At 65.4% G+C, this 56,775-nt stretch carries 50 protein-coding genes and 1 other RNA gene (1 of these 51 cut by a window edge); 41 read left to right on the top strand and 10 right to left on the bottom strand.

Annotated features, from left to right (window positions below; translation table 11 throughout):
• The first annotated feature begins 22 nt into the window (after window positions 1-22).
• Window positions 23-784 (top strand): Nif3-like dinuclear metal center hexameric protein, encoded by a 762-nt coding sequence (locus NFG57_RS07390; protein WP_348815793.1) that lies wholly within the window; start codon window positions 23-25, stop codon window positions 782-784.
• Between the two features lie 81 nt (window positions 785-865).
• Here NFG57_RS07390 and NFG57_RS07395 read toward each other — a convergent pair whose 3' ends face one another.
• On the bottom strand, window positions 866-1,309 hold the full coding sequence (locus tag NFG57_RS07395; RefSeq protein WP_052704392.1) for a DUF1043 family protein: 444 nt from the start codon (window positions 1,307-1,309) through the stop codon (window positions 866-868).
• A 215-nt stretch (window positions 1,310-1,524) separates the two neighbouring features.
• On the opposite strand from NFG57_RS07395, the gene zapE reads away from it, so the two are divergent.
• From zapE to NFG57_RS07435, 8 genes are all read left to right on the top strand, one after another.
• Complete coding sequence (gene zapE, locus NFG57_RS07400; RefSeq protein WP_348815794.1) at window positions 1,525-2,694, top strand: cell division protein ZapE; 1,170 nt, start codon at window positions 1,525-1,527, stop codon at window positions 2,692-2,694.
• 221 nt (window positions 2,695-2,915) lie between these two features.
• Complete coding sequence (rplM, locus tag NFG57_RS07405; protein WP_045993422.1) at window positions 2,916-3,344, top strand: 50S ribosomal protein L13; 429 nt, start codon at window positions 2,916-2,918, stop codon at window positions 3,342-3,344.
• A gap of 13 nt (window positions 3,345-3,357) precedes the next feature.
• Window positions 3,358-3,747 (top strand): 30S ribosomal protein S9, encoded by a 390-nt coding sequence (gene rpsI / locus NFG57_RS07410; RefSeq protein WP_045993363.1) that lies wholly within the window; start codon window positions 3,358-3,360, stop codon window positions 3,745-3,747.
• 373 nt (window positions 3,748-4,120) lie between these two features.
• Window positions 4,121-4,720, top strand: a complete 600-nt coding sequence (gene petA / locus NFG57_RS07415; protein ID WP_045993364.1) for a ubiquinol-cytochrome c reductase iron-sulfur subunit — start codon at window positions 4,121-4,123, stop codon at window positions 4,718-4,720.
• On the top strand, window positions 4,720-5,979 hold the full coding sequence (locus NFG57_RS07420; protein WP_045993365.1) for a cytochrome bc complex cytochrome b subunit: 1,260 nt from the start codon (window positions 4,720-4,722) through the stop codon (window positions 5,977-5,979). Before petA ends, NFG57_RS07420 begins: the two co-directional genes overlap by 1 nt.
• The gene (locus tag NFG57_RS07425; RefSeq protein WP_045993366.1) at window positions 5,979-6,749 is read left to right on the top strand and encodes a cytochrome c1; all 771 of its coding nucleotides are present in this window, start codon (window positions 5,979-5,981) and stop codon (window positions 6,747-6,749) included. Before NFG57_RS07420 ends, NFG57_RS07425 begins: the two co-directional genes overlap by 1 nt.
• 177 nt (window positions 6,750-6,926) lie before the next feature.
• Complete coding sequence (gene sspA / locus NFG57_RS07430) at window positions 6,927-7,553, top strand: stringent starvation protein SspA (protein ID WP_045993367.1); 627 nt, start codon at window positions 6,927-6,929, stop codon at window positions 7,551-7,553.
• A gap of 91 nt (window positions 7,554-7,644) precedes the next feature.
• Window positions 7,645-8,151, top strand: coding sequence for a ClpXP protease specificity-enhancing factor (locus tag NFG57_RS07435; protein WP_287164860.1), 507 nt, complete (start codon window positions 7,645-7,647; stop codon window positions 8,149-8,151).
• Window positions 8,152-8,358: 207 nt separating this feature from the next.
• Here NFG57_RS07435 and NFG57_RS07440 read toward each other — a convergent pair whose 3' ends face one another.
• From NFG57_RS07440 to NFG57_RS07455, 4 genes are read right to left on the bottom strand one after another with little or no spacing between them, the layout of a single operon-like run.
• Window positions 8,359-8,949, bottom strand: a complete 591-nt coding sequence (locus NFG57_RS07440) for a BON domain-containing protein (protein ID WP_108132656.1) — start codon at window positions 8,947-8,949, stop codon at window positions 8,359-8,361.
• A 1-nt stretch (window position 8,950) separates the two neighbouring features.
• Window positions 8,951-9,544, bottom strand: a complete 594-nt coding sequence (locus NFG57_RS07445) for a phosphoheptose isomerase (protein WP_348815795.1) — start codon at window positions 9,542-9,544, stop codon at window positions 8,951-8,953.
• A gap of 43 nt (window positions 9,545-9,587) precedes the next feature.
• Window positions 9,588-9,962, bottom strand: coding sequence for a YraN family protein (locus tag NFG57_RS07450; protein WP_045993371.1), 375 nt, complete (start codon window positions 9,960-9,962; stop codon window positions 9,588-9,590).
• A complete protein-coding gene (locus NFG57_RS07455; protein ID WP_213228695.1) occupies window positions 9,949-11,703 on the bottom strand; it encodes a penicillin-binding protein activator in 1,755 nt (584 codons plus the stop codon). Before NFG57_RS07455 ends, NFG57_RS07450 begins: the two co-directional genes overlap by 14 nt.
• Before the next feature lie 46 nt (window positions 11,704-11,749).
• Between NFG57_RS07455 and rsmI the strand changes: the two genes are divergently transcribed.
• The 17 genes from rsmI (at window position 11,750) to lpxC (ending at window position 30,951) form a co-directional block, all read left to right on the top strand.
• On the top strand, window positions 11,750-12,604 hold the full coding sequence (gene rsmI / locus NFG57_RS07460; RefSeq protein WP_348815797.1) for a 16S rRNA (cytidine(1402)-2'-O)-methyltransferase: 855 nt from the start codon (window positions 11,750-11,752) through the stop codon (window positions 12,602-12,604).
• A gap of 183 nt (window positions 12,605-12,787) precedes the next feature.
• An RNA gene (rnpB, locus tag NFG57_RS07465) (RNase P RNA component class A) lies at window positions 12,788-13,139 on the top strand.
• 142 nt (window positions 13,140-13,281) lie between these two features.
• Window positions 13,282-14,238: a 16S rRNA (cytosine(1402)-N(4))-methyltransferase RsmH gene (gene rsmH, locus NFG57_RS07470; RefSeq protein WP_213228693.1), complete on the top strand. Its 957-nt coding sequence runs from the start codon at window positions 13,282-13,284 to the stop codon at window positions 14,236-14,238.
• Window positions 14,239-14,247: 9 nt separating this feature from the next.
• Window positions 14,248-14,571 (top strand): cell division protein FtsL, encoded by a 324-nt coding sequence (ftsL, locus tag NFG57_RS07475; RefSeq protein ID WP_052704393.1) that lies wholly within the window; start codon window positions 14,248-14,250, stop codon window positions 14,569-14,571.
• On the top strand, window positions 14,568-16,292 hold the full coding sequence (locus tag NFG57_RS07480; RefSeq protein ID WP_253555972.1) for a penicillin-binding transpeptidase domain-containing protein: 1,725 nt from the start codon (window positions 14,568-14,570) through the stop codon (window positions 16,290-16,292). The genes ftsL and NFG57_RS07480 overlap by 4 nt, the downstream gene beginning before the upstream one ends.
• A 23-nt stretch (window positions 16,293-16,315) precedes the next feature.
• Window positions 16,316-17,824 carry a UDP-N-acetylmuramoyl-L-alanyl-D-glutamate--2,6-diaminopimelate ligase gene (locus NFG57_RS07485; protein ID WP_348815799.1) on the top strand — a complete coding sequence of 503 codons (1,509 nt, stop codon included), beginning with the start codon at window positions 16,316-16,318 and terminating at the stop codon, window positions 17,822-17,824.
• Entirely contained in the window at window positions 17,821-19,206 is a 1,386-nt protein-coding gene (gene murF / locus NFG57_RS07490) for a UDP-N-acetylmuramoyl-tripeptide--D-alanyl-D-alanine ligase (RefSeq protein ID WP_348815800.1), read from the top strand. The genes NFG57_RS07485 and murF overlap by 4 nt, the downstream gene beginning before the upstream one ends.
• A gap of 9 nt (window positions 19,207-19,215) precedes the next feature.
• Window positions 19,216-20,298 (top strand): phospho-N-acetylmuramoyl-pentapeptide-transferase, encoded by a 1,083-nt coding sequence (gene mraY / locus NFG57_RS07495; protein WP_108132663.1) that lies wholly within the window; start codon window positions 19,216-19,218, stop codon window positions 20,296-20,298.
• 7 nt (window positions 20,299-20,305) lie between these two features.
• Window positions 20,306-21,721: a UDP-N-acetylmuramoyl-L-alanine--D-glutamate ligase gene (murD, locus tag NFG57_RS07500; protein ID WP_348815801.1), complete on the top strand. Its 1,416-nt coding sequence runs from the start codon at window positions 20,306-20,308 to the stop codon at window positions 21,719-21,721.
• Complete coding sequence (gene ftsW, locus NFG57_RS07505; RefSeq protein ID WP_348815802.1) at window positions 21,718-22,962, top strand: putative lipid II flippase FtsW; 1,245 nt, start codon at window positions 21,718-21,720, stop codon at window positions 22,960-22,962. Before murD ends, ftsW begins: the two co-directional genes overlap by 4 nt.
• Window positions 22,963-22,991: 29 nt before the next feature.
• A complete protein-coding gene (gene murG, locus NFG57_RS07510; RefSeq protein WP_348816162.1) occupies window positions 22,992-24,044 on the top strand; it encodes an undecaprenyldiphospho-muramoylpentapeptide beta-N-acetylglucosaminyltransferase in 1,053 nt (350 codons plus the stop codon).
• A gap of 64 nt (window positions 24,045-24,108) precedes the next feature.
• Window positions 24,109-25,521, top strand: a complete 1,413-nt coding sequence (gene murC, locus NFG57_RS07515) for a UDP-N-acetylmuramate--L-alanine ligase (protein ID WP_045993379.1) — start codon at window positions 24,109-24,111, stop codon at window positions 25,519-25,521.
• Window positions 25,518-26,444 carry a D-alanine--D-alanine ligase gene (locus tag NFG57_RS07520; protein ID WP_108132664.1) on the top strand — a complete coding sequence of 309 codons (927 nt, stop codon included), beginning with the start codon at window positions 25,518-25,520 and terminating at the stop codon, window positions 26,442-26,444. The genes murC and NFG57_RS07520 overlap by 4 nt, the downstream gene beginning before the upstream one ends.
• Window position 26,445: 1 nt before the next feature.
• Window positions 26,446-27,171 carry a cell division protein FtsQ/DivIB gene (locus tag NFG57_RS07525; protein ID WP_108132665.1) on the top strand — a complete coding sequence of 242 codons (726 nt, stop codon included), beginning with the start codon at window positions 26,446-26,448 and terminating at the stop codon, window positions 27,169-27,171.
• Between the two features lie 230 nt (window positions 27,172-27,401).
• The gene (ftsA, locus tag NFG57_RS07530) at window positions 27,402-28,691 is read left to right on the top strand and encodes a cell division protein FtsA (RefSeq protein ID WP_045993382.1); all 1,290 of its coding nucleotides are present in this window, start codon (window positions 27,402-27,404) and stop codon (window positions 28,689-28,691) included.
• Window positions 28,692-28,725: 34 nt separating this feature from the next.
• Window positions 28,726-29,913: a cell division protein FtsZ gene (ftsZ, locus tag NFG57_RS07535; protein WP_045993383.1), complete on the top strand. Its 1,188-nt coding sequence runs from the start codon at window positions 28,726-28,728 to the stop codon at window positions 29,911-29,913.
• Between the two features lie 126 nt (window positions 29,914-30,039).
• Window positions 30,040-30,951 carry a UDP-3-O-acyl-N-acetylglucosamine deacetylase gene (gene lpxC, locus NFG57_RS07540; protein WP_045993384.1) on the top strand — a complete coding sequence of 304 codons (912 nt, stop codon included), beginning with the start codon at window positions 30,040-30,042 and terminating at the stop codon, window positions 30,949-30,951.
• A gap of 225 nt (window positions 30,952-31,176) precedes the next feature.
• On the opposite strand, the gene NFG57_RS07545 is transcribed toward lpxC, so the two are convergent.
• A complete protein-coding gene (locus NFG57_RS07545) occupies window positions 31,177-31,653 on the bottom strand; it encodes a DciA family protein (protein WP_045993385.1) in 477 nt (158 codons plus the stop codon).
• 163 nt (window positions 31,654-31,816) lie between these two features.
• On the opposite strand from NFG57_RS07545, the gene NFG57_RS07550 reads away from it, so the two are divergent.
• From NFG57_RS07550 to NFG57_RS07565, 4 genes are all read left to right on the top strand, one after another.
• Entirely contained in the window at window positions 31,817-32,161 is a 345-nt protein-coding gene (locus NFG57_RS07550) for a hypothetical protein (protein WP_222569329.1), read from the top strand.
• Window positions 32,162-32,231: 70 nt separating this feature from the next.
• Window positions 32,232-34,973 (top strand): preprotein translocase subunit SecA, encoded by a 2,742-nt coding sequence (gene secA, locus NFG57_RS07555; protein WP_213228685.1) that lies wholly within the window; start codon window positions 32,232-32,234, stop codon window positions 34,971-34,973.
• Between the two features lie 76 nt (window positions 34,974-35,049).
• Window positions 35,050-36,267 carry a bifunctional glutamate N-acetyltransferase/amino-acid acetyltransferase ArgJ gene (argJ, locus tag NFG57_RS07560; protein WP_222516966.1) on the top strand — a complete coding sequence of 406 codons (1,218 nt, stop codon included), beginning with the start codon at window positions 35,050-35,052 and terminating at the stop codon, window positions 36,265-36,267.
• A gap of 234 nt (window positions 36,268-36,501) precedes the next feature.
• Entirely contained in the window at window positions 36,502-37,449 is a 948-nt protein-coding gene (locus tag NFG57_RS07565) for a Nudix family hydrolase (RefSeq protein ID WP_348816163.1), read from the top strand.
• A 210-nt stretch (window positions 37,450-37,659) separates the two neighbouring features.
• Here the strand turns inward: NFG57_RS07565 and NFG57_RS07570 are convergent, their stop codons facing one another.
• Both NFG57_RS07570 and NFG57_RS07575 read right to left on the bottom strand, forming a co-directional pair.
• Window positions 37,660-38,562, bottom strand: coding sequence for a carbon-nitrogen hydrolase (locus NFG57_RS07570; RefSeq protein ID WP_348815803.1), 903 nt, complete (start codon window positions 38,560-38,562; stop codon window positions 37,660-37,662).
• Complete coding sequence (locus tag NFG57_RS07575) at window positions 38,559-39,623, bottom strand: agmatine deiminase family protein (protein ID WP_348815804.1); 1,065 nt, start codon at window positions 39,621-39,623, stop codon at window positions 38,559-38,561. Before NFG57_RS07575 ends, NFG57_RS07570 begins: the two co-directional genes overlap by 4 nt.
• 142 nt (window positions 39,624-39,765) lie before the next feature.
• Between NFG57_RS07575 and NFG57_RS07580 the strand changes: the two genes are divergently transcribed.
• Both NFG57_RS07580 and NFG57_RS07585 read left to right on the top strand, forming a co-directional pair.
• On the top strand, window positions 39,766-41,007 hold the full coding sequence (locus NFG57_RS07580) for a lipoprotein-releasing ABC transporter permease subunit (RefSeq protein WP_045993392.1): 1,242 nt from the start codon (window positions 39,766-39,768) through the stop codon (window positions 41,005-41,007).
• The gene (locus NFG57_RS07585; protein WP_045993393.1) at window positions 41,000-41,731 is read left to right on the top strand and encodes an ATP-binding cassette domain-containing protein; all 732 of its coding nucleotides are present in this window, start codon (window positions 41,000-41,002) and stop codon (window positions 41,729-41,731) included. Before NFG57_RS07580 ends, NFG57_RS07585 begins: the two co-directional genes overlap by 8 nt.
• A gap of 176 nt (window positions 41,732-41,907) precedes the next feature.
• On the opposite strand, the gene NFG57_RS07590 is transcribed toward NFG57_RS07585, so the two are convergent.
• Window positions 41,908-42,441 carry a DUF2062 domain-containing protein gene (locus NFG57_RS07590; protein ID WP_045993394.1) on the bottom strand — a complete coding sequence of 178 codons (534 nt, stop codon included), beginning with the start codon at window positions 42,439-42,441 and terminating at the stop codon, window positions 41,908-41,910.
• A gap of 168 nt (window positions 42,442-42,609) precedes the next feature.
• Here NFG57_RS07590 and NFG57_RS07595 point away from each other — a divergent pair, with 168 nt between their 5' ends.
• The 7 genes from NFG57_RS07595 to murB all read left to right on the top strand — a co-directional run bounded on the left by NFG57_RS07595 (window position 42,610) and on the right by murB (window position 50,536).
• The gene (locus tag NFG57_RS07595) at window positions 42,610-45,051 is read left to right on the top strand and encodes a DNA internalization-related competence protein ComEC/Rec2 (RefSeq protein ID WP_348815805.1); all 2,442 of its coding nucleotides are present in this window, start codon (window positions 42,610-42,612) and stop codon (window positions 45,049-45,051) included.
• A gap of 146 nt (window positions 45,052-45,197) precedes the next feature.
• Window positions 45,198-46,934 carry a lipid A export permease/ATP-binding protein MsbA gene (gene msbA, locus NFG57_RS07600; protein ID WP_045993428.1) on the top strand — a complete coding sequence of 579 codons (1,737 nt, stop codon included), beginning with the start codon at window positions 45,198-45,200 and terminating at the stop codon, window positions 46,932-46,934.
• The gene (lpxK, locus tag NFG57_RS07605) at window positions 46,935-47,987 is read left to right on the top strand and encodes a tetraacyldisaccharide 4'-kinase (protein ID WP_348815806.1); all 1,053 of its coding nucleotides are present in this window, start codon (window positions 46,935-46,937) and stop codon (window positions 47,985-47,987) included.
• 41 nt (window positions 47,988-48,028) lie between these two features.
• Window positions 48,029-48,250: a Trm112 family protein gene (locus tag NFG57_RS07610; RefSeq protein ID WP_108132807.1), complete on the top strand. Its 222-nt coding sequence runs from the start codon at window positions 48,029-48,031 to the stop codon at window positions 48,248-48,250.
• 14 nt (window positions 48,251-48,264) lie between these two features.
• Window positions 48,265-49,044, top strand: a complete 780-nt coding sequence (gene kdsB / locus NFG57_RS07615) for a 3-deoxy-manno-octulosonate cytidylyltransferase (protein WP_108132673.1) — start codon at window positions 48,265-48,267, stop codon at window positions 49,042-49,044.
• 23 nt (window positions 49,045-49,067) lie between these two features.
• On the top strand, window positions 49,068-49,538 hold the full coding sequence (locus tag NFG57_RS07620) for a low molecular weight protein-tyrosine-phosphatase (RefSeq protein WP_124804364.1): 471 nt from the start codon (window positions 49,068-49,070) through the stop codon (window positions 49,536-49,538).
• Between the two features lie 26 nt (window positions 49,539-49,564).
• On the top strand, window positions 49,565-50,536 hold the full coding sequence (gene murB / locus NFG57_RS07625) for a UDP-N-acetylmuramate dehydrogenase (RefSeq protein WP_240184122.1): 972 nt from the start codon (window positions 49,565-49,567) through the stop codon (window positions 50,534-50,536).
• Between the two features lie 144 nt (window positions 50,537-50,680).
• Here murB and rne read toward each other — a convergent pair whose 3' ends face one another.
• Window positions 50,681-54,229 (bottom strand): ribonuclease E, encoded by a 3,549-nt coding sequence (rne, locus tag NFG57_RS07630; RefSeq protein ID WP_348815808.1) that lies wholly within the window; start codon window positions 54,227-54,229, stop codon window positions 50,681-50,683.
• Window positions 54,230-54,798: 569 nt separating this feature from the next.
• Here rne and NFG57_RS07635 point away from each other — a divergent pair.
• Window positions 54,799-55,746, top strand: coding sequence for an RluA family pseudouridine synthase (locus NFG57_RS07635; RefSeq protein ID WP_045993400.1), 948 nt, complete (start codon window positions 54,799-54,801; stop codon window positions 55,744-55,746).
• 232 nt (window positions 55,747-55,978) lie between these two features.
• On the top strand, window positions 55,979-56,775 hold the 5' portion of the coding sequence (locus NFG57_RS07640; RefSeq protein WP_045993401.1) for a bifunctional alpha/beta hydrolase/OsmC family protein. The gene runs 430 nt beyond the window's last position; 797 of the gene's 1,227 nt are visible here — the first part of the coding sequence; it begins with the start codon at window positions 55,979-55,981; its stop codon lies beyond the right edge, outside the window.

The raw sequence follows: 56,775 nt of genomic DNA on the forward strand, positions 1-56,775 counted from the left end.
TGGAGCTATTTCAGGAGATCTCATGATAGACCGCGACGAACTGGTATCGGCCTGCGAGCAGCTGCTGGAGGCCCGGCGCTTCAAGGACTACACCGAGAACGGGCTGCAGGTGGAGGGCGCACGCACGGTCACCCGTGTGCTCTCCGGCGTCACCGCCTGTCAGGCGCTGCTTGACGAGGCGGTGCGCTGGCAGGCCGATCTGGTGCTGGTGCACCACGGCTACTTCTGGAAGAACGAGCCGGTGGCGGTTACCGGCATGAAGCGCCGGCGGCTGGCGACCTTGCTGGCCAACGACATCAACCTGCTGGCCTACCACCTGCCATTGGACGCCCATCCCGAGCTTGGCAACAATGCGACCCTGGCGCAGCGCCTGGGGTGGACGGTGGAGGGAGCGCTGGACGCGCCCATGGGCGAAGGGCTTCTGTGGCACGGTCGGCTGGAAAGGCCAATGGGCGTTGCCGAGCTGGCTGCCCAGGTAGGAGCGTCGCTGGCACGCGAGCCGTTGGTGATCGAGGCGCCTGGTACCGAGGCGGTGAGTCGAATCGCCTGGTGTACCGGCGGCGCCCAGGACATGATCATCCCGGCCGCCGAGGCCGGTGCCGAGGTGTTCGTTTCGGGCGAGATATCCGAGCGCACCACCCACCTGGCGCGGGAGATGGGGATCCACTATCTGGCGGCGGGTCATCACGCCACCGAGCGCTACGGCGTCCAGGCGTTGGGGGAATGGCTGGCGCAGCGCTTTGGTGTCGAGCATCGCTTCGTCGACATCGACAACCCTGCCTGATCGGCAAGCGCCATCGACCGCTTGTGTCGCTGCCAACGCCAGAGCCCGCACCAGTGTGCGGGCTCTGTCATGGCGGGGTGGTCAGTAACGTGGCGGGCGCGGTTCTGCGTTCTGGTCGTCATTGGCCTGGCGCAGACCGAAGTCCTCTGACAGGGTGCCGCGGTTGCCGTCGGCGTAGTCCCGCGGAATGGCGATATCATCGCTGGTCTCGCCGGGTTCGCTGGGCGGTGTCACCTCGCCGCCGATGGCCTTGCTGCCAAGCTGGCGCGCCGACTCGTGAAGTTGGCGCTGCAGGGTGAGGGCGTCATCGCAGACCTGCCGGGCCAGGTCGTCCATCTGTTGCAGGTGATCGTCGACACCGTCTTTCCACTCGGTCAGCTGGCGTTCCCGTTCGGTCAGCTTGAGGCGCAGCCTTTGGGCACTGCGTGCGCCGCCGTTGAGCAGGTGGTAGCCCAGTGCGCCGAGTCCAATTCCGGCCACCAGGCAAGCCGCCGCCAGGATCATGTTGAAGTTGCTTGGTTCCACGTAGTTCTCCCTGAGCTCTTTCGGACGACCCGCGGCCGCCGCCGGCCTGGCCGACGGCCCATTATAGAGGCGTTGGCTCATAAAGGGTCAATGGCCTGGGGCCTCCCTTGTCGTGCTGGCGTGATGCGCTGTTGCCGGTCGCGGCCTGGGACCTGCCATTCCTGTGTGGTCTGCGTATAATGCGGCTCCGAACTTGTTGACAGTCAGGACGCTACATGAGCTCTTCCCCGTCGAGCAGTGGTCGGCCAGAAACTCCGCTGGAACGCTACCGGCGCGACCTCCAACGTGATGATTTCACGGAGGATGCCGCCCAGGCCAATGCCGTGGCGCATCTGCAGCGACTGTATGACGAGCTGGTGGCAGCGCCCAGGGCCAAGGCGCCGGCGGCGGCGGCGCGTGACGGCTGGGCGTCGAAGGTGAAGGGCCTGTTCGGGCGCAAGGAGGAAGAGCAGGAGCCGGCGCTGCCAGCCATCTCCGGGCTCTATTTCTGGGGCGGAGTCGGTCGTGGCAAGACCTACCTGGTTGACACCTTCTACGAAGCGCTGCCGTTTCCCCAGAAGATGCGCACCCATTTCCATCGCTTCATGCAGCGTGTCCACAACGAGCTGGATCACTGCAAGGGCGAGAAGAACCCGCTCCGGCTGATCGCCGGCAAGTTTGCCGAGGAGGCGAGGGTGATCTGTTTTGACGAATTCTTCGTCAAGGACATCACCGATGCCATGATTCTGGCCAATCTGCTCGAGGCGTTGTTCGAGCGCGGTGTGGTGCTGGTCGCCACCTCCAACATCGTGCCGGACGATCTGTACAAGGATGGCCTGCAGCGTTCTCGCTTTCTGCCGGCCATCGATCTGCTCAAGCGCCACTGTGAGGTGGTCAACGTCGATTCCGGCGTCGACTATCGACTGCGGGCGCTGGAGCGCGCCGAGATCTTCCATTCGCCGCTGGACGAGGCGGCGGATCAGGAGCTCGAGCGCAGCTTTCGCGAGATCGCCGGTCAGGCGGGGGAAGAGCAGGTGCCGGTGGAGATCAACCATCGCATCCTCAAGGCGCGTCGACTGCACGAGGACGTGGTCTGGTTCGACTTTCTCGAGCTGTGCGACGGGCCGCGCAGTCAGAACGACTACATCGAGCTGGCTCGCGAGTTCCACACGGTCCTGGTGTCCTGTGTGCGGCGCATGGACGCCGCCACCGACGATCAGGCCAGGCGCTTCATCAACATGGTCGACGAGTTCTACGACCGTGGCGTCAAGCTGTTGATGTCCGCCGAAGCGCCGGCAGAGGCGCTCTATGAGGGTGGCAAGCTGGAGTTCGAGTTCGAGCGCACTCTGTCCAGGCTTCAGGAGATGCAGTCCCGGGAGTACCTGGCGCTGCCCCACAAGCCTTGAGCCGACGGTGATTGCGTGTGTCCGAGGGGGTGACGGCACGCTTTCGCTCATGTAGAATGCGCGCTCGCTCGACCGTTGTGGCGGCATCGTCCGGATTTCCGGGTGCCGCGCAACCAAGAAAAATAGGGATGATCTCTTCGCGGCGTGGTCTCGCTGAACACCTGTCGGGTGTCCACAACACGACGAAAGGGATCCAACACATCGAATTGGTGATTTCATCCATGAAGACGTTCAGTGCTAAGCCGCAGTCCGTCCAGCGCGACTGGTATGTCGTCGATGCCGCGGACAAGACGCTCGGTCGTCTGGCTACCGAAATTGCTCGCCGCCTGCGTGGCAAGCACAAGCCGGAATACACTCCTCACGTTGATACCGGCGACTACATCGTCGTGATCAATGCCGAGAAGGTTAAGGTCACCGGCAACAAGGCCAGCGACAAGATGTACCATCGTCACACCGGTTACCCGGGTGGCCTGCGTTCCATGACCTTCAGCCAGCTGATCGACCACGCTCCCGAGCGTGTCATCGAAGGTGCCGTCAAGGGCATGCTGCCGAAGGGTCCGCTGGGCCGTGCCATGCACGCCAAGCTCAAGGTCTACGCCGGTTCCGAACATCCGCACGCTGCCCAGCAGCCGCAAGAACTGAACATCTGAGGGGATCTTCGCCATGACACAGCAGTATTACGGTACCGGGCGCCGCAAGACCTCAACCGCGCGCGTCTTCCTCAAGCCGGGCACCGGCAAGATCACCGTCAACAGCCGTGACCTGAACGAATACTTCGGTCGCGTGACTGGCCGCATGGTGGTTCGCCAGCCGCTGGAACTGACCGAGACCCTCGGCCAGTTCGACGTCTATGTCACCGTCAAGGGTGGCGGCGGCAGCGCCCAGGCCGGCGCCATTCGTCACGGCATCACCCGTGCCCTGATGCAGTACAACGAGGACTTCCGTCAGCCGCTGCGTGCTGCCGGCTACGTCACTCGTGACGCACGTGAAGTCGAGCGTAAGAAGGTCGGTCTGCGCAAGGCGCGTCGTCGCCCGCAGTTCTCCAAGCGTTAATCACCCACGCTTGCCGATCAACAACGCCCGGGCCATTGGCCCGGGCGTTGTCGTGTCCGGGGTTCGAAAAATTGTGTGCTGTAGTGCTCTGGTGGTGGGGATCATCGGGTCGCCTGGCGGCGCTTGTTTCCCTCGTTAATCTGTCATCGTCTATGCCTTTTGAGCCGCCCTGTCCCTCAAGGCGAACAGGCACAGTGGTATAAAGTTGTTCCACGTCAATTGTCTGGGGCTTGCGCAGGGGGTCTGGGTCAGCCGGCTTCTTGTGCCGGTGGGGGGGATTTCCTAACATACAATCCACTTGTATCCGTGGTCACGGACATTCAAGGGGCCGTGAAAACAACAACGGATAAAGTCTGATGGGAGAAACCAGATCATGGCAGACAACGGCGTGAACAAAGGGCGACGCCGTTTCCTCGTAGGGGCGACCTCCGTAGTTGGAGCAGTCGGCGCCGTCGGGGTAGCGGTACCCTTTGTGGCTTCCTGGCAGCCTAGTGCCAGGGCTCGGGCGGCGGGTGCGCCCGTTCAGGCGGATATTTCGAAGCTCGAACCCGGGCAGCGAATGACCGTCGAGTGGCGGGGCCGTCCTGTATGGGTCATCAATCGCACGCCGGAGATGATCGAACGTACCGAGGCGTTGACCGACGAGGTGCTGGCAGATCCGGATTCCGCCAAGCCGATGCAGCCGGACTATGCCGGCGGTTCGCTGCGCTCCATTCGGCCCGAGATCGGTGTGCTGGTTGGCATCTGTACGCATCTGGGCTGTTCACCGCTGTTCAAGCCGGAGCCCAACGCCGAAGGCGTCGGTGTCGATGACTGGCCCGGTGGCTTCTTCTGCCCGTGCCATGGTTCGCGCTTCGACCTGGCGGGCAGGGTGTTTCGCAATGTGCCCGCTCCGGTGAACCTGGAAGTTCCACCCTACTACTTTGTCAACGAGTCGGTCATCGTGGTCGGCGAAGACGGGGAGGGCGCATAATGGCGAATCCCAACAAGGCCAAGGCCGAACGCGGTTTCATGCGCTGGGTCGATGATCGCTTCCCCGCCACCCAGATGTGGCAGGAGCATCTGTCCGAGTACTACGCGCCCAAGAACTTCAACTTCTGGTACTTCTTCGGCTCCCTGGCGCTGCTGGTGCTGGTCAATCAGATCCTCACCGGTGTCTGGCTGACCATGAGCTTCAACCCCAGCGCCGAGGGTGCCTTCGCCTCCGTCGAGTACATCATGCGTGATGTCGAGTACGGCTGGCTGATCCGCTACATGCACTCCACCGGCGCCTCGGCGTTCTTCCTGGTGGTCTACCTGCACATGTTCCGCGGCCTGCTCTATGGCTCCTACAAGGCGCCGCGTGAGCTGGTGTGGATCTTCGGCATGGCGATCTACCTGGCGCTGATGGCCGAAGCCTTCATGGGCTATCTGCTGCCCTGGGGACAGATGTCCTACTGGGGTGCCCAGGTCATCATCTCGCTGTTCTCCGCTATCCCGAGTATCGGTCCCGACCTGGCCCAGTGGGTGCGCGGTGACTATCTGATCTCCGGGATCACGCTGAACCGCTTCTTTGCCCTGCACGTGGTGGCGCTGCCTATCGTGATCCTGGCGCTGGTGGTGTTGCACATCATTGCCTTGCACGAGGTGGGGTCCAACAATCCCGATGGCATCGATATCAAGGCCAAGAAGGACGAGACCGGCAAGCCGCTGGACGGCATTCCCTTCCATCCCTACTACACGGTGAAGGATATCGTCGGAGTGGCGGTGTTCCTGTTCGTGTTCTGTGCGGTGATCTTCTACTTCCCGGAAGGCGGCGGCTACTTCCTCGAGAAGCCCAACTTCGAACCGGCCAACCCGCTGAAGACGCCGGATCATATCGCCCCGGTGTGGTACTTCACGCCCTTCTACGCGATCCTGCGCGCCATCACCTTCTCGCTGTTTGGTCTGGACGCCAAGTTCCTCGGGGTCATCTTCATGGGGGCGGCCATTGCGGTGCTGTTCGTGCTGCCCTGGCTCGACCGCTCTCCGGTGCGCTCCATGCGCTACAAGGGCTGGATCTCCAAGGTGATGCTGGTGCTGTTCGCGATCAGCTTTGTCATCCTCGGGGTGCTCGGGGTGCTGCCGCCGACCGGCGCCAGGACACTGCTGGCCCAGATCTGCACCGTGATCTACTTCGCCTTCTTCGTGTTGATGCCCATCTATACGCGGCTGGAGAAGACCAAACCCGTTCCTGAAAGGGTGACTGGCTAATGAAAAAGCAACTGTTCGCACTGCTCTTCGCGCTGGTCCCGCTTTGCTCCTTCGCCGCGGGCGGCGAGGGGGTGCACCTGCGCAGCATGTCGCCGGATCTGGAGAACCAGGCCTCGCTGCAGAACGGGATGAAGCTCTACGTCAACTACTGCATGGGCTGTCATTCCCTGGAGTACCAGCGTTTCTCCCGCGCGGCCGAGGATCTGGGGATGCCCCAGGATCTGGTCGAGGACAATCTGATCTTCTCGCCGGAACTGGGGTACAACGACCAGATGCACAAGGCGATGAGTGCCGAGGATGCCGAGGTATGGTTCGGCAAGGCGCCGCCGGATCTGACCCTGGAGGCCAGACTGCGCGGCACCGACTGGATCTACAGCTATCTGCTGAGCTTCTATCGTGACAGCGAGCGTGCCACCGGGGTCAACAATGTGGTGTTCCCGGCGGTGGGCATGCCCAACGTGCTCGAGCCGCTGCAGGGGGTGCAGGAGAAGGTCTGTGCAGCCTCCGATCATGCGGTCGGTGACGCCGAACTCGATCCGCTGACCGGCAAGTACCAGTCCTGCGAGACCCTGCAGGTGACGTCGCCGGGCAGCATGGAGCCCAAGGAGTTCGAGCAGGCGGTGTATGATCTGACCAACTTCCTGGCCTACGTGGGCGAGCCGTCCAAGCTGCATGCCCAGGCGTTGGGACCGAAGGTGCTGATCTTCATCCTGCTGTTTGGCATCATCGCCTACTTCCTCAAGCGCGAGTACTGGCGAGACATTCACTGACCGATTGGTCCACCATGGCGGGCGCGGGGTCGATGACCACGCGCCCGTTGCCTTTTCTGGTATCATCGTTGCGCCCGGGCGGACCCGCTACGGGAGCAAAGATGTGCCCCTGATGCCCCCCCGAGAAGGGGGTTGTCGTGTTATCATCCCGGCTTGAACTGATGCGAGGATTGTTTCATGGGTGTAGTGGCCAAGCGGTCGTCGATGATCTTCTACTCCGGTGGCGAGGACCATTTCAGCCATCGTGTACGGATCGTGCTGGCTGAGAAGGGCGTGGCCGTGGATATTGTCGAGGTGACCGACGACAAGCATCCCGAGGAGTTGGCGGACCTGAACCCTTACAACAGCGTCCCCACGCTGTTGGATCGTGACCTGGTGCTCTACGAGTCCAAGGTCATGATGGAGTATCTGGACGAGCGTTTCCCGCACCCGCCGTTGCTGCCGGTCTATCCTGTCGCGCGTGCCCAGAGCCGACTGTGGATGCATCGTATCGAGCGCGAGTGGTGCCCGATGGTCGATCGCATCCTGTCCGGCAGCAAGAAGGAAGCCGACAAGGCGCGCAAGGAGCTGCGTGAAAGCCTGATCGGTATCTCGCCGATCTTCGAGGACATGCCCTTCTTCATGAGCGAGGAGTTCACCCTGGTGGACTGCTGCCTTGCGCCGATCCTGTGGCGTCTTCCTGCGCTCAATATCGAGCTGCCCGAGAAGCAGGTACGGCCGCTGATGGGCTACATGGAGCGCGTGTTCGCCCGTGATGGCTTCCGTGCTGCGCTGTCCGAGGCCGAGCGCGAAATTCGTCCCTGATGTTTTGCTTGAACGGAATGCCTGAGCCGTGTGTGTCCGGTCGCCACCGGAGTCGCCCGAGTTCCCATTCGCCAACCAAGAGGGCCATATCATGAAGTCGAGCCGTCCCTACCTGGCCAGGGCGCTGTACGAGTGGCTGCTGGATAATGAATTGACGCCGTATATCGTCGTCGATGCGGAGTACGAGAACGTAGAAGTTCCCAGGCAGTTCGTGCAGAACGGCCAGATCGTGCTGAACCTTGGCCCTACCGCCGTGCGTGATCTGGACATGGGCAACGACGTGATTCGTTTCTCGGCGCGCTTCAGTGGCAAGTCGGAGTTGCTGTTTGTACCGCTGCCTGCACTGATTGCCCTGTACGCCCGCGAGAACGGCGTCGGCATGGTCTTTGGTCACGAGCCTGAGCTTCCCGTCGAAGAGGCCAACGACGTCGATGCGCCGGCCCTGGAGAGCGTCAAGGATTCGTCAGATGAGGAGTCTCCTGCCGCTTCCGATGAGGACGCAGGCAGTGAGTCCGATGGCGGCGATGGCGTGGATGAAGGTGTCGAGAGGTCCAAGCCGCCTCGCAAGGGGCGTCCATCCCTCAGGGTGATCAAGTAAGGCCATCGGGCGCATCGCGTTCGAAAGGTGGTCGGCGGCGAGCTGTCGTCGGCTTGATCTGCTGGAAAAGCGTGACCTCTTCACAAGCGGGACCTCTTCACAAGCGTGATCTCATAAAAAGCGGCGGGCCTGAGGGTCCGCCGCTTTTTTTGTGCATCTTTTGCGCTTTGAGGGGCGTGCCGTCTTGCGAGGGCACGCCTGTCGCCATCAGTCGATGTAGTCGAATACCTTGACGATACGCTCCATGCCGCCGGCGTTGGATACCACATTGACCGCACGGTCGGCCTCGGCGTGGGTGACCAGGCCCATCAGGTAGACGGTAGCGTTCTCGGTGACCACGGTGATGCGGCCAGAGTCGACCTGATCGCTGGTGGCGAGGGCGGTACGTGCCTTGGTGTCCAGCCAGGCGTCGTTGAGGCGCTGACTGGTGGGCAGGTTGGCCGCCACGCTGAGTTCATTGTGGACCCGGCGAACGTTGCGCACCTGGCTGACGATCTCTTCGGCGCGCTGCTTGAGCTCTTCGCTGGGGACCTGGCCGGTCAGCAGTACCACGCCGTTGTAGCTGTCGACGTTGATCCTGGCGTCCTTCAGGCGTGCATCGACGCGTCCCAGGTTGTGGGCGGCCTTGGTCTCGATGCTCTCGTCCTCGACGGTCGCGCCCAGGGTGCGCTCGCCGTAATCCTCGTCGATGGTGCCGGGGTTGGTCACCGAGGTTACGGTGGTGCAGCCGGCCAGCAGGGCGGACAGCAGCAGGGCGGTCATCAGGGGGCGTGTCGAACGGGAATCGCGTTGCGTCATGTTATTCACTCGCACCAAAGAGTTGTTCGTCGATAAGGTCACAAAGGCAGTGGATCACCAGCAGGTGAACCTCCTGAATACGGGCCGTGGAGGTAGCCGGCACCCGGATCTCGCAATCGTCCTGTCCCAGCAGGGAGGCCATGTTGCCGCCGTCCCGCCCAGTCAGGGCCACCACCGTCATGTCACGGTCATGAGCGGCCTGGATGGCCTGGATGACATTGGCCGAGTTGCCGCTGGTGGAAATCGCCAGCAGCACGTCGCCAGGCTGGCCCAGAGCACGCACCTGCTTGGAGAACACCTCGTTGTAGCTGTAATCGTTGGCGATGGAGGTCAACGTCGAGGTGTCGGTGGTCAGGGCCAGGGCCGGCAGACTGGGGCGCTCGCGCTCGAAGCGATTGAGCAGTTCGGAGGAGAAGTGCTGGCTGTCGCCGGCGCTGCCGCCGTTGCCACAGGCGAGAATCTTGCCGTCGGTGACCAGGCTCTGGACCATCATCTGGCTCGCGACCTCGATGAACGGTGGAAGCACTTCGCTGGCGTAGGTCTTGGTGTCGATACTGTTGTTGAACTGTCCGAGAATTCGGCTCTGGAAATCCATGCTGCCTTCCTGGTCCATGGGGGCTCGCCGGGAGCCCGCTGTGTCAGTTTGCTTCGAATGCACCGGCGATCCACTGGATGTCGAGGCTCGGTGACGAGCCGGTAACGGCCAGGACATCGAAGCGGCAAGGACATGATAGCCCGTTGCGGTGGAGATAAAAACGCGCCGCCCGGATCAGGCGGCGTTGTTTGGTGATGGTGATTGTTTCTGCAGGATGGCCGTGGCGGATGCTGCGGCGGTGGCGCACCTCGACGAACACCAGGGTCTCGCCGTCGCGCATCACCAGATCGATCTCGCCTCCCTTGGCGCGCTGGTTGCGCGAGATCGCTATCAGTCCACGCTGGCACAGCCAGGCCTCGGCGTGACGCTCGATGGCCTGGCCGCGGGCGACGGCGTCTATGGCGTCAGGGCGCCGCATCACCGAGGCCGTCACTGAACACGGGAGCCGGCACGCCGCTGCTGAACTGCGCCCATGGCAGTTCGCGGTAGATGCGGCCATCGCCGGCGGCGCTCAGGGTGCCGGTAGCGCCCTGCATGCGTGAACCCGGCAGTGCCTGGATCTGTGGCATGCGGCGTGCCAGTTCGTAGGCGTCGACGCCCATCGCCATCAGCCGGAAGATGGCTGGCTTGTCCTCGGCCTTGAGCTCTCGATAGGTGTCGTAGAACGGGAGAGCCTCGGCACCGCCCACGGCGGCGTCCGGAATGTTCCAGGGGATATCGGGGAACTGCACGCCGTCGAGGTCACGGTCCAGGCGCGACTGAGGGGTGCCTTCGTAGAGGTGTGAGGTGGCGTACACCGGCAGATCGGAGGCCGAATAGTATTCCAGTGTCGGTGGCACCTGGCGGGCGAAGTCCGGCAGGGCCAGCAGGAACAGCATGTCCGGACGCGGGTTGCTGATGGCGCGGCGGGTGCTGTCGGTGGCCGAGGCGCCGGGGTTGTAGCGCACCGCCGTGGCGATATCGCCGCCCAGTTCGCTCCAGGTGTTCCAGAAGGCCTCGCCGACCCGCTGACCCCAGTCGTTGTCGGGTACCAGCATGGAGGCGCTGCGGTGGCCGTCCTGCCAGCCGCGGCGGGCCGCCTGGCGGGCTTCGTCTTCTGCCGACAGGCCGTACTCGTAGAGGTTCTTGGTCTGGTTGGAGGCGGACTGGCCGTAGTTCAGCGCCAGGGTCGGCAGGGGCACCTCGGCGCGGCTTTCGAGTCGGGTCACGTCGCTCTTGTCCAGCGGGCCGATGACCACCTGGGCGCCGCTGCTCTGGGCCTGCTGATAGAGTTCGTCGAGATTGCCGTTGGAGGCGTCGAAGAAGCTGAGCTGGGCCCCGTTTCCGCCGCCGTTGACCACATTGGCCTGGTGGCTGCGAATTCCCTTTTCGATGGCGTCGGCGACGCCGGAAAGCGGGCCCGACTCGGGCAGCAGCACCGCGATGCTCTGCACGCTCTTGCCACGCAGTTCACGCAACTGGGTGATCTGGGTAGGCAGGCGACGGTTGGCGGGGTGGTCCGGATTAGCCACGCGCCAGTCATCGAGACGAGCGAATAGTCTCTGGATGTCACCGCCGCTCTGGTTGACCAGGCGGGTCAGCTCGAGCCAGCCGGTGACGATGGCATTGCCGGGCTCTTCAAGTGCCTCGAGCTGGCGGCCGTTGAGTGCGCTCAACTGGTCCCAGATGGCGTCGTTGATGTCCTCGCGGCCGGTGGCGCTCTGCACCTGCATCAGCAGGCGAGCCGACTCGAGTGGTTCGCCCAGCTGGCCCAGCGCCAGCCCCTGGCGCAGGCGCAGCAGATTGGCTTCGTCGTTGGGCAGCTGCATCTCGTCGAGCACGCTGGCGGCTCTGACGACCGCCTGGGGATCGCCCTCACTGTCCCCCAGTTCGGACAGCAGCAGTGCCCACTGACGCCGGCTGTCGCCGGAGAGCTGGCTGTCGTCCAGGCTGTTGAGGACTTCCAGTGCCTGGGGGCGGCGTCCGGAGCGTGCTAGGATGTCGGCCGCCCTCAGCCGGGTCTGCGCGGCTTCGGCGCCTTGTTGCTGGGCGGCTTGCGCCAGTAGTTGGTCCGGGTCGTCGTCCATGGCCCGCTGTACGATGCTCGGCGTGAAGCTGCAGCCGGCCAGCGTGATGGCCAGTACAGCGGCGGCCACGGGGCCGCGAGTCAAAGTCCTCATGAATCCTTCCTTGTCCGTGTTCCGGATGGCAGCCCAGGGAGCCAAGATGTCAGAAGCGAAAGCTGGTTCATTGTACGTGGTCGCCACGCCAATTGGGAATCTGGAAGATCTCAGTCCCCGCGCCGCCCAGGTGCTGGGCCAGGTGGCGTTGGTCGCGGCGGAGGATACCCGCCACAGTGGCCGCCTGATGCGTCATCTCGGTCTGTCGCCGGCGATGATTTCCGTGCACGACCATAACGAGGCGTCCCGGGTCGAGACGCTCAGGCAGCGGCTCGTCCAGGGCGACGATGTGGCGCTTATCAGTGATGCCGGGACTCCCTTGATCAGCGATCCCGGCTACGTCGTGGTGCGTGAGCTCAGGGCGGCGGGTTTTCGGGTGGTGCCGATCCCCGGTCCCTGCGCCCTGGTCACTGCGCTGTGTGCCGCCGGGCTGCCTACCGATCATTTCAGTTTTCATGGCTTCCTGCCGGCCAAGGGTGTGGGGCGGCGAGCGCGCATCGAGGCCTGGAGGAATTCACCCGTCACCCAGGTCTGTTACGAGTCTCCCCATCGTATCCGCGACACCCTGGCCGATCTGGCCGCCGTACTGGGCGAGCGCAGAGTGGTGCTCGGGCGAGAGTTGACCAAGACCTTCGAGACCTTCCTCGACGGCAGCGCCGCCGAGCTGCTGACACTGATGGAGTCTGATCCTGATCAGGCGCGTGGCGAATTCGTGGTGATGGTGGCCGGGGCCTCGGGGCCGGCACCGGACCAGCGAGCGGTGGATGATGAAGCGCTGCTGCGCGCGCTGCTGGCCGAAGGGGTGGGGGTCAAGCAGGCCGCGGCCGTGGCCGCGCGCGTGCTCGGCGGGCCGAAGAAGCAGTGGTACGCCCAGGCGCAGGCGTTGAAGGACGCCGATTGAATCCAGCCGCTGGTGCACTGGAGGACGCCCTGTGATCGTCGCTGCAAGGCGGGGATTGGGGGCGTCGAGAGGGCATCGAGAGGGCATCAGGAGCGATCGCCTGAAGAGGCTGGGGGTTGTCCCGGGCCCGTCACGGCGAGGCGGGGATTGAGGGGGTGGCAGGGCACTGGTATGCTTGCCGCGGGAGTTGGCCAGACAGTCGCCGCCGCTTGATGCGGGGGAGGAAAGTCCGGGCTCCATAGGGCGGAGTGCCAGGTAACCCCTGGGCGGCGTGAGCCGACGGAAAGTGCAGCAGAGAGTAGACCGCCTACGTCTCCCTCGGGAGGCCGGCAAGGGTGAAAGGGTGCGGTAAGAGCGCACCGCGCGCCTGGCAACAGTGCGTGGCACGGTAAACCCCACTCGGAGCAAGACCAAATAGGAACCCGTTGGCGTGGCCCGCGCTGGGTTCGGGTAGGTTGCTTGAGGGTAGTGGTGACACTGCTCCTAGAGGAATGACTGTCCTCGACAGAACCCGGCTTATCGGCCGACTCCCCATTTTTCTTGCGCGCTCGGGCCTGGCTCGAGCGGCGCGATCACGAGTTTGTGCGGCCAGGAGTCCAGTGGCGTGAGGGTTTTCCACCGCTGACGGCGCTGATGGCTGGCCGCGCGTAGGAACACCGCCGTCGAACGAGACCCGCATGCCGTCACCTTCCCCTGAATCCTCCGTGCGCGGCTTCGCTCATGAAAGCGTCCTGCTCGACGGTGCCGTCGACGCCCTGGTGCATGATCCCGCTGGCGTATATCTGGATGGCACCTTCGGACGAGGCGGTCATTCCCGCGCCATCCTTTCCCGCCTTGCACAAGACGGTGGCCTGCTGGCCCTTGATCGCGACCCCCAGGCGATCGCCGAGGCGGCCAGCATCGATGACCCACGCTTTACCATCGAACGTGCCGAGTTTGCGCGGCTGAGAGAGGTCGCCCGCGATCACGGCCTGGATGGCAAGCTGTCCGGTATCCTGCTCGACATTGGCGTGTCCTCCCCTCAGCTTGACGATCCCGATCGCGGTTTCAGCTTTCTGCGCGACGGCCCGCTGGACATGCGCATGGACCCGACCCAGGGCGAGAGCGCGGCCCAGTGGATTGCGCGTGTGGGCGAGGCCGAGATGGCTTCGGTGTTCAAGCGTTACGGCGAGGAGCGCTACGCTCGTCGGCTGGCGCGGGCCATCATCGCTCGGCGCCAGGAACGGCCTTTCACCCGCACGGCCGATCTTGCCGAGGTGGTCAAGGCCGCCCATCCCGCCTGGGAGAAGGGCAAGCATCCTGCCACTCGCGTGTTCCAGGCCATGCGTATCGAGGTCAACGGTGAGCTCGATCAGCTCGATCAGGCGCTGGAAGCCGCGCTGGAGGCACTGGCGCCCGGCGGACACCTGGTGGTGATCAGCTTCCACTCGCTGGAGGATCGACGGGTGAAGCGATTTATCCGCGATCACGTCAAGGGCGATACCCAGGTGCCCCGGGGAATACCGCTGCGCGACGATCAGATCGCGCGACGGCTGGAGTCACTGGGCAAGGCGATGAAGGCCAGCGCCGAAGAGGTCGAGGCCAATCCACGCTCCCGCAGCGCCGTCATGCGCATGGCGCGCAAGCGCTACTGAGGACCTTCCATGGCTCAAGGACGACTGGATATCAACGCCTTTGGCTGGCCGCTGCCGCGCACCATGTCGCCGCGCCTTTTGCTGGTGGTGGCGCTGCTGCTGGCATGCCTGGTGTCGGCGCTGGCGGTGATCAGCGTCAGTCACCAGACTCGCCAGCAGTATGCTCGGCTCCAGGAGCTGGAGCGTGAACAGCAGCAGTTGCAGACGGAGTGGGGGCAGTTGCTGCTGGAGGAGAGCGCCTGGTCGACGCCGTCGCGTGTCGAACGCCTGGCGGTGGAGCGTCTGGAGATGCGGCTGCCCGATATCCATGACATCGAGGTGATCACGCCATGACCGCGGAACTTCCCCGGGGCGTGACACCTCGCCGCCCGCCACCGATGGAACCGATGGGGCGGGCGCGCTACGTGGTGATGATGACGCTGATCCTGCTGGGCCTGGGTCTGCTGGCCGGGCGGATCGTCGATCTTCACGTCATCGATCGCAACTTTCTTCAGGTTCAGGGGGACGCCCGTACCCTCAGAACCGATCCGATCCCCGCCCACCGGGGCATGATCACCGATCGTCACGGCGAACCGCTGGCGATCTCGACCCCGGTGGTGACGCTGTGGGCCAACCCCCAGGACCTGCCCGCCGACGACATCCAGCGGTTACGCCTGGCCCAGGCGCTGGGCCAGGACCTCGATGCCCTCAACGAGCGCATCGCGCGTTACAGCGAACGTGAATTCATGTACCTGCGTCGGCGCATGACCCCGGCCCAGGCCGAGGAAGTGCTCAAGCTGCGGGTACCTGGCGTCCACGCCCGGGAAGAGTACAAGCGCTACTATCCTGCCGGCGAGGTGACCGCCCAGTTGCTGGGGGTCACCAACGTCGACGACCAGGGCCAGGAAGGACTGGAGCTGGCCTATCAATCCTACCTGTCCGGTGAGCCCGGCAAGCGCCGCGTGCTCAAGGACCGCCGTGGACGTCTGGTGCGCGACCTGGAGGTGCTGCAGGAGGCAGAGCCAGGCGGCAACCTGACGCTGTCCATCGACCAGCGACTGCAGTACATGGCCTACCGTGAGCTCAAGGCTGCCGTGGATGAGAACGACGCCGACGGCGGCGTACTGGTGATGATGGACGCGCGCAGCGGCGAGGTGCTGGCGATGGCCAACCAGCCCTCCTACAACCCCAACAACCGCGCCGGCCTGGACCCCCAGGGGCTGCGCAACCGGGCCATGGTCGACGTGTTCGAACCGGGCTCGGTGATGAAGCCGCTGGCCATGTCGGCGCTGCTCGAGACCGGTCGCTTTCCACGTGACACCGTGGTGGATACGTCGCCTGGCTGGATGCGAATCGACCGCTACACCATCCGCGACGTCTCCAACAATGGCGAGCTGACCCTGGCCGGGATCCTGCGCAAGTCCTCGAACATCGGCATGGCCAAGCTGACCCTGCAGCTCGACGACCCGGTGGTGCCAGATCGCTACCGCGCGCTGGGCTTCGGCCAGGCCCCGGGCACCGGCTTCCCCGGAGAGGCCACCGGCAACATGCCAGCGCCGGCGGTGTGGTCGAGCAGTCAATGGGCCGCGCTGTCCTACGGTTACGGTCTGTCGGTCACCGCCTTGCAGCTGGCCAGTGCCTATACCTCCATCGCCAATCATGGCGAACGCCTGCCGCCGTCGCTGCTGCGCCTCAACCGCGCCGCCCAGGGCGAGCCGGTCATCGACCCCGAGGTCGCCGACCGCGTCCTGGCCATGATGGATGAGGTGGTGGCACCAGGCACCGGCGCCCGACGCGCGCTGGTGCCCGGCTACAGTGTGGCCGGCAAGACCGGCACCGTGCGCAAGAGCGGCAGCGGTGGCTACGAGCAGAACGCCTACCGGTCGTTGTTTGTCGGGATTACCCCGGTCTCCGACCCGCGCATCATCACCGTAGTAATGATCGACCATCCCCGGGGCGACGCCTACTACGGCGGCGCCATCGCTGCCCCGGTGTTCTCGCGGGTGGCGGGCAGTGCCCTGCGCATCCTCGACGTACCGCCGGATCGCCCCGAACAGGAGGGCGACAGCCCATGACGCAGAAGGCGACGGAATCCGCCATGACCCTATCCCTGGCGCGTCTTGAAGACGTGCTGACCCAGTTCTGGAGTGAGCTTGCGCCGAACGCCGCGGTCGCCGGCGAGGTGGCGACCTGGCTCACTACCGACAGCCGCGAGGTGTCGCCCGGCGCGACCTTTGTCGCGATCCCCGGCGTCGCCGCCGATGGCCGCGACTACATCGACAAGGCACTGGATGCCGGCGCCTGCCTGGTGCTGGCGGAAGGTCCGCAAGACGCTCCGCCGCGGGTCGATGGTCGCGTACTGTGGCTGCCCGGGCTGCGCGCCCGACTCGGCGAGCTCGCGCGCACCCTGTATCAGGTGCCCGATGGGCTCGAGCTGATCGGTGTCACCGGCACCAACGGCAAGAGCTCGGTGACCCACTATATTGCCGAGCTGTCCCGCGCCACGGGCAGCGACTGTGGCCTGATCGGTACCCTGGGTCACGGTCGCCCCGGTGCCTTGACCCAGGGCATGCTGACCACCCCCGAGCCACTGGCGCTGCAGCGCCAGCTGGGTGAGCTCGCCGACCAGGGCATCACTCGGGTAGCCATGGAAGTCTCCAGTCACGCCCTGGAGCAGGAGCGGGTGGCGGGCTGTCGCTTCACTGCCGCGGTATTTACCAACCTGAGTCGCGACCACCTCGACTATCACGGCAGCATGATCGCCTACGCCGCCTCCAAGGCGAAGCTGTTCAAGCGCCCGGAGATCAGCCTGGCCGTGGTCAACGGCGACGATCCCCTGGCTCGGCTGATGCTGGCGGGCATCGGCGAGGGCACCCGGGTGCTGGCCTGTGGTGAAGACGATGCCGTCTCGCTCAGGGTGCTGGATGTCGAGCCCGACGTCGGTGGGCAGCGTGCGCTGATCGCCACGCCGGAAGGCGAGAAGGTGGTGGTGCTGCCGCTGCTTGGTCGCTTCAATCTCGACAACGTCCTGCTGGCCATGGCCACCCTCTACGGTCTGGGTGTCGGCATCGACGAGCTGGTGACTGCCGCCGCGACCCTGACGCCGGTGCCGGGACGGATGCAGGCGTTGACGCGGCCCGGGGCTCCCACCGTGGTGATCGACTACGCCCACACGCCGGATGCGCTGGACAACGCCCTGGCGGCGCTTCGCGCCCACCTGCCCGGACGCGGGGCGCTGTGGTGCCTGGTCGGCTGCGGCGGTGATCGCGACAGCGGCAAGCGCCCGCTGATGGCCCAGGCGGCCGCAGGCCAGGCCGATCGAGTGGTGATCACCGACGACAACCCCAGAAGCGAGGACCCGGACGCCATTCGCCAGGCGATGCTCGCGGGGCTGGAGGGCCAGGCCCGCCAGCAGGCATGGAACATCGCCGGTCGCGGTGACGCCATCGCCCGTACCATCGCCGAGGCGAGCGCCGATGACGTGATTCTGATCGCCGGCAAGGGACACGAGGCCTACCAGGAGATTCAGGGCGTGCGCCACGACTTCTCCGACCTGGCCGAGGCCGAAGCCGCCCTGGACCAGCGTCGACAGGGGCGGGACCAATGAGCGTGCCAGGGCTCGCGTCGCTGGGGTCGGTGTGCCGGGCGCTGGGTGTCGATGAAGAGGGCGGTGGCGTTCAGGGAATTGCCAACTCGCCGATAGCCGCCATCGTCACCGACACCCGTCGGGTGGCGGCGGACACGCTGTTCGTGGCCTTGAAGGGCGAGCGCTTCGATGCCCATGACTTTATTGCCAAGGCCCGCGAAGGCGGCGCCGTGGCGGCGGTGGTCGAGCACCCGGTGGACGACCCCTTGCCCCAGCTGGTGGTGGGGGATACCCGCATGGCGCTGGGGCTGCTGGCCCGCGAGCGGCGCCGGGCCTGGGGCGGTCCGCTGGTGGCGGTGACCGGCAACAGTGGCAAGACCACGGTCAAGCAGATGCTGGCGACATTGCTGGCTCGTCAGGGCGAGACCCTCGCCACCCACGGCAACCTCAACAACGATATCGGCGCGCCCTTGACGCTGCTGGCGCTTGACTCGGATCACCAGAGAGCCGTGGTGGAGCTCGGCGCCAATCACCTGGGCGAGATTGCCTGGACGGTAGCGCTGGCCGAACCCCAGGTCGCCATCATCACCAATGTCACCGGGGCCCACGTCGGCGAGTTCGGTGGCATGGGGCGCATCGCCCAGGCCAAGGGCGAGATTCTCGGCGGACTCGGCCCCGAGGGCGTCGCCGTACTCAACCGTGACGATCGCTACTTCTCGCTGTGGCAGCGCCTGGCGTCGCCCCGTGAGGTGATCGATTTCGGACTGACGCCCGAGGCGCGCCTCCATGCCGGGGAACTGGTCTGCGATACGCTCGGGCGCTATGCTTTCACGCTGACTTTCGACGCTCAGGTGCTGGGGCGTGTCGAGTTGCCGCTGATGGGTCGTCACAACGTGTCCAATGCCCTGGCGGCTGCGGCAGGGGCGCTGGCCATGGGACTGCCCGCCGCCGACGTGGTCGCGGGACTCGGCGAGGTGGTGCCGACGCCGGGACGCCTGACCGTGGAGGAGGGGTTACGCGGTGCGCGGCTGCTCGATGATACCTACAATGCCAACCCGGGGGCGATGAAGGCGGCCATCGACGCCCTGCTGGGACTGCCCGGCCCGCACTGGTGCCTGCTCGGCGCCATGGGAGAGCTGGGTGAAGCGTCTGCCGATCTGCACGCAGAGATCGGACGCTACGCGCGGGAACGCGGCATCACATTTCTCGGTACTCTGGGCGAGGCGGCCGAGACCGCCGCCCGAGCCTTCGGCGAAGGCGGGTACCATTTTTCTGATCAGGCGGCGATGGTCCGCCATGTGCGTCAACATCTGCCCGAGGCGGCCAGCGTGCTGGTCAAGGGCTCCCGCGCCGCGGGGATGGAAGGCGTCGTGGCGGCCTTGCGGCCAGATGTTTCAAGGTGAACCTGATACATGTTGCTTTTCCTGGCTGAATTGTTGGCGAACTATCAAAGCGCCTTCAACGTCTTTGGATACCTCACCCTGAGGATGATTCTGGCGACCATCACCGCGCTGGTGCTGTGTCTGTGGTTTGGCCCCCTGATGATCCGCCGTCTGGTGGAGCGTCAGATCGGCCAGGCGGTGCGCGACGACGGTCCCCAGTCCCACCTGTCCAAGGCCGGTACGCCGACCATGGGCGGCGCCATGATCCTGATGGCCATGGCCGTCAGTACCCTGCTGTGGGGCGATCTGACCAACCATTATGTGTGGGTGGTGCTGGTCGTCACGCTGGGCTTCGGCGCCATCGGCTGGGTCGACGACTATCGCAAGGTGGTGGAAAAGAACCCGCGTGGGCTGCCGGCCCGCTGGAAGTACTTCTGGCAGTCGGTGATCGGCCTGGGCGCCGCCGTGGTGCTCTACCTGACTGCGGCCTCGCCGGTGGAAACCAGCCTGATCCTGCCGCTGCTCAAGGACTTCGTGCTGCCCCTGGGTGGCTTCTACATCCTGCTGACCTACCTGGTGATCGTCGGCTCCTCCAACGCAGTCAACCTGACCGACGGCCTCGACGGCCTGGCGATCATGCCCACGGTGATGGTCGCCATGGGCCTTGGCGTCTTCGCCTACGCCAGCGGCAACGCGGTATTCTCCGAGTACCTGCAGATTCCGATGATCCCAGGTGCCGGCGAGCTGGCGGTATTCTGCGCCACCATTTCCGGCGCCGGACTCGGCTTTCTGTGGTTCAACACCTATCCCGCCCAGGTGTTCATGGGTGACGTCGGCGCCCTGGCCCTGGGTGCGGCCCTGGGCGTGGTCGCGGTGATCGTGCGCCAGGAAGTGGTGCTGTTCATCATGGGTGGCGTCTTCGTCATGGAGACCATCTCGGTGATCCTGCAGGTCGGCTCCTACAAGCTGACCGGTCGTCGTATCTTCCGCATGGCGCCGCTGCATCACCACTTCGAGCTCAAGGGCTGGCCCGAGCCTCGAGTGATCGTGCGCTTCTGGATCATCACCGTGGTGCTGGTCCTGCTGGGTCTGGCCACCCTCAAGATCCGCTGAGGTGGCCATGGACGCCAGTCAGGATGTGCGACTGCCGCAACGCCATGTCGTGCCCGCCCACCTGAGCGTGGTGGTAGGGCTCGGCCTTTCGGGGATGGCGATCTGTCGCCATCTCAAGCGTGAAGGCCGCGATTTCATGGTGGTGGACACCCGCGAGGCGCCGCCGGGACTCGACGTCTTCCTGGCGGACTTTCCAGGGGTGCCGGTGCGCCTGGGGCCGCTCGATGGATTGGTGCTGGACGACGCGCGGGAGGTGATCCTGAGCCCCGGCATCGACCCCCATCAGGCGTGCTTCGAAGCGCCGGCCAGGCGCATCGATCCGGACACCGGCGAGCCCCGTCTGGTGGGTGAGATCGCGCTGTTCCGGCGGGCCTGTCGCGCGCCGCTGGCGGCCATCACCGGTGCCAACGCCAAGTCCACCGTGACCACCCTGGTCGGCGAGATGGCCCGCGAGGCGGGGCGGCGGGTGGCCGTGGGGGGGAACCTCGGTACCCCGGCGCTGGACCTGCTGGTGCAGGAACCCGAGGCGGATCTCTTTGTGCTGGAGCTGTCCAGCTTTCAGCTCGAGACGACCCCGTGTCTGGGGGCCGACAGTGCCGCCTTCCTCAACCTCAGCGAGGACCACCTCGATCGCCACGGCGACATGGCCGGCTATCGCCGCGCCAAGCTCGCGATCTTTCGTGGTGCCAGGCACGCGGTGGTCAACGCCGAGGACCCCCTGACCTGGCCGGACGAGGCGTTGCCTGCACTGTCGCGCTTTGGCGTGACGGCCCCGCAATCCGGCGACGACTGGGGCGTGGTGGAGCACCAGGGCGAGCCCTGGTTCTTCCACGCGGACCAACCGCTGTTGCCGGTGGCTCGCATGCGCCAGAGCGGCCGTCACCACCAGGCCAATGCGCTGGCCGCCCTGGCCATGGGCCAGCGTCTCGGTTTTCCGCTGGAGGCCATGGCCCGGGTGCTCGAACGTTTCAGCGGGCTTGCCCACCGCAGCGAGTGGCTCGCCACCATCGACGATGTCGACTGGATCAACGACTCCAAGGGCACCAATGTGGGCGCGACCCTGGCCGCCATCGCCGGACTCGGCCCGACCCTGGATGGGCGTCTGGTACTGCTGGCCGGCGGTGTCGGCAAGGGTGCCGATTTCTCGCCGCTGGCCGCCCCGCTGTCGCGCTACGCCCGTGAGGTGGTGCTGTTCGGCCGCGACGCCGAGACGCTGGCCCAGTCCCTGAAGGGAGCGGTCGCCATCACCCGCGTCGACGATCTGGACGCCGCCATGTGTCGCGCACGGGAGGTGGCCAGGCCCGGTGATGCGGTGCTGCTGTCACCGGCCTGCGCCAGTCTCGATCAGTTCGTCAACTATCAGGCCAGGGGAGACGCCTTTCGCGCCTGGGTGCAGGACCTTTCCAGCGGAGCCAAGCCATGAGCCGTCTCGCCCGATCTCGCCAGCGCCTCGGTGCCCTGCGCGAGCGTCTTTCCACCCGCGACCATGCCTTCGATGGCTGGCTGGTGGTGGCTACTCTGTCGCTTCTGCTGATCGGCTGGGTGATGGTGACGTCGGCCTCCACCGAGGTGGCGTCGAGCCTGACCGGCAACGCCTGGTACTTCAGTATTCGCCACGGCATCTTCGTGCTGGGCGGGTTGACCGTGGGGTGTCTGGCGCTGCGCGTCCCCCTGGCCTGGTGGAAGGCCAATGGCCCGCTGCTGCTGCTGGTGGGACTGGTGCTGCTGTTGCTGGTGCTGCTGGTGGGGCGCGAGGTCAACGGCAGCCGCCGCTGGCTGTCGATCCCCGGGGTGCCCTTCAATCTACAGGCCTCGGAGGTCGCCAAGCTCTGCTTGATCGCTTACATGGCGGGCTATCTGGAACGCTTTCTGCCACAGGTCAGGCGTCAGTGGGGGGCCTTTCTGCGCCCGTTGGTAGTGGTCGGAGTGGTGGCCGTGCTGCTGATCCTCGAGCCCGACTACGGCGGTGTGGTGGTCATGACCAGCTGCGTCATGGGCATGTTGCTGATGGCCGGGGCGCCCTGGGGGCGCTTTCTGCTGTTGTTCGTGCTGGTGGGAACCCTGGGTGCCATCCTGGCGGTGGCCGAACCTTACCGCATGGCGAGACTGACAAGTTTCATCGATCCCTGGGCGGACCAGTTCGCCAGCGGTTACCAGCTGACCCAGGCGCTGATCGCCTTCGGTCGCGGCCACTTGATCGGCATGGGCCTTGGCAACAGCGTACAGAAGCTGTTCTACCTGCCGGAGGCCCACACCGACTTCGTCTTTGCGGTGCTCGCCGAAGAGCTCGGCATGGTCGGCGCGATCGCCGTGGTCGGCCTGTTCGCACTGCTGGTGTGGCGGGCCATGGCGGTAGGGCGTCGGGCCGAGCTTGCGAGGCTGCCGTTTGCCGCTTACCTGAGCTATGGCATCGCCCTGGTGATCGGCGCCCAGGCCTTTATCAACATCGCGGTGAGTACCGGCATGTTGCCGACCAAGGGGTTGACCCTGCCGCTGTTGTCCTACGGTGGGTCGAGCCTGGTGGTGAGCTGTATCATGGTGGCGTTGTTGCTGCGGGTGGACATCGAGACGCGCGAGCGCCAGCGTCGGCAGTCGCCGGCGGCGCGGCGTGACCAGGCCCGCGAAGCGCCCAGGAGAACCAAGGCTGCAGGAGTGAAGCCGTGAGTGACACACAGGGAAGGCGAGCGCTGATCATGGCCGGCGGCACCGGGGGACACGTCATCCCGGCGCTGTCGCTGGCCAGGGGATTGCAGCAGCAGGGCGTCGAGGTGGCGTGGCTGGGTAGTCCCAGAGGTATCGAGAATCGCCTGGTGCCCGAGGCCGGCATAGTGCTTCACCAGATCGCCATCAGTGGCCTGAGGGGCAACGGTCTGGCGGGCTGGCTCAAGGCGCCGGTGCGCCTTGGACGCGCCGTGTGCCAGGCGAGAAGCGTGATTCGCGAGTTCGACCCACAGCTGGTGGTCGGGCTCGGAGGCTTTGCCAGCGGCCCCGGCGGGCTTGCCGCCCGACTGTGCGGCAGACCGCTGGTCATCCACGAGCAGAACGCCGTGGCCGGGCTGACCAATCGTGCACTGTCGCACCTGGCCAAGCGAGTCTACGCCGCCTTTCCCCAGGCCTTCGGTGGCCGCGCCGAGGTCGTCGGCAATCCGGTCAGGGATGACATCGCCGCCCTCGGCGAGAGTGCACGCGTGGCCGACCAGATGCGCGGACGACGCCTGCGGCTGCTGGTGGTCGGCGGCTCCCTGGGGGCGCTGGCGCTTAACCAGCAGATGCCCAGAGCGCTGGCCGAGCTACCCCCCGAGTCGCGTCCCGAGGTGCGCCACCAGGCCGGTAGAGACAAGGACCAGGCGACCCGAGAAGGCTATCGCGCCGCGGGCGTGGAGGCCGAGGTCAGCGACTTTATCGCTGACATGGCCGACGCCTATGATTGGGCGGACCTGGTGGTCTGTCGTTCTGGCGCGCTGACCGTGGCGGAGCTGGCGGCGGCGGCCAAGCCGGCGCTGTTCGTACCTTTCCCCCACGCCGTGGATGATCATCAGACGGCCAACGCCCAGGCGCTGGTCGGTGCCGGTGCCGCGGCGCTTATTCAGCAGCGTGACATGAATCCGACGTCCCTGGCCGAGCGCCTGGGGACCTTGCTTGAGCCCGACACCCTGGCGGCCATGGCGAGCAAGGCAAGGGCCGAGGCCCACCTTGACGCTGTGGAACGGCTGGTGGCGGGCTGTATGGAGACAGGTTTTGAGTAATTCGACCCAAGGGCCGGTCCCCGGCCAACTGAGCTCATCCGCTGCCACCAGGCCCGGTCTCGGCATGCGGCGCATTCGTCGTATCCACTTCGTCGGCATCGGCGGCGCCGGCATGTGCGGCATCGCCGAGGTGCTGGCCAATCAGGGCTACCAGGTCAGCGGCAGCGATCTGCGTCATTCGTCGGTGGTGGCGCGACTCGAACAGTGCGGCGCCCAGGTGTTCATCGGGCACGCTGCCGAGCACGCTGCCGGTGCCGATGTGGTGGTGGTATCCACCGCCGTGGACGCGGACAACCCGGAGCTTGTGTGGGCCCACGAGCATCGCGTGCCGGTGGTACGTCGCGCCGAGATGCTGGCCGAGCTGATGCGCTTCCGTCACGGCATCGCCGTGGCCGGGACCCATGGCAAGACCACCACCACCAGCCTGACCGCCACTCTTCTGGGTGAGGGCGGGCTGGACCCGACCTTCGTCATCGGCGGCAAGCTGACCAGCGCCGGCACCAACGCCCAGCTGGGGCAGGGCGACTACCTGGTGGCCGAGGCGGACGAGTCCGATGCCTCCTTTCTGCACCTGCAGCCGATGGTCAGCATCGTCACCAATATCGATGCCGACCATATGAGCACCTATGGTGGCGACTTCGAGCGTCTCAAGCACACCTTCATCGAGTTTCTGCATAACCTGCCGTTCTACGGACTGGCGATACTGTGTATCGATGACGACAACGTGCGTGGCCTGCTCGACCGCATCAATCGCCAGTTCGTCACCTACGGCTTCTCCGACGACGCCGACTATCGCATCGAGAACTTCACCCAGAGTGCCGGCGAAGTCCGCTTTACCGCAGTGCGGCCCGGCAACCTCGAGGATCTCGATGTCAGTCTGGCCATGCCGGGCCGTCACAATGCGCTCAATGCGCTGGCGGCGATCGCCGTGGCCAGCGACGCCGGGGTCGACGCCGAGGCGATTCTGCGGGGACTCGCGAGCTTTGCCGGGGTTGGCCGTCGCTTCCAGGTACACGGTCACTTCGCCGCGCCGAACGGTGAAGGTGAGGTGATGCTGGTGGACGACTATGGTCACCACCCCCGCGAGGTGGAGATGGTCATCAAGGCGGTGCGCGATGGCTGGTCCGAGCGCCGGCTGGTGATGGTCTACCAGCCCCACCGCTACTCACGCACGCGCGATCTCTACGAGGACTTCGTCAGGGTGCTGTCTGGCGTCGATACGCTGGTACTGCTCGACGTCTACAGTGCCGGCGAAGCCGCGCTGCCCGGCGCCGATGGTCGCAGCCTGGCGGGTTCCATCCGTCAGCGTGGCGAAGTCGATCCGATCTTCGCCCAGGACAAGGCGGAATTGCCGGCGCTGCTGGCCAAGGTGCTCAGACCCGGCGATATCCTGATTACTCAGGGCGCCGGTGACGTGGGTGGCATCTCCCAGCGTCTGGCGGATGCCCAGCTTCAGTTCGACGAGGTGATCCTGTGACACGACAAGTACAGTCCTACGGCCATGTGGTGGTCATCTACGGTGGCCATAGCGCCGAACGAGAAGTGTCGCTGAACAGCGGTGCCGCCGTGCTGGCGGCGTGTCAGCGCCAGGGCCTTGAAGTGACCGGCTATGACCTTGCCGAGGGCGGCGTCGCCGGGCTGCAGGCGCTGAACCCCGATCTGGTGTTCATTGCCTTGCACGGCAGGGGAGGGGAGGACGGCTGTCTGCAGGGGGCCCTTGAGCTGGCGGGAATCCCCTATACCGGCAGCGGTGTTCTGGCCTCGGCGCTGGGCATGGACAAGCTCAGGACCAAGGCGCTGTGGCAGACCCTGGGTCTGCCGACGCCCGAGAGCGTGCTGCTGTCGCCCGAAGCCGACTGGAACGAGGTGGCCGACCGACTGGGTCTGCCGCTGGTGGTCAAGCCGGTCCATGAGGGTTCGACCATCGGCATCAGCATCGTCAACAGCCGTGATGAACTCGAAACTGCCTATCGTGAGGCCGCCACCTTCGATACTCGGGTGATGGCCGAGCGTTTTGTGTCGGGAGACGAATTTACCTTGTCGGTACTTGGCGACAGCGCGCTGCCGGCCATTCGCGTCGAGGTGCCCAGCGGCTTCTACGACTACGAGGCCAAGTACCTGTCCAACGAGACGCTTTACCACCTGCCCTGTGGTCTGGATGCCGAGCAGGAGACCGCGCTCGGCGAGCTGTGCCTGGCGGCGTTCGAGGCGGTGGGCTGTCAGGGCTGGGGCCGCGTCGATGTGATGCGCGACGCTGAAGGTCGGTTCTGGCTGCTCGAGGTCAATACCGTGCCCGGCATGACAGATCACAGTCTGGTGCCCCAGGCGGCGGCCCATGCAGGCATCGACTTCGACGAGCTGGTCCTGCGTATTCTCGATACCGCCAGGGAGCGCGGCTGAGATGGCCAGGCGCGGCACCTGGCTTGGCGTCGTGCTGCTGGCCGCCCTGGTGGGCGCCGGTGGCAAGGCGCTGTGGTTGTGGCTGGATCGGCCCATCGAGCGGGTGTCCATCGGTGGTGAGTTGCACCACGTGGACGCCAGCTACCTCAAGGGCCAGCTGGCGCCGCTGGTCAGGGGCCGGACCTGGCTGTCGGTGGACCTGGAGGCGCTGCGTGAGCAGGCATTGCAGGTGGGCTGGCTCAAGGAGGTGCGTATTCGTCGCGAGTGGCCCAATGCACTGACCTTCGAGCTCGAGGAGCAGCGCCCGGTGGCGCGCTGGAACGACGATCAACTGCTCAACGGCGATGGCGAGCCCTTTGTCTTCGCTCCGGTGGAGCCGCCCATGGGACTGCCGGATATGGCGGGACCCGGTGGCGCCGGTCCCGAGGTGCTGGCCTACTTCGATGACCTGGGGCAGCGGCTGGACAAGATGGGGCTCGGGATCGACCAGCTACGTCTGGAAGCCCGCGGCGCCTGGCGCTTTCAGCTGGACAGCGGCGTCTGGATCATGCTCGGCCGTGGAGATCTGGACGCCCGCCTCGGGCGCCTCGAGGCGGCCTGGCGGCGTGAACTGGGTGAGGTCGCGTCGCACATTCGCTACATCGATCTGCGCTACCCCAACGGCGTCGCCGTGGCCTGGCATGGCGAGACAGAGCCGGTCGATGATGAGGCCGCGACTCGCGGTTAACGAAAAGACGGCATGGATCAGACGCGAGAACGGAATTATATGGCGACACTTTTCCGGGCATCGGCAAAGTTTTCTCGGTTTCTTTTGTTTAAATGTGTCCGTATCGTGGAATGAATGTACGCCCCGGGCTGGTCGAACAAGCGCTATTGTTCCTATAATCGTCCCAGGTTTTTTTATAACAGAGGCAGGTTCCGAGGTAACGGAATCCGTTCAAGGAGATTTCCCGGCTCATGGCAGGTCCATCCAACGTGTCCAATATGGTAGTCGGGCTGGATATCGGAACATCCAAGGTCGTCGCGATCGTGGGGCAACCCACCGACGATGGTGGTATCGAAATTGCCGGTATCGGCTCTCATCCCTCCCGTGGCATGAAGAAGGGAGTGGTGATCAATATCGAATCCACGGTCCAGTCGATTCAGCGTGCGGTTGAAGAAGCTGAGTTGATGGCCGGTTGCGACATACATTCGGTTTATGTGGGCATTGCCGGCAGTCATATCAGTTCCATGAATTCCGACGGGGTCGTGGCGATCAAGGAGCGCGAAGTTGCGCCTTCCGATATCGAGCGAGTGATCGACTCGGCGCGGGCCAGGGCCATTTCCGAAGGGCAGCGGGTGCTGCACGTGTTGCCCCAGGAGTTCGCCATCGACACCCAGGGTGGTATCCGTGAGCCGCTGGGCATGTCGGGCGTGCGTCTGGAGGCACGCGTTCATCTGGTGACCGCCGCACTCAACGCGGTACAGAACATCGAGAAGTGCGTGCGTCGCTGTGGGCTCGACGTCGACGCCATCATCCTCGAGCAGCTGGCTTCCAGTCATGCCGTGCTGACCGAGGATGAGCGTGAACTGGGCGTCTGCATGGTCGACATCGGCGGGGGCACCACCGATATCGCGGTATTCACCGAGGGCGCCATCCGCCACACTGCGGTGATACCCATCGCCGGTGACCAGGTCACCAACGATATCGCCATGGCGCTGCGTACCCCGGCTCAGTACGCCGAGGAGATCAAGGTCAAGTACGCCTGTGCGCTGACCCAGCTGGCATCCAGCGACGAAATGATCAAGGTGCCGAGCGTCGGCGACCGTCCCGCCAGAGACCTGTCTCGACAGTCGCTGGCCGAAGTGGTCGAGCCGCGTTACGAGGAATTGTTCACCCTGGTGCGCGACGAACTGCGCCGCAGCGGCTTTGAGGATCTGGTCGCCGCAGGGGTGGTGTTGACCGGTGGCACATCACGCATGGAAGGTGTGGTGGAGCTTGCCGAAGAGATATTTCACATGCCGGTCAGGGTCGCTTGTCCGCAGAATGTGAGGGGCCTGGCCGACGTGGTGCGAAATCCGATTTATTCGACGGGTGTCGGTTTGTTACATTACGCTCTACATGAGGCCCGTCAGGGTCGTGTCCACCAGGGGCAGGGTGGCACCATCTCGTCGCAATCGAGACGCGAGGACGTCTCCCGGCGTGGACCAGAGGAAAGGACTCCGGCGCTGGAAAAGATCAAAGGCTGGTTCAAAGGAAATTTCTGAAAGGGCCGCACAAGCGGCTCAGGAGACGGGGCAAATGTTCGAAGTCGTAGATAGCGCGCCCTCAAGCAGCGCGGTCATAAAGGTCATCGGCGTCGGTGGCGGCGGCGGCAATGCCGTCAATCACATGGTCGAGAGCAGCATCGAAGGGGTGGAGTTCATCTGCGCCAATACCGATGCCCAGGCGCTCAAGCGCGTCTCCGCCAAGACCGTGCTGCAGCTCGGCAGCGAGATCACCAAGGGGCTTGGCGCCGGTGCCAACCCCGAAGTGGGTCGTCAGGCCGCGATGGAAGATCGTGAGCGGATCGCCGAGTTGCTCGGTGGCGCCGACATGGTCTTCATCACCGCCGGCATGGGTGGTGGTACCGGCACCGGCGGGGCACCGGTGGTCGCCCAGGTCGCCAAGGAGCTGGGCATCCTGACCGTCGCGGTGGTCACCCGCCCGTTCCCCTTCGAAGGCCCCAAGCGCATGCGCGCAGCGGAAGAGGGCATGAAGGAGCTGTCCGAGCATGTCGACTCGCTGATCACCATTCCCAACGAGAAGCTTCTGTCCGTGCTTGGCAAGAGCGCGACACTGCTGACTGCCTTCAGCGCCGCCAATGACGTCCTGCTGGGTGCCGTACAGGGTATCGCCGAGCTGATCACCAGCCCGGGCATCATCAACGTCGACTTCGCCGACGTGCGCACCGTGATGTCAGAGATGGGCATGGCGATGATGGGCACCGGTGGTGCCACCGGCGAAAATCGCGCACGCGAGGCCGCCGAGAAGGCGATCCGCAGCCCGCTGCTCGAGGATATCGATCTGCACGGCGCTCGCGGCATCCTGGTCAACATCACCGCTGGGCCGGATCTGTCGATCGGTGAGTTCAACGACGTCGGCGCCACGGTACAGGAGTTCGCCTCCCAGGACGCCACCATCGTCGTGGGTACCTCCATCGACATGGACATGACCGACGAACTGCGGGTCACCGTGGTCGCGGCGGGTCTCGACAATCAGGTGTCACGCCAGCAGAAGCCGGCGGCGCAGCAGCAGGTTCGTCGTCCCGAGGCACGCCAGCGTCCTCAGCAGAGTGCGATCAATCGCGCCCAGGGCGGCGCCGGTGTGGCCGCAGCGAGCAAGCCAGAGGCGCAGGAATCACCGCGACCGCAGGCCGAGAAGCGCAAGTCTCAGGAGTTGGACGATTATCTCGATATTCCCGCCTTCCTGCGGCGTCAGGCGGACTGATCGAGAGCAGAGTGCGCGAAATTTCCGGGGTGCAGGGATCGAAAGGCGATGTTTTTTTGTTGAAACGTCCGTTTGGTGTTATAGTGAACGGTGTTTGATAACCAACGACTGCCTGGCGACTGCACAATGATCAGACAACGTACCCTCAAGAATGTCATCCGCGCCACGGGCGTGGGACTGCACTCCGGCAAGAAGGTCTACCTGACGCTTCGCCCCGCGCCGGTGGACACGGGCATTGTGTTCGTGCGCACCGACCTCGAGCCGGAGGTCCGCATTCCCGCCCAGGCGTTGAATGTGACCGACACCACTCTCTGCACCGCCCTGTCTCAGAATGGTGAGAAGGTCGCGACCGTGGAGCACCTGATGTCCGCCTTCGCGGGTCTCGGCATCGACAATGCCTACGTCGATGTGAGCGCGCCCGAAGTGCCGATCATGGACGGTAGTGCCGGACCCTTCGTGTTCCTGATCCAGTCCGCCGGGATCCAGGAGCAGAGCGCGGCCAAGAAGTTCATCCGCATCAAGCGTGAGATCAAGGTCAGCGAAGGCGACAAGGAAGCCGTCTTCCTGCCCCATCAGGGCTTCAAGGTCTCCTTTGCCATCGACTTCGATCACCCAGTGTTCGAGGACCAGAAGCAGACCGCCATGGTCGACTTCTCCACGACGTCCTTCGTCAAGGAGGTGTCTCGCGCGCGGACCTTCGGCTTCATGCGTGATCTCGAGTACCTGCGCTCGAACAACCTGGCGCTTGGTGGCAGCCTCGACAATGCCATCGTGGTGGACGACTACCGCATCGTGAACGACGGTGGTCTGCGCTACGACGACGAGTTCGTCAAGCACAAGGTGCTGGACGCCATCGGTGACCTTTACCAGCTCGGCCACAGCCTGATCGGCGAGTTCCGTGGCGTGAAGTCCGGCCATGCGCTGAACAACCAGCTGTGTCGTGCGCTCATCGAGCAGCCCGAGGCCTGGGAGATCGTGACCTACGAGAGCGAAGCCGAATCGGCGCCGATTTCCTACGCGGCACCGGCCATGGCGTGATGCGAGCCTCGGTGATGGCCAGGCCAAGGTTAGCCCCGCAGATCGCCAGTCTTCCGTAGCAACTTGTCTTCGGCCATCACTTGCATGAACGCCGCCCCCCGGGGCGGCGTTCTGCTGTCTGGGGTTTCATGTTCGCCTCATGTTCACGTCATGTTCGGCGTCGCCAAGCGGCGCGGGCAGGGTCGGGAGGCCGCGGCGATTCATGTGCGGGGAACGCCGATGGGGTTAGGCGTCGTCTTTCCCTGAAGGCGACTCGGCGTGGGCCGCCAGGCGCTCCAGGGCGCGCTTGAGTCGCGGATCCTCGACATCGGCGGCGCAGCTCGAGAGCTCGTCACCGGCCTGGGCGGGCAGGCGCCTTACCTGGCGCGGCGCCACCTTGGCCGGGCGCACCGGACGTACCTTGAGGTGGAAGCCGGTCACCGCCTGGAACTCCGGCAACTGGTGCAGGCAGTCGAGCAGACGCGGCTGTTCGTAGCGCAGACGGGTCAGCCAGGCTGCGCCGTCGGTGATCAGGGTCAGGCGGCCGTCACGGAAGCCACCGACAAACAGGTGTTCCGCCAGAGTGGGCGAGAGTTCATTGCGCAGATGCTCCTGAGCGCGCTCGATCAGGCGCGCCATGCGCATCAGTCCGCCCAGTTCGCCGCGGCCCTGAAGAAGCCCTGTCATGGACTGGGCGCGGAACCGCTTAACCTTTATACTCATGTGCTTGTGTCTTGGGATGCCCCAGGATCAATGAATTTGTTGCTCGGCGGCGTTCGTCTGTGGAACGCAGGTGTCATGGCCGTTTGCATGATGGCCGCTCGAGTGATGGGCAGCCGGCATGGCGCCGGCCCGAGACTAGCACGCCAGGGAGTTCCCCGACAGCATGACTGCCATCGACCCACATCGCTGCTGCCCCCGCGAGGCTCGTGCCCGTCGGGTGGCCAGATGGTGGTTGGCAGGGCTGCTGGTGGGCTGCCTGCTGCCGGCGAGCCTGAGCGCCGCCGAATCTCCCCGAGCCACCGAGCGACTGGTGCAGATCTGCATCATGGCGCCGGCGGTCATCCGGGCCCATACCATGCTCAAGGCCTGCCGCCATCGGCTGGCCCGACATCCCCTCAAGACCCTGCCCAAACCATCGTCCCCGTCGGTGGCCTGGTCGGCGCCAATGCTGGTGCCGGTGGCCGCCCTCGACGTGGTGTCCCGCCGGGGTCCTCCTGACATCGCCTGAATTCGATGAAGCGTGACGGTCGCCAATGCCTGGCGGCCTCTTTTTCAGGTTCCAGATTTCAGGAAGTTTCATGATCAATTCTCTGCTGCGTAAAGTCGTCGGCTCCAAGAACGACCGCGACGTCAAGCGCATGTCCCGCCAGGTTCGCGCCGTCAATGAGCTCGAGCCGAGCCTCGAAGCCCTCGATGACGCTGCGCTGGCCGCCCGCACCGCTGAGTTCCGTGAGCGTCTGGCGGCCGGTGAGTCGCTCGATGCCCTGTTGCCCGAAGCCTTTGCCACCGTGCGCGAGGCCAGCAAGCGGGTGATGGGCATGCGTCACTTCGACGTACAGCTGATCGGCGGCATGACCTTGAACCGCGGCCGGATCGCCGAGATGAAGACCGGTGAGGGCAAGACCCTGGTCGCGACCCTGGCGGTGTACCTCAACGCCTTGCCCGGCAAGGGCGTGCACGTGGTCACGGTCAACGACTACCTGGCCCGGCGTGACGCCAACTGGATGCGCCCCCTGTACGAGTTCCTCGGCCTGTCGGTAGGCGTGATCTACTCCGGCCAGACCTCCGAGGAGAAGCGTGACTCCTACGCCTGCGACATCACCTACGGCACCAACAACGAGTTCGGCTTCGACTACCTGCGCGACAACATGGCGTTTTCGCTGGAAGACAAGGTTCAGCGGGAACTGCACTTTGCCATCGTCGACGAGGTGGACTCCATCCTTATCGATGAGGCGCGCACGCCGCTGATCATCTCCGGTGCGGTGGACGAGAACACCGAGCTGTACAAGGTGGTGGATCGGCTCGCCAGGGAGCTCACGCCCTGCAGCGACGAGGAAGATCCCGAAAGCGGCGACTTTACCCTCGACGAGAAGCAGAAGCAGGTCGAGGTGACCGAGCGCGGCCACCACAAGGTCGAGGAGCTGATGCGCGCCCAGGGGCTGCTCGGCGAGGACGACTCGCTCTACGCCGCCCAGAACCTCAACCTGTTGCAGCATATGCACTCGGCGCTGCGTGCGCGCCACCTGTACCACCCTGACGTCGACTATATTGTCAGCGAGGGACAGGTGGTCATCGTCGACGAACACACCGGGCGTACCATGCCGGGACGTCGCTGGTCAGAGGGCCTGCACCAGGCGGTGGAAGCCAAGGAGGGTGTGACCGTCCAGCGCGAGAGCCAGACCCTGGCCTCCACCACCTTCCAGAACTACTTCCGCTTGTACGAGAAGCTGTCCGGGATGACCGGTACCGCCGATACCGAGGCCTTCGAATTCCGTCAGATCTACGGGCTCGATGTGGTGGTCATCCCCACCAACAGGCCGCTGGCGCGCAAGGACATGAACGACCTCGTCTACCTCAGCGCCGAAGAGAAGTTCGAGGCGATCATCGAGGACGTCAAGGTCCAGGTCGAGGCCGGCCGTCCGGTGCTGGTGGGTACCGCGTCCATCGAGACGTCCGAATACCTGGCCGAGTTGATGCGCAAGGCGGGCATCGACTTCAACGTGCTCAACGCCAAGCAGCACCAGCGCGAGGCCGAGGTCATCGCCCAGGCCGGGCGCCCAGGTGCGGTGACCATCGCGACCAACATGGCCGGTCGTGGTACCGATATCGTGCTCGGCGGCAACTGGGAGGCCGAAGCGGCCAAGCTGGAAAACGCCAGCGACGCCGAGGTCGAGGCATTGAAGGAGGCCTGGCGCGAGCGCCACGAGGCGGTGCTGGCCGCCGGTGGTCTGCACGTCATCGGCTCCGAGCGCCATGAGTCACGGCGCATCGACAATCAGCTGCGTGGTCGTAGTGGCCGCCAGGGCGACCCGGGCTCGACCCGCTTCTTCCTGTCGCTGGAAGACAACCTGATGCGTCTGTTCGGTTCCGAACGGGTGCAGAAGCTGATGCAGGCGCTTGGCCTGGAGCGGGGCGAGGCCATCGAGCACAAGATGGTGTCCAACGCCGTCGAGCGTGCTCAGAAGAAGGTCGAGGGACGCAACTTCGATATCCGCAAGCAGCTGCTCGAGTACGATGACGTGGCCAACGATCAGCGTCGCGTGATCTACGAGCAGCGCAACGAGATCCTGGCCGCCAGCGACGTCTCCGACAACGTCATGGGCATTCGTGAAGAGGTGCTGGACGAGGCCATCAGTGCCTACGTGCCGCCCCAGAGCCTGCCCGAGCAGTGGGACCTGGCGGGGCTCGAGGCTCACCTCAAGAGCGAGTACCAGTTGGACGCGCCGGTGGTGCAGTGGGCCGAGGAGGACGAGCGCTTCCACGAGGAGCAGCTGCGCGAACGCCTGCAGACCCAGCATCGCGAGACCTACCAGGCCAAGGTCGCCATCGCTGGCGAGGAGCTGATGCGGCGCTTCGAGAAGCAGGTCATGCTGCAGGTGCTGGACACCCGCTGGAAGGAACACCTGCAGTCCATGGACCATCTGCGTCGTGGTATCCATCTGCGTGGCTACGCTCAGAAGAATCCGAAGCAGGAGTACAAGCGCGAATCCTTCGAGCTGTTCCAGAACCTGCTGACCAATATCAAGGCCGACGTCACCCGTATCCTCAGTCACGTGCAGGTGCGTGCCCCCGAGGAGGTGGACGCCCTGGAGCGTCAGCGTCGCGAGGCCCTGGCGCGCGAGAGCGCCCAGGCGGCCAGTCGCCACGACGCACCTGCCGCGACGGACGCCGAGATGGCCGACGAGGGCGGCGAGCGTCACGTCAACGAGGTTGCCGATCAGCGCCCGGTGCGTCGAGACGCCCCCAAGGTTGGCCGCAATGATCCCTGCCCCTGCGGCTCCGGCAAGAAGTACAAGCAGTGCTGCGGCAAGCTCAGCTGAGCAAGCCTCGCAACCCATGACGACGGCGACCCCGGGCTTCAAGGCCTGGGGTTGTCTTTGACGCAAGGAGAAAACAATGGCAGTCGGTGACAGCATTTTTCCGGCAATGGGGCCGATCCCCGGGGTTCGCCTGGGCAGTGCCATGGCAGGCATCAAGAAGCCGGGCCGGCGTGATCTGGTGGTGATCGAGGTGGCCCCGGGCGCCAGGGTGTCCGGCACCTTCACCCGCAACGCCTTCTGCGCGGCGCCGGTCCATGTGGCCCGCCAGCATCTGGCCGCGGGCGACGCGGTTCGCTACCTGGTCATCAATACCGGCAATGCCAACGCCGGCACCGGCGAGATCGGCATGCGCGACGCCCACGCCACCTGTCAGGCGCTGGCCGAACTCGCCGAGGTGTCGGCCGACCAGGTGCTGCCGTTCTCCACCGGCGTGATCGGCGAACCGCTGCCGATGGAGCGACTTCTCGGTGGCCTGCCAGAGGCGCTCGACCAGCTCGACGACGGTGGCGACGCCTGGGCTCGGGCGGCCGAAGGCATCCTCACCACCGACACCCGGACCAAGGGCGCGACCCGCCAGGTAACGCTCAAGCAGGGCACTGTCACCCTCAATGGCATCGCCAAGGGGTCGGGCATGATCCGTCCCGACATGGCCACCATGCTGGGTTTTGTCGCCACCGACGCGGCGATCGAGTCCGAGCGTCTTGATGCCCTGCTCAGGGAGGGCGTCAAGCGCTCGTTCAACAGCATCACCGTGGACTCCGATACCTCGACCAACGACGCCTGCATGCTGATCGCCACCGGCCAGGGCGCAGCACTCGCCGATGACGATGACGAGCGGATATTTCGTCAGGCCCTCGATGAGGTGCTGGTGGAGCTGGCCCAGGCGATCATTCGCGACGGCGAGGGTGCGACCAAGTTCGTCACCCTGGACGTCAGCGGCGCCCTGAGCGTCGAGGAGGCGCGCGAGGTAGCCTTTACGGTGGCCCATTCGCCGCTGGTAAAGACCGCACTGTACGCCAGTGACGCCAACTGGGGCCGTATCCTCGCCGCGGTGGGGCGTGCCCGGGTCGAGGACTTCGATGTCGATCGGGTGACCATCGATCTGGGTGATGTGCGCCTGGTCGAGAACGGTGGGCGTGCAGAGGGCTACAGTGAGGACGCCGGCAGTGCGGTGATGGCGGCAGAAGAGATCACCATTGCCATCGATCTGGGGCGTGGTGACGCTGCCGCGCGGGTGTGGACCTCCGACCTGTCTCACGACTATGTATCGATCAACGCCGACTACCGTAGTTGATTCCGCATGGGTTCGTCGGCGGCAGATGAATCTCGGCCAGTGAATCGGTATCCTGTGTCGTCTTTTTTGCCTGTCCGGCGGGTAGCGGTGGAGCCGATCCATCGGCGATGCATCAGCGGCAGATGAATCTCGGCGAGCGAATCGGTATCCTATGCCGACTTTTATCGCCCTCCCGACTGAAAACTGGTGCGGGCGTGGCCCGCGAACCGAAGCTGGTATTGTTGAATGAACACTATGGTGAAGAGAAGGGTGCACGTGGCGGCGGCCGCCATCATCAGCCCGAACGGTGACGAAGTGCTGCTGGCCCGGCGTCCTTCCAATGTGGACCACGGCGGCCTGTGGGAGTTTCCCGGTGGCAAGCTGGCGCCCTACGAGACCGGGCTTGAGGCGCTCAAGCGCGAGCTGCACGAAGAACTCGGCATCGAAATTCGTCGCGCCCAACCGCTGATTCGCATCCACCACGAGTACTCCGACAAGCACATTCTGCTCGACGTCTGGCAGGTCAAGGACTTCTCAGGTGAGCCCTTCGGTCGAGAAGGACAGGCGGTACGCTGGGTGCCCATGGGCGAACTGATTGGCTATCCCTTCCCGGCCGCCAACCTGCCGATCCTGCGTGCGGTGATGCTGCCCTCGGAATACCTGATCAGTGACGAGGAAGCCGACGAGGGCGCCTTCGACGCCAAGCTCGAGCGGGCCCTCGAGGAAGATGGCGTGCGTCTGGTTCAGCTGCGCGCCAAGACCCTCGACGAGGACGCCTACGTGGCCCGTGCGGAGCGTGCCCTGGCGCTGTGCCGTCGTTACGGTGCCAAGCTGATGCTCAACGGTGAACCGGAGCTGCTCGAGCGGATCGATGCCGATGGTATCCATCTGACCAGCGAGCGGCTGATGGGCCTGGAGCGTCGCCCCATCGCCGAGGCCAAGTGGTTGGCGGCCTCGACCCACGACAAGGCCCAGCTCGACCAGGCCCACGCCATTGGCTGCGACTTCGTGACCCTGTCACCGCTGCGCACCACTCCGTCCCATCCGGAAGTGGCACCGATCGGCTGGCATGACTTCCAGCAACTGGTCGAACGCGCTGGCATGCCGGTCTACGCGCTGGGTGGCATGACGCGCCACGACGCCAGCCATGCCCGCGCCGTGGGGGCCCAGGGGATCGCCTCGATCCGCGACTTCTGGCGCTAAGGCGTTGGCGAAAAGGGCCAGCGCCGGCCGCTAGCTACCAGATGCAAGAAACCCCGCCAGGGAGACCTGGCGGGGTTTCTTGCGTTCAGGGGCATGTCGTTCCATTGTCGCGTGGCTCTGTTCTCAAGCTCGACGAGCGTCGGCGCTTTTCGTACAAGCCCTGGGCTTTATGCGAGAAGTCGACGAAGCCCGGCTCTTTGGCGGCAAGCCCTAGTCGCGGTAGCGGCGGGTCAGGTCCCCATAGGCATCGATGCGCCGGTCCCGCAGGTAGGGCCAGATCCGACGCACGTTTTCGCCATGGTCGAGATCCAGGGTCACCAGCAGGGTCTCGGGCTCGGTGCCGGCGTGGGCCAGCAGCTCCCCCTGGGGCCCGGCAACAAAGCTGCCACCCCAGAAGTCGATGCCTTCGCTGACCTTCGAGTGATCCTCCTCGTGGCCCACCCGGTTGGCGACCAGTACCGGGACGCCGTTGGCCACGGCGTGGCTGCGCTGGATCAGCGTCCAGGCGTCCTTCTGGCGCGTCTTCTCGGCGTCGTCGTCGCTCGGCGCCCAGCCGATGGCGGTGGGGTAGAGCAGCAGTTCGGCACCGGCCAGGGCCATCAGGCGCGCGGCCTCCGGGTACCACTGATCCCAGCACACCAGTACCCCGAGCCGGCCCACCGAGGTGTCGATGGGGGTGAACCCTTGTCCGAGAGAGGCGTCATGATCTCCGGGGGTGAAGTAGAACTTCTCGTAGAAGCCCGGGTCGTCGGGGATATGCATCTTGCGGTAGTGACCCACCGCGCCCTTGGCGCCGTCGTAGACCACCGCCGTGTTGTGATAGATGCCCGGCGCGCGGCGCTCGAACAGCGAGCCCATCAGCACGATGTCGAGCTCCGCGGCGAGTTCGGCCAGTCGTGTGCCGGTGGGCCCGTCCAGCGGCTCCGCCAGGTCGAACAGGGCCGGATCCTCGTACTGACAGAAGTAGTGGGTGGCGTGGAGTTCCTGCAGCATCACCAGTCTGGCACCGCGGCCGGCGAGATCGCGGATGCTCGCTTCACTGGCGTCGAGACTTCTGGCCTTGTCGGGCCAGGCGGGTTGCTGGACCAGGCCTACGGTCAATTGGCGCGTCATCGGCGGTCTCCTTCGGCGGTGGTGGTGGCGGCGGCGAGAGCCCCCTGGGGCCACTGCATGGTCAGGCAGTGCAGGCTGCCGTGTTGAACGATGGCGGCGCTGGCGTCCACCGGGATGACATCCCGGTCGGGGAAGGCTCCGGCCAGGGCGTCGAGCGCCGCCAGATCGTGACGATCGCCGTAGACCGGCACCAGCACCGCCCCGTTGATGATCAGGAAGTTGGCATAGGTGGCCGGCAGGCGGTGGCCATCCTCGGCGTCATGGCAGGCGCCAGGCCAGGGCAGCGGTACCAGGCGATAGGGCGAGCCGTCCGCGCGGGTCAGCGCCTTGAGTTCGCGCTCCATGGCGGCGAGCTCGGCGTAGTGCGCATCGCTCGGATCATCGCAGCGCACATAGGCGATGGTCTGGGGATCACAGAAGCGCGCCAGGGTATCGATATGGCTGTCGGTATCGTCGCCTTCGAGATGTCCGTGGCAGAGCCACAGCACCCGTTGGATGCCCAGCGTCTCGGCCAGCCAGGTCTCGATATCGGCCCGTGACATCGAGGGGTTGCGGTTGGGATTGAGCAGACAGGCCTCGGTGGTCAGCAGCGTCCCCTCGCCATCGGTCTCCAGGGCGCCGCCCTCCATGATCACCGCGCTATCGCTTGTCGCGCAGGCGATCAAGCCGGCATCCTTGAGCTGGCGGGTCAGGGTGTTGTCGCGATCGGCCGGAAACTTGCCGCCCCAGCCGTTGAAGCCGAGGTCATGGAAGGTAACGCCGTCGCCGTCACCGGTCGCCAGTGGGCCATGGTCACGGGCCCAGGTGTCGTCGGCGTCGACCACGGTCAGGCGCAGACGCTCGGGTACCGCGCCGCGGGCCAGCAGGCGGCCTGACAGCGCCTCGCCGGTGTCACGGTCGGGCACCCCGATGATCACGCTCTGATAACGACTGATGATCAGGGCGAGCTGCTCGAGCATCGCCTCGATGGCGGGCAGCGTCGGCGCCCAGTCGCTGTCGCAGCGGGGCCAGGTCAGCTGGACGGCATCCTGAGGGTGCCATTCGGGTAGCAGGCGGGGCATGGGTGATGTCCTGGGGCCAAGAAACGGCGAAATGTAGGCGGCTGTGATCGAAGATGCAAGGATCTCGCAATTCCTCTGCCGTGGCGATGCAGTCGCTCGCAAAAAACCGTACCATGACGGCCCGCCGACAAGGAACGAGTCCATGCTTGATCGATTGCCCTTTCTGATCGGGTTGCGTTATGTGCGAGCCAAGCGACGCAACCACTTCATTTCGTTCATCTCGCTGACCTCCATGCTGGGTCTTACCCTGGGCGTGGCGGTGCTGATACTGGTGCTCTCGGTGATGAACGGCTTCGACCGGGAGCTGCGCCAGCGGGTGCTGGGCATGGTGCCCCACACCCAGATCGAACAGGCCGGTGGGATGACCGACTGGCAGCCCCTGGCCGAGCGCCTGACCCAGCGCGAACATGTCATCGGGGCGGCGCCCTATATCCAGCAGCAGGGCATGTTCTCGGTGGCCGGGCGCAATCAGGGCGCCATGGTCAACGGCATCGAGCCCGAGTGGGAGAGCCGGGTGTCGATCGTCGACGAGAACATGTCGCGTGGCTCGCTGGACGACCTCAAGGCAGGGGAGTGGCACATCGTGCTCGGCTCCATCCTCGCCAACAACCTCAACGTCGACGTGGGGGACAGCGTGACCCTGCTGGTGCCGGAGGCCTCGATCACCCCGGCAGGCGTCTTCCCCAGGCTCAAGCGCTTCACCGTCAGTGGCATCTTCAGTGTCGGTGCCGACCTGGACGCCAACCTGGCCTACGCCAACATCGAGGACATGCAGACCCTGGCGCGCATGGGTGACAGCATTGGCGGGCTGCGTCTGGAACTCGACGATCTGTTCCTGGCCGGTCAGGAGACCCAGGCCATCGTCAATGAGCTGGGCGGTGGCTATCGCGGCTACGACTGGACCTTCACCCGGGGCAACCTGTTCCAGGCGATCCAGATGGAAAAGCGCATGATCGGCCTGCTGCTGACCGTGATCATCGCCGTGGCTGCCTTCAATATCGTCTCGACCCTGGTGATGGTGGTGACCGACAAGCACGCCGACATCGCCATCCTGCGGACCATAGGCGCCACCCCGGGTTCGATCATGGGCATCTTCATGGTCCAGGGTATCGCCATCGGGGTGATCGGTATCGTCATCGGGGTCGCGCTGGGTATTCTGCTGGCGCTGACGGTGTCCGATATCATTGCCTTCGTCGAGTCGACCCTGGGTATCCACTTCCTCGACGCGGGGGTCTACTTCATCAGTGACCTGCCGTCCCAGCTGATCTGGAGCGATGTCTATCAGATCGTGGGGGCCGCCTTCGTGCTGACTTTCCTGTCCACCCTGTATCCGGCCTGGCGCGCGGCGCGGGTCCAGCCTGCCGAGGTGCTGCGCTATGAATGATTCGGTAATCGCCAAGCCTGGTGTCGAGGCGTCGACCCCCGCCGGCAACGATCTGATGCTCGAGTGCCGCGAGTTGTCCCGGGTCTACGATGAAGGTCCCGCCGACCTGGTGGTGCTCGACCAGCTCGAGCTCAAGGTGCACGCCGGCGAGCGGGTCGCGGTGGTCGGCAGTTCCGGCTCCGGCAAGACCACCCTGCTCAACCTGCTCGGTGGCCTCGACAGCCCCAGCGCCGGCGAAGTACGGGTGGCCGACACCGTGTTGCACAAGATGGGCGACGCCGAGATCGGGCGCTTCCGCAATCGCCACATCGGCTTCGTCTACCAGTTCCACCATCTGCTGGCGGAGTTCTCGGCGCTGGAGAACGTGGCGCTGCCGTTGATCATTCGCGGTAGCCGCAAGCGTGACGCCGAGGACAAGGCGCGTGCTCTGCTGGACAAGGTAGGGCTGGGCCCCAGGGCCGAACACAAGCCCGGCGAGCTGTCCGGCGGTGAGCGCCAGCGTGCGGCGATCGCCAGGGCCTTGGTCACCGATCCCAGCCTGATGCTGATGGACGAGCCCACCGGCAACCTCGACAAGCACACCGCCGCCAGCATCCTGGCGCTGATGGATGAGCTTGCCGCCAGCGCTCGCTGCGCCTTCGTCATCGTCACCCATGACCCGGCCCTGGCCGCCCATCAGGACCGCGTGCTGAGACTCGACAACGGCAAGCTGCACGCCGAGTAGGTCTTTCGCAGCGTCCAGAAGAAGCCAGAAGAAGGCCCCGATGCAATCGCATCGGGGCCTTCTTTCGTAGGGGATTGCTCGTCCGGGCTTTTTCGTCCGGGCTTTCTCGGCAGACCAGCGGGAACGGCGCCGGGCCGAGCAGGGCCTTTTGCGCAGGCTGGGTCGATGCGGCTGGGTCAGTGCGGCTGGGTCCTGCGGCGTCGCCGGCGCGCGCGTGCCTTCCAGCTGCGTGCCACCTGCCAGCGCCACAGCAGGCGTATCACCAGGTTGGCCAGGCCTCCCACGGCGATCGCCGCCACCAGCGAGCCGATCAGCAGGGACGGCAGGATGTCCAGCAACTGGGACTGCAGCCAGTCGGTGGTCAGCCGGTGGGGCGCCTCCAGCGCCGGGCGTTGCATCAGCCAGGCGCCGAGACAGTAGTTGGCGTAGAAGATGATCGGCATCGTCAGCGGGTTGGTGATCCACACCAGAGCCACCGACAGCGGCAGATTGCAGCGTCCGACACGGGCGCCGAGGGCGGCGACGACCATCTGACACGGGATCGGCAGCAGCGCGCTGAACAGGCCAACGCTGAAGGCGTTGGCCACGCTACGGCGTGTCAGCACCCACAGGGCGGGGTCGGCGATCAGATGCGCCATGAAGCGTAGCGAGCGCTGCCGGCGCAGGGCGTCCGGCGAGGGCAGATAGCGCTTGAGTAGTCGACGCGGCATGGCGAATCAGCTCGAGGCTGCGGATGCGTGGCTATTATCCATACAAGCCGCCGCCCTTGCCATGACGTCGGCCAACGATGGGCATGCGCGACGCCGTCAACGGGCTGTCGGGCTCCAGGGCCCCAGGGCTTCAGGGCTCTAATGCTCCAGGGCTCCAGAGAGAGGGCGATGGAATCTGACGAAGATTGGCAACGATCGATGCGTCGGCCGTCAGGCCGCCTCTGGCAAGGCACCTGTTCCCTCTCGCTGGCATGGGCGCTGGCCTTGGGCAGCGTCCTTGGAGGCGCCGGTCTGACGCTGTCCGAGGCCGCCCTCGGCCTGAATCTGCTGACAGTGGCGGCACTGGTATCACTGGCCTTGCGCCGGACGGCGGCGCTGCTGGTCTGTCTGGCCGGGCTGTGGGTGCTTGGCTGTCTGTTGCAGCAGCAGGCGGCCCGCTTGCCCTCGGGGCTTGCCGGGGTGCCGCTGACGGTCGAGGGGCGGGTGTTGGCAAGTCGCCAGAGCGATGGCCTGCAGCGTCTGACCATGAGGGTCGAGAGCTGCCGTCCCCTGGAAGCCGGGCTGCCTGACTGCTCGGGACTCGAGCGGATACGGGTCAGTCGCTATAGCACCATGGACGGTGAGGTCGGGACCGCGTCGGCAACAGCGCACACGATGATGGCCGTCGGTGAGCGCTGGCGCATCAATGTACGACTGCGCCCACCTGGTGGCCTCGCCAATCCCGGGCGCTTCGACTATCGCCGCTGGCTGTGGCGGGAAGGCATCCACGCCACCGGGTCGGTCATCGGACAACCGCCGCCCGAACGCTTGATGGCCGCACCGGGGGACCCACGTCAGGCCCTGCTGCGACAGCTCGATGGACAGCCGCTGCACGAGACCACGCAGCGCTGGCTGGCGGCCTTGACCCTGGGGCGTGGCGAGCGGCTCGAGGCCGACGACTGGGCGCTGCTCAACGCCACCGGGACGACCCATCTGGCGGTGGTGTCCGGGCTGCACGTGGGCCTGGTGGCGGCGCTGGCGCTGTCCCTGTCGCGCCTGGTGGCGCGGTTGATTCAGCCGGGGCGCTGGCGGCTGTTGCGTTGGCCGTGGCTGGCCGCCGCAACGGCCACCACCGGCTTTGTCTGGCTGGTCGGCGCCGAACCGCCGGCGCTGCGGGCACTGGTGATGGTCCTTATTGCCCTTTGGGTGGCCGGGGGGCGGCATTCTCCTTCGCCGTGGCAGGGCTGGGCACTGGCCTGGGCGGTGGTCGTGCTGTGGGATCCTCTGGCGCTGTGGCGCCCCGGGCTTTGGCTGTCCTTCGGTGCTGTGGCCCTGCTGATCCTGATGTGGCAGGGCAGGCAGGCGACCTCCGGCATCAAGGGCGCCTTGACGGTGCTGCTGCGCACCCAGCTGTTGCTGGCGTTGCCCATGGCGGGCCTGGTGCTGCTGGCCCTGGGCACGATGTCGCCGCTGGCCCCCCTGGCCAATCTGGTCGCGGTACCCCTGGTGACGCTGGTGCTGGTGCCGCTGGGGATGCTGGGCTGGGTGCTGTCGACGGTGTCGTCTGAGGCGGCGATGGCGAGCTGGTGGCTGTTCGAAGCGGGCCTCGAGGTGATGCTGGCGTCGTTGCGGATGTTCGCCGAACTGTCACCCGGTCTGTCACTGCGAGAAGGAGGGCGCTGGACGCTGGGCATTCTGCTGCTGGGCCTGGGCGCGCTGCTGTTGCTGCCTGGCCTGGGTGCCGGGCTGCGATCAGCAAGCCTCCTGGCACTTGTTGCGGCCATGGCGATGATGCCGGCCTTCGGTGGCAGGCCTGGACCGGGCGAGGTACGGCTGATGGTCTGGGACGTGGGGCAGGGGCTGATGGTGGAGCTGATCACCGCCCGTCATCGACTGCTGTACGACAGCGGTCCTCGCTTTCGCTCCGGCTTTACGCCGCTGGCGTCCATCTGGGCATCTCCGCAAGCCTTCGACGAGGTGGTGATCAGCCACGCTGACCAGGACCACGCAGGAGGACTCGCCAGCCTGGCGCGCGATCACCGGGTGGCTCATTGGTGGCACCCCGAGGGCGAGACGCTGGCGCTGTCGGCGCACGCGCCGCGACACCCTTGTCATGCCGGGGAGGGCTGGCGCTGGGACGGTGTCGACTTCACCTTTCTGTGGCCGCCTGCCTCGGCCGGCAGCGCAACGGCAAGCGACGTTGCCGGGCATGGCAGCAATGATCGCTCCTGCGTGCTGCTGGTGAGTACCGCCGGTGGCAGTGTGTTGCTTACCGGCGATGCGGGAAAACGCGTCGAGCGCTTCCTGATTCCACAGTTGCCGCAGACGCCTGCGGTGCTGGTGGTGGGGCATCACGGCAGTGCGGACAGCACCAGCGCCGCCCTGGTGGCGGCCAGGCCGCCCCGCCTGGCGGTGATTTCCCGCGGTGCCTACAATGGCTTCGGTCATCCTGCCGACCAGGTGGTGCGTCGCCTGCGACGCGCCGGCAGTTGCCTGATGGACACCGCTGTGGATGGGCGGGTGAACATCCTCCTGTCGCAGGTCGGGATAGCGGCGGCGCAGGGTATCCATCCCCGTCTGACCGGTGGCGGTGTCGAAGGCCCCTGCCATGGGGTAGAATCGCGGCACTGAATCTCACTGCCCTGTGTGTCGGCCGGCCAGGAGCGACGCCGCGTCCGCTGTCGGCGGCAGACGGCCGTGCGGGTCCGGGTGATCGCCACCTGGACCATCCGCGGCGGCCAGACAGGACCGATTCCCTCGCAACTGGAGCCAACGTGATCGAATACTCCGGCTGGACGCTCTACAAGCGTCTTCTTGGTTACGTCAAACCCTTCTGGAAGTCCTTTCTCGTCGCCGTGGTCGGCTACGCCATCTACGCGGCGTCCAGTACCGCCCTGGCCGAGATGATGAAGCGCCTGATCGATGGCATCCAGAATCCCGACGCCGCCTTTCGTCTGTTTCTGCCGCTGTTCGTCGTCGGCATGTTCGGCGCCAGGGGTGTCGGCACCTTTCTCGGCACCTACTTCATGAGCAACGTTGCACGCAACATGGTGCACGCGCTGCGCTGTGACGTCTTCAACCATATGCTGCGCCTGCCGGGGCGCTTCTTTGACAATCATTCTTCCGGCCACCTGATCTCGCGGGTGACCTACCATGTGGAGCAGGTGACCGGCGCAGGCACCAAGGCGATCACGGTAATCCTGCAGGAAGGGCTGTTCGTGCTCGGCCTGCTGGGCTATCTGCTGTGGACCAACTGGATGCTGACGCTCTTGTTCATGGCAGTGACGCCGCTGATTGGTGGCGTGGTGAGCTACGCCAGCAAGCGCTTTCGGCGCATTTCCAAGCGCATCCAGCGCTCCATGGGGGACGTCACCCACGTCGCCTCCGAGGCCTTGACCGGCTACCGCGTGGTGCGTACCCACGGCGCCGAGAAATACGAGATGGGGCGCTTCCACGACGCCAGTGAAGTCAACCGTCGCCAGAGCCTGAAGGAGGCCCTGACCAAGGCCACCAGCACTCCGGTCATCCAGATGCTGGTGGCACTGTCGCTGGCGCTGCTGGTGTGGCTTGCCATGTCACCGGCGCTGATGGACAACATGACGCCGGGTGAATTCGTGGCCTTCATCACCGCCGCCTCGCTGATGGCCAAGCCGATTCGCTCGCTCAGCGAGATCAACGGCACCATCCAGAAGGGCATCGCTGCCTCCAGTGAACTGTTCGGGCTGCTCGACGAGCCTGAGGAACGCGATACCGGAACCCTGATGCCCGAGCGCCTGCAGGGGCGGATACAGCTCGAACAGGTGCGCTTCGCCTACGGAGACGATCAGCCCGAGGTGCTCAAGGGCATCGACCTGGACGTGCGCAAGGGCGAGATGGTGGCCATCGTCGGCCGCTCGGGCAGCGGCAAGTCGACCCTGGTCAGCCTGTTGCCGCGCTTCTACCGACCGACGGGCGGGCGTATCCTGATCGATGGCACCCCCATCGAGGAGTACCAGCTGACGGCGCTACGACAGCAGATTGCGCTGGTGTCCCAGCAGGTCACCCTGTTCAACGCCACCATCGCCGAGAACATCGCCTACGGGGTCCCCGATGCCGATCCTGCTGACATCGAGGCGGCGGCCCGCGCCGCCCACGCCCATGAGTTCATCGAGCGCATGCCCGGCGGCTACCAGGCGCTGGTCGGAGACAACGGCGTGATGCTCTCCGGTGGTCAGCGTCAGCGCATGGCGATCGCTCGGGCGATCTTCAAGGATGCTCCCATCCTGATCCTCGACGAGGCGACCTCGGCGCTGGACACCGAGTCCGAGCGCCATATCCAGGCAGCCCTGGAAGAGGTCTGCAAGGACCGCACCACCCTGGTCATCGCCCACCGCCTGTCGACCATCGAACGGGCCGACCGCATCCTGGTCATGGAGCAGGGCGAGATCATCGAGCAGGGCTCCCACGCCGAGCTGCTGGAACGCGACGGCGGTGCCTACGCCGCGTTGCACCAGCTGCAATTCCAGGAGGCGTAGATGGGGCTTGGGCAGCGCTGGCTCGAGGCGGCCTATCGTGGGGCTCCCTGGCTTGCCGTCCTGCGGCCGCTAGAGGCGCTCTATCGCCGCGAGGTACGCCGGCGAGCCGACGCCTTTGCGCGTGGCGACAAACCGGTGTGGCGCGCTTCGGTACCCGTCATCGTGGTCGGCAACCTGACTCTCGGCGGCACCGGCAAGTCGCCGCTGGTCGCCTGGATGGGGCGGCACCTGGCCGAACACGGCTTTCGCCCCGGGATTCTGTCACGGGGCTACGGTGGCAAGGCCGATGGCTACCCGCTGCACCTTGCCGCCGATACACCAGTAGCGGCCAGCGGCGATGAGCCGCGAATGCTGGCCGATCAGACCGGGCTGCCGGTGGTGGTCGATCCGGACCGCCCGCGTGGGGCCCAGTGCCTGATCGACGCCGGTTGTGACGTCATCGTCACCGACGACGGTCTTCAGCACCATGCCCTGGGGCGTGATCTCGAGGTGGTGGTGGTGGACGCCAAGCGAGGCTTCGGCAACGGGCGCTGCCTGCCGGCAGGGCCGCTGCGCGAACCGCTGGAGCGGCTGGAGCGCATCGACGCGCTGATCGTCAACGGCGAATCGTCGAGCGCGCTTGCCGCCGACGGCTTCACCATGCAACTGGAGCCCGCCTGCTGGCGCAGGGTCGGTGACGACGAGCGGCGTCCACTGACGCCGCTGCCTTTCGCCACGCCGGTCACCGCGGTGGCAGGGATCGGTCATCCGGAGCGTTTCTTTACCACCCTGTCGGAGCTGGGAGTCGCCCATCGACCGGCCCCCTTTTCCGACCATCACCGGTTCAGCCCGGCCGACCTGACGACCAGCGACCAGCGACCTGTGGTGATGACCGCCAAGGATGCGGTCAAGTGTCGAAGCTTTGTTCCCGACGATTGCTGGGCCCTGGATGTCGAGGCTAGACCCGAGGCGTCCTTCGTGGCCTGGTTCGATCGGCGAGTGTCCGCCTGGCGAGGCACCGACGATGCGCAGGTCGCTCATGATACCGGGATCGCGCAGCGGCAGAGTGACTGAGCACTGCCGCCGAAGGCTCAAATTCAACAGGAGAAACGATGATGGACAAGGAACTACTGGCGATGCTGGTGTGCCCCCAGTGCCAGGGCAAGCTGCGCTACGACCGCGATGCCGGCGAGCTGTGCTGCCAGTTCGATGGCCTGGCCTATCCGATCCGTGACGGCATCCCGGTGATGCTGGTCGAGGAGGCGCGGGTCATGGAGGTCGACGAGACCCTCAAGACCAACCCCGGGCGGGGCACCTCCAGCACGGACGAGACGTGAAGGAGCGCTAGACGATGCAGGATTTTATCGTTGTCATACCGGCGCGTTACGGCTCGAGTCGTCTGCCCGGAAAGCCGCTGGCAGATATCGCCGGCCGACCCATGGTCGCCCGGGTCTGGGATCAGGCCCGGCGCTCCTCGGCTAGCCGAGTGGTGATCGCCACCGACGATGCGCGCATCGAAAGCGTGATGCTCGAGCTGGGCGCCGAGGTAGTGATGACCCGCGAGGACCATACCACCGGGACCGATCGGCTGGCGGAGGTGGTCGAGCGCCTGGCGCTGCCGGACGAGGCGGTGCTGGTCAACGTCCAGGGGGACGAACCGCTGTTGCCGCCCGAACTGATCGATCAGGTGGCGGGGCGCCTGATGCGCGACGAGGGCGCCTCGGTCGCGACCCTGGCCGAGTCCATTGGCGACGTCGATACCTTGTTCAACCCCAATGTGGTCAAGGTAACCCGGGCCGCATCGGGCAGGGCGCTGAGCTTTTCTCGCGCCCCGATGCCCTGGGACCGGGAGGGCTTTCGTGAGCCTCCGACGCTGCTCACCACCGACGCTTGGCTACGCCATATTGGCCTCTATGCCTATCGAGCGAGCTTTCTGCGGGCCTTCAGCCAGTGGCTGCCGGCTCCCATCGAACAGCTCGAACAGCTCGAGCAGTTGCGTGCGCTGCACTATGGGCACGCCATCCAGGTGGCGCTGGCCGAGCAGACGCCCGGGGCGGGGGTGGACACCGCCGAGGATCTTGAGCGGGTTCGCGCCCATTTCGGCGGCCAGCAGACGTCGCCGGACCAGTGAAGGCCAACGATCAGGAGACAAGCATGCGGGTACTGTTCGTATGTCTGGGCAATATCTGCCGCTCGCCCACCGCCGAGGGGGTAGTGAGGCAGCGACTCGAGGAGCACGGTCTGGCGGACCGGGTGGTGCTGGATTCCTGCGGCACCGGGCCCTGGCACGTAGGTGAGCCACCGGATGCCCGCGCCCAGCAGGCCGCGCGCAAACGGGGTATCGACCTGTCGGCCCTGCGCGGTCGCCAGCTCGAGGCCGCCGATTTCGAAACATGTGACTACCTGCTGGCGATGGACGCCGACAACTTGAGCGTGCTCGAGCGCCAGGCGCCGGCGAATTGCCAGGCCCATATCGGCCTCTTGATGGAGTTCGCCGGGGAGCCCGGCGTTGCGGTGCCGGACCCCTACTACGAGGGCGGTTTCGATGGCGTCTACGCGATGATCGAGCGTGCCGCCGATGGCCTGGTGGCCACCTTGTCGCAACGTCTGGGGGCGTCCTCTTGAGGCCCGTCATAGGCCTCGATCAGGACTTGACCCGAGCCAATACCCTGGGGCTGCCCTGTGTCGCCGAAGAGGTCGTCGACGTCTTCAGTCGTGATCAGCTCGCCTCCCTGATCAGGCAGGTCGGAGACCGCCGATTGACCCTGCTCTCCGGCGGCAGCAATCTGATTCTGCCCGACTATCTGCCGGGGATGACGCTGCGACCGCGGCTCGATTACTGGTGGGTCGAGCGGCGCGGACAGGATGCGCTGGTGCATGTCGGTGCCGGGGTCAACTGGCATCGACTGGTCATGGCGCTGGCGTCGAAGGGGTGGTGGGGCATCGAGAATCTGGCGCTGATACCCGGGCACTGTGGTGCGGCACCGGTACAGAACATCGGTGCCTATGGGGTCGAACTGGCCGATGTGCTTGAGTCGGTGACCCTGGTCCATCGCGACAGTGGTGCGGTGGAAAGCTTGCCGGCTGGTGCCTGTGGCTTCGGCTATCGGGAGAGCCGCTTCAAGGGGGAGTGGGACGGCAAGGTCATCATCACCGACCTCACCTTGAGGGTCAGCCGTCACGGCGCGCCGAAGCTTGGCTACGGCGATCTGGCGTCCCGGGTGGGGGAGAACCCCGGCCCTCTGGCGGTGGCCGAGGCGGTCTGCCAGGTGCGCCGCGAGAAGCTGCCCGACCCAGAGCAGCTCGGCAATGCCGGCAGCTTCTTCAAGAATCCTGTGGTCGAGGCAGCGCGTGCCGGGGCGCTGCGTGAGAGCTATCCGGGTATGCCGGCCTATGAACTGGAAGACGGACGGGTCAAGCTGGCGGCGGGGTGGCTGATCGATCAGTGCGGCCTCAAGGGCTGGCGACAGGGTCACTTTGGCGTCCATGATCGTCAGGCGCTGGTGCTGGTGCACCACGGTGGCGGCAATGCCACGGAATTGCTGGCGTTCGCCGACCAGGTGTCCGCGCGGGTCGCCGAACGCTTCGGTGTGACGCTCGAACGAGAGCCGCGTCTGGCCTGACCAGCATCTGGCCTGATTAGTAGCACCTGACTTGGCCAGCACCTGACTTGGCCGGCGCCGAAGGCGCTGTGTGACTATCGAAAGCGCATAAATGAAAAAACGCCCGCGTCCTTGGACGCGGGCGTTTTGCTTTCCGGCGAGTGATCAGCTGTTGTGGCCGTCACTTGCCTTTTCGGCCTCGAGCTTGCGACGCTCGCGCGGGTCGTTGTGGGCCCGGCGACGGCGACGGCGGCGAGGCGCCTGGCCATCATCAGTGGCGCCACTCAAGGCGTCGTCTTCTGCCTTGGCTTCTGTCCTGGCGTCGTCGGCCTTGGCGTCAGTCTTGGGCGCCTCGGCTTTCTCTTCCGCCTTGGCATCGGCCTTGGGTGCCTCCGCTTTCTCTGCAGCTTTCGCTACGGCTTTCTCTGCAGGTTGGGCGTCAGCCTTGGGAGTCTCGGCCTTTGGCGTCTCGGCCTTGGCTTCGGCTTTCGGCTCGGCTTTCTCTGTAGGCTTGGTGTCAGCCTTGGGAGTCTCGGCCTTTGGCGTCTCGGCCTTTGGCGTCTCGGCCTTGGGGACCTCAGCCTTGGCTTCGGCTTTCGGCTCGGCTTTCTCGTCAGCTTTCTCTGCAGGCTTGGTGTCAGCCTTGGGGGCCTCAGTCTTGGGAGCCTCGGGCTTGGGAGCCTCGGGCTTGGGAGCCTCAGCCTTGGCTTCGGCTTTCGGTTCGGCTTTCTCTGCAGGCTGGGCGTCCGCCTTGGGAGTCTCGGCCTTGGCTTCGGCTTTCGGCTCGGCTTTCTCTCCAGGCTGGGCGTCAGCCTTGGGAGCCTTGGCTTCGGTCTTCGGCTCGTCCTTCTCTACGGGCTTGGCGTCGTCCGACTTGGGAGTCTCGGCGTTGGCGACGGCCTTGTCGTCAGCCTTGGGAGCCTCGGCTTTGGCACCGGCCTTGGCGTCAGCCTTGGCAGTCTCGGCTTTGGCATCGGGCTTGGCGTCAGCCTTGGGGGCCTCGGCTTTGGCATCGGCCTTGGCGTCAGCCTTGGGAGCCTCGGCCTTGGCGTCAGTCTTGGCGTCAGCCTTGGGGGCTTCGGCTTTTGTTTCGCCTTTTGTTTCGGCTTTTGCTTCAGGCTGGGTCTGTTCGGCCGTAGCTTCCGTAGCGCTTGCCTGGCCCGCATCGGGCTGAGCTTCCTGAGCCGCGGCCGCTTCCGCCTGCAGGCGTTGCTGCTCTTTCAGCGCCTCGGGGTTGATGGCCTGCTTGCGGCTCCGGTTGCGCGGATTGTTGCGGGTGCGCTTGGGCTTGCTGTCCTTGGCAGCATCGCTGCTGGCAGCATCTGCCTGCTGCGTTTCACCGCGGCTGGCCGAACGGGGCGACTTGTTGTCGTCGCTCTTGCGGCTATCCGGCTGGCGGCTTTCCTGCTGACGACCCTCCTGCTGACGACCCTCTTGCTGGCGTCCTTCAGCCTGGCGGTTGTCCTGCTGACGATTGTCGTCGCGGCGAGAGCGCTGGCGGTTGTCGTTGCCGTCATTTCTGTCGGCTCGAGTGTCTGCCTTGCTGTCGGTGCGTGCGTCGTTTCGAGTCTCGCTGCGAGCGTCGGTGCGGCTGTCGCTCTTGGCGGCCGGCTGGCGGCGTTCCTGCTGGCGACGATCCTGGCTGTTGCCATCGCTACGGTTGGATCTGTTGCTGCTCTGGCGCTGGCCGCTCTGGCTGCCACCACGGCGATTGCGCTGTCGCGTGTCGCTACCGCGCTGCTGGCCGCTGTCGCTGCGCTGTTGGGCGCCGCGCTGAGCATTGTCGTCGCGACTCGAGGACTGAGTGCGAGTGCTGCTCGAGCCTTGGCTGCCGCTCGTGGCGCCGTTACTGGTTTCTTCCTCGCCGCCGAGGAAGCGAGCGAAGCCCTTGACCAGTCGACCGAACAGGCCGGCGTTCTGAACCGCCTGACGAGACTCTGCGGGGCTCTGACGGCCTGACTGGCGATTAGCCTGAGGGCTGCTCTGCCTGCGGCTGGACGACGAGGCCTGGCGACCGGATTGAGCGCCCTGAGCGCTGGGCTGACGACTGGGCTGTGCGGGCTTGTCCTCGCTGGCGGCCTCTTCCTGGCTCAAGGAAGCGGGGGCAGGGGCGTTGTGGACCACGCTCTTGACCGCGGCTTCGGCGCGTTGCACCGGCTTGCCGAAGGCGGCGTCGGGCTCCTTGCCGACCTCGGTGTCGGTGGACAGCTCGAAACTGGAGGCGTTGGCGGTGCCTTCCTCGTCGACGTGGTCGTCGCGCAGACGCTGGACGTCGTAGTGGGGGGTGTCCATGTCCGGGCTTGGCAGGATGACCACGCGGACGCCCTGGCGACGCTCGATATCGGCCAGGATGGCGCGCTTCTCGTTAAGCAGATAGGTAGCGACAGGCACCGGCAGGATGGCGCGGATCTGAGCGCTGCGCTCCTTCATGGCCTCTTCTTCGATCAGGCGCATGACCGACAGCGAGAGCGAACGCACGTCACGGATGGTGCCCTGGCCGTCACAGCGGGGGCATACCACGCCGCTGGTTTCGCCGAGGGACGGGCGCAGACGCTGACGCGACATTTCCATCAGGCCAAAGCGCGAAATACGGCCGATCTGTACCCGGGCACGGTCGAGCTTGAGGGCATCGCGAGCGCGGTTTTCGACCTCGCGCTGGTTGCGTGCTGGCCCCATGTCGATGAAGTCGATGACCACCAGGCCGCCGATGTCACGCAGGCGCAACTGGCGAGCGATCTCGTCGGCCGCCTCCAGATTGGTCTGCAGCGCAGTCTCTTCGATGTCACTGCCGCGTGTCGCTCGCGCCGAGTTGATGTCGATGGACACCAGTGCCTCGGTGTGGTCGATCACGATGGAGCCGCCGGAGGGCAGCTTCACTTCACGCTCGTAGGCGGTCTCGATCTGCGACTCGATCTGGAAGCGCGAGAACAGCGGCACCTCGTCGGCGTACAGCTTGATCTTCTGCTGGTAGGACGGCATCACCTGGCGAATGAAGGCCAGCGCCTCCTGGTGCACCTCGGGGCTGTCGATCAGTACCTCGCCGATATCCTGGCGCAGGTAGTCGCGCATGGCGCGAATGATGACATTGGACTCGCGGTAGATCAGGAAGGGGGCGGCGCGCTTGCCGGCTTCCTCGGTGATGGATTCCCACACCTGTACCAGGTAGTCGAGGTCCCACTGCAGCTCTTCGGGCGACCGACCGATACCGGCGGTGCGCACGATCAGGCCCATCTTGTCGGGCACGCTGAGCTGGCCCATGGCTTCCTTCAGCTGGGCGCGTTCCTCGCCCTCGATGCGACGCGAGATGCCGCCTGCGCGGGCGTTGTTGGGCATCAGCACCAGGAAGCGACCGGCCAGGCTGACAAAGGTGGTCAGGGCGGCGCCCTTGTTGCCACGCTCTTCCTTGTCGACCTGAACGATGACTTCCTGACCTTCCTTCAGTACTTCCTTGATGCTGGGGCGGCCGGAAGGCTCCTTGACGAAGTACTCGCGAGCAATTTCCTTGAGGGGCAGAAAACCGTGGCGTTCGGCGCCGAAATCGACAAAGGCGGCTTCGAGGGAGGGTTCCACGCGGGTGATCTTGCCGCGATAGATATTGGCTTTTTTCTGTTCCCTGGCACCGGATTCGATGTCCAGGTCGTACAGGCGTTGTCCATCCACCAGGGCAACACGCAGCTCTTCGGGCTGGGTCGCGTTGATGAGCATCCGTTTCATGTTGTCTCGCAATATGGGCGCGCCGGAGGGCGCCCATGGGCAACGGCAAGGGTGAACCGTTGGTGCAGCGTGCTTGTGCTCAGCGCATGTCGCGGAAGCTGCGCCCGGCCGCGACGTTACTTCATCAGGAACGTCACGGCATGATCATGTTGAGTACGGGGCGGAGGGAGGACGTGTCTCGGTGGGGCCTTGCCCATCCGGTCCTGCCGTCACCGCCAACACCTGGCATTCATCGATTCACCGCTGCCGGCCTCCGGCACGGTGTTGTACGTCTCCCGGCGACGGCCCACCCCTTCGGAAAGGTATCCAGCTGGGGTGGGGCGCGCCGGGCTCGGTGTTGTCACTTGACATCGGCGGCGGGACCTCTGTGGGTCGTCGCGGCCTCTGTGGCAAACGCTGTGTCAGTCACGTTTCGCTCGGGCCTGCGTGTCTAGTCGTGCAGGCGCTTGCAGGGGTCAATCGGACCCGGGGAGCGAACAAGCAATATAACAGCAATGCCAGGGGTCAGCAATTGGCGACAAGCTGCGCTAGAATGGCGCTTTATTGCGGGTTTCGAGTGGGGTGACAGCGTGGCCGAAGGGCGTGAAGTGCAGTGGGTGGAAGTGACCGAAGGCCAGGTCGGCCAGCGCGTCGACAATTTTCTGATGAGTCGCCTCAAGGGCGCCCCCCGTTCGCTGGTGTATCGCATCGTGCGCAAGGGTGAGGTGCGCGTGAACAAGAAGCGGGTCAAGGCGGATACCCGTCTGGCGCTTGGCGATCTGGTGCGTATTCCCCCGCTCAAGCTGGCACCGCAGGAGGCAGTGCGCGAGGTCAGCGATAATCTGCGTAATCTGCTGGCCGGCAGCGTGCTGCTGGAAGGGCCTGACTGGATGGTCTTGAACAAGCCGTCGGGACTGGCGGTGCACGGCGGCAGTGGTGTCAAGATCGGACTGATCGAGGCGCTGCGGCAGGTGCGCGAGGACCTGGACTTCCTGGAGCTGGTGCATCGGCTGGATCGGGATACTTCAGGGTGTCTGCTGCTGGCCAAGTCCCGGCCGGCGCTGCTTGCGCTGAACCAGTCGCTCAAGCAGCACAAGATGAACAAGCAGTATCTGGCGCTGGTGGCAGGCCGCTGGCCAGCCCGTCGGGATTTCGTCAGTGCCCGCCTGGATCGCTACGACGCCGGCAACGGCGAGCGTCGAGTCAGGGTCGATCCGCAGGGCAAGGTGGCTCGGACCCGCTTTGGTGTGCGTGAGACCTTTGCCGGTGCAACCCTGGTGGAGGCGGAGCCGATCACCGGGCGTACCCATCAGATTCGCGTCCACGCTGCCCACGCCGGACACGTGCTGTTGGGCGACGACAAGTACGGTACCCGAGAGGGCGCTCGCCTCGGGCGCGAACTGGGGCTGGATCGCCTGTTTCTGCATGCTGCCTCGCTGACCTTCCCCGAGCCGACCAGTCAGCGGCCGGTGCAGATTCGCGCTCCCCTCGACGATGCCCTGGAAACTGTGCTCGACAAGGCTCGGCGGCGACAGTGAAAGATGTCGCCTGCGGCCTTGCCTGGTGCCGGCCTTGTGGCAAGAAAGACTGAAATTACAGTGCGCTAAATGAGCAAGTGTGGGTGAATCGCTGTGTCTGGCGGACATGGTGAGCCCGCGCCGGGCAGGCGAGCCAGGTTGCCAAACGATCGTCCTCGGCCAAGGATTCAGGTAAGGCATCGGCGGTTTGTGCCGGCGATGCGCCCATGAGTCTTCGGAGGGTAGGACGGTCATGCGTGTCATCAGCGAAAGAGAACAGTTTCCCGGTCACGACGGCAACCAGCTGGCGGCGAGGTTCGACCGGCCGGAGGTGGGTGAGCCCCAGGCGGTGGCGATCTTCGCCCATTGCTTTACCTGTACCAAGGATATCCTCGCCGCCAAGCGTATCGCGGCACGACTGGTGTCGCGGGGCGTGGCGGTACTGCGCTTCGATTTCACCGGTCTTGGTCATTCCGAGGGTGAGTTCGCCAATACCCATTTCAGCTCCAACGTGGATGACCTGGTGGCCGCCGCCAAGCATCTCGAGGGGCGTGGGCTGTCACCGTCTCTGCTGGTCGGTCATTCGCTGGGCGGTGCGGCGGTGATCGCCGCCGCCGAGCGACTGCCCGGGGTCAAGGCGGTGGCCACCGTCGGGGCGCCTTACGACCCGGCTCATGTAGTGCACAATTTCGGCTCGAACCTCGACGTCATCGAACGCGAAGGGGAGGCCGAGCTGGTCCTGGCAGGCCGTCCCTTTACCATCCGCAAGGCCTTTATCGAGGATCTCCAGAGTCAGCGTCAGCACGAGCGCATCGAGAACCTGGGGCGTCCGCTGCTGGTGCTGCACGCGCCCAACGACGAAACGGTGGAGATCGAAAACGCCTCGGCCATCTTCACCGCCGCTCGTCATCCCAGAAGCTTTGTTTCGCTGGATGACGCCGATCATCTGCTGACCCGGCCCCAGGACGCCGAGTACGCCGCCGAGGTCATCGTCGGCTGGGCGTCGCGCTATCTGGGCCTGGAGGCGCCGAAGCCCCCCGCGGGAGCGCC

Origin of the sequence: Halomonas sp. H10-59, assembly GCF_040070555.1 — a bacterium.
Lineage (GTDB): Bacteria > Pseudomonadota > Gammaproteobacteria > Pseudomonadales > Halomonadaceae > Halomonas > Halomonas litopenaei.

Coding starts and splice junctions, on each gene's coding strand:
- NFG57_RS07390 (WP_348815793.1), top strand. CDS start 23: ATGATAGACCGCGACGAACTGGTATCGGCCTGCGAGCAGCTGCTGGAG.
- zapE (WP_348815794.1), top strand. CDS start 1,525: ATGAGCTCTTCCCCGTCGAGCAGTGGTCGGCCAGAAACTCCGCTGGAA.
- rplM (WP_045993422.1), top strand. CDS start 2,916: ATGAAGACGTTCAGTGCTAAGCCGCAGTCCGTCCAGCGCGACTGGTAT.
- rpsI (WP_045993363.1), top strand. CDS start 3,358: ATGACACAGCAGTATTACGGTACCGGGCGCCGCAAGACCTCAACCGCG.
- petA (WP_045993364.1), top strand. CDS start 4,121: ATGGCAGACAACGGCGTGAACAAAGGGCGACGCCGTTTCCTCGTAGGG.
- NFG57_RS07420 (WP_045993365.1), top strand. CDS start 4,720: ATGGCGAATCCCAACAAGGCCAAGGCCGAACGCGGTTTCATGCGCTGG.
- NFG57_RS07425 (WP_045993366.1), top strand. CDS start 5,979: ATGAAAAAGCAACTGTTCGCACTGCTCTTCGCGCTGGTCCCGCTTTGC.
- sspA (WP_045993367.1), top strand. CDS start 6,927: ATGGGTGTAGTGGCCAAGCGGTCGTCGATGATCTTCTACTCCGGTGGC.
- NFG57_RS07435 (WP_287164860.1), top strand. CDS start 7,645: ATGAAGTCGAGCCGTCCCTACCTGGCCAGGGCGCTGTACGAGTGGCTG.
- NFG57_RS07440 (WP_108132656.1), bottom strand. CDS start 8,949: ATGACGCAACGCGATTCCCGTTCGACACGCCCCCTGATGACCGCCCTG.
- NFG57_RS07445 (WP_348815795.1), bottom strand. CDS start 9,544: ATGGATTTCCAGAGCCGAATTCTCGGACAGTTCAACAACAGTATCGAC.
- NFG57_RS07450 (WP_045993371.1), bottom strand. CDS start 9,962: ATGCGGCGCCCTGACGCCATAGACGCCGTCGCCCGCGGCCAGGCCATC.
- NFG57_RS07455 (WP_213228695.1), bottom strand. CDS start 11,703: ATGAGGACTTTGACTCGCGGCCCCGTGGCCGCCGCTGTACTGGCCATC.
- rsmI (WP_348815797.1), top strand. CDS start 11,750: ATGTCAGAAGCGAAAGCTGGTTCATTGTACGTGGTCGCCACGCCAATT.
- rsmH (WP_213228693.1), top strand. CDS start 13,282: ATGCCGTCACCTTCCCCTGAATCCTCCGTGCGCGGCTTCGCTCATGAA.
- ftsL (WP_052704393.1), top strand. CDS start 14,248: ATGGCTCAAGGACGACTGGATATCAACGCCTTTGGCTGGCCGCTGCCG.
- NFG57_RS07480 (WP_253555972.1), top strand. CDS start 14,568: ATGACCGCGGAACTTCCCCGGGGCGTGACACCTCGCCGCCCGCCACCG.
- NFG57_RS07485 (WP_348815799.1), top strand. CDS start 16,316: ATGACCCTATCCCTGGCGCGTCTTGAAGACGTGCTGACCCAGTTCTGG.
- murF (WP_348815800.1), top strand. CDS start 17,821: ATGAGCGTGCCAGGGCTCGCGTCGCTGGGGTCGGTGTGCCGGGCGCTG.
- mraY (WP_108132663.1), top strand. CDS start 19,216: ATGTTGCTTTTCCTGGCTGAATTGTTGGCGAACTATCAAAGCGCCTTC.
- murD (WP_348815801.1), top strand. CDS start 20,306: ATGGACGCCAGTCAGGATGTGCGACTGCCGCAACGCCATGTCGTGCCC.
- ftsW (WP_348815802.1), top strand. CDS start 21,718: ATGAGCCGTCTCGCCCGATCTCGCCAGCGCCTCGGTGCCCTGCGCGAG.
- murG (WP_348816162.1), top strand. CDS start 22,992: ATGGCCGGCGGCACCGGGGGACACGTCATCCCGGCGCTGTCGCTGGCC.
- murC (WP_045993379.1), top strand. CDS start 24,109: ATGCGGCGCATTCGTCGTATCCACTTCGTCGGCATCGGCGGCGCCGGC.
- NFG57_RS07525 (WP_108132665.1), top strand. CDS start 26,446: ATGGCCAGGCGCGGCACCTGGCTTGGCGTCGTGCTGCTGGCCGCCCTG.
- ftsA (WP_045993382.1), top strand. CDS start 27,402: ATGGCAGGTCCATCCAACGTGTCCAATATGGTAGTCGGGCTGGATATC.
- ftsZ (WP_045993383.1), top strand. CDS start 28,726: ATGTTCGAAGTCGTAGATAGCGCGCCCTCAAGCAGCGCGGTCATAAAG.
- lpxC (WP_045993384.1), top strand. CDS start 30,040: ATGATCAGACAACGTACCCTCAAGAATGTCATCCGCGCCACGGGCGTG.
- NFG57_RS07545 (WP_045993385.1), bottom strand. CDS start 31,653: ATGAGTATAAAGGTTAAGCGGTTCCGCGCCCAGTCCATGACAGGGCTT.
- NFG57_RS07550 (WP_222569329.1), top strand. CDS start 31,817: ATGACTGCCATCGACCCACATCGCTGCTGCCCCCGCGAGGCTCGTGCC.
- secA (WP_213228685.1), top strand. CDS start 32,232: ATGATCAATTCTCTGCTGCGTAAAGTCGTCGGCTCCAAGAACGACCGC.
- argJ (WP_222516966.1), top strand. CDS start 35,050: ATGGCAGTCGGTGACAGCATTTTTCCGGCAATGGGGCCGATCCCCGGG.
- NFG57_RS07565 (WP_348816163.1), top strand. CDS start 36,502: ATGGTGAAGAGAAGGGTGCACGTGGCGGCGGCCGCCATCATCAGCCCG.
- NFG57_RS07570 (WP_348815803.1), bottom strand. CDS start 38,562: ATGACGCGCCAATTGACCGTAGGCCTGGTCCAGCAACCCGCCTGGCCC.
- NFG57_RS07575 (WP_348815804.1), bottom strand. CDS start 39,623: ATGCCCCGCCTGCTACCCGAATGGCACCCTCAGGATGCCGTCCAGCTG.
- NFG57_RS07580 (WP_045993392.1), top strand. CDS start 39,766: ATGCTTGATCGATTGCCCTTTCTGATCGGGTTGCGTTATGTGCGAGCC.
- NFG57_RS07585 (WP_045993393.1), top strand. CDS start 41,000: ATGAATGATTCGGTAATCGCCAAGCCTGGTGTCGAGGCGTCGACCCCC.
- NFG57_RS07590 (WP_045993394.1), bottom strand. CDS start 42,441: ATGCCGCGTCGACTACTCAAGCGCTATCTGCCCTCGCCGGACGCCCTG.
- NFG57_RS07595 (WP_348815805.1), top strand. CDS start 42,610: ATGGAATCTGACGAAGATTGGCAACGATCGATGCGTCGGCCGTCAGGC.
- lpxK (WP_348815806.1), top strand. CDS start 46,935: ATGGGGCTTGGGCAGCGCTGGCTCGAGGCGGCCTATCGTGGGGCTCCC.
- NFG57_RS07610 (WP_108132807.1), top strand. CDS start 48,029: ATGGACAAGGAACTACTGGCGATGCTGGTGTGCCCCCAGTGCCAGGGC.
- kdsB (WP_108132673.1), top strand. CDS start 48,265: ATGCAGGATTTTATCGTTGTCATACCGGCGCGTTACGGCTCGAGTCGT.
- NFG57_RS07620 (WP_124804364.1), top strand. CDS start 49,068: ATGCGGGTACTGTTCGTATGTCTGGGCAATATCTGCCGCTCGCCCACC.
- rne (WP_348815808.1), bottom strand. CDS start 54,229: ATGAAACGGATGCTCATCAACGCGACCCAGCCCGAAGAGCTGCGTGTT.